The sequence below is a fragment of the Burkholderia paludis genome (genome assembly GCF_000732615.1).
GTDB classification, from domain to species: domain Bacteria; phylum Pseudomonadota; class Gammaproteobacteria; order Burkholderiales; family Burkholderiaceae; genus Burkholderia; species Burkholderia paludis.
Genome location: NZ_JPGL01000073.1, coordinates 1 through 51,190, shown reverse-complemented (window position 1 = coordinate 51,190; position 51,190 = coordinate 1). Strand labels below are relative to the sequence as shown.

Annotated in this window: 49 protein-coding genes and 1 pseudogene; 29 read left to right on the top strand and 21 right to left on the bottom strand. The window is 64.2% G+C overall.

Going from position 1 to position 51,190, the window contains the following annotated elements:
- The first annotated feature begins 210 nt into the window (after window positions 1-210).
- Complete coding sequence (locus tag GQ56_RS0133340; RefSeq protein WP_052007384.1) at window positions 211-1,017, top strand: EAL domain-containing protein; 807 nt, start codon at window positions 211-213, stop codon at window positions 1,015-1,017.
- A gap of 149 nt (window positions 1,018-1,166) precedes the next feature.
- Here GQ56_RS0133340 and GQ56_RS0133335 read toward each other — a convergent pair whose 3' ends face one another.
- Complete coding sequence (locus tag GQ56_RS0133335) at window positions 1,167-1,853, bottom strand: GntR family transcriptional regulator (RefSeq protein WP_052001535.1); 687 nt, start codon at window positions 1,851-1,853, stop codon at window positions 1,167-1,169.
- A 590-nt stretch (window positions 1,854-2,443) separates the two neighbouring features.
- Between GQ56_RS0133335 and GQ56_RS0133330 the strand changes: the two genes are divergently transcribed.
- From GQ56_RS0133330 to groL, 3 genes are all read left to right on the top strand, one after another.
- Entirely contained in the window at window positions 2,444-3,214 is a 771-nt protein-coding gene (locus tag GQ56_RS0133330; RefSeq protein WP_031402779.1) for a response regulator transcription factor, read from the top strand.
- 743 nt (window positions 3,215-3,957) lie between these two features.
- Complete coding sequence (gene groES / locus GQ56_RS0133325; RefSeq protein ID WP_004186661.1) at window positions 3,958-4,251, top strand: co-chaperone GroES; 294 nt, start codon at window positions 3,958-3,960, stop codon at window positions 4,249-4,251.
- A 46-nt stretch (window positions 4,252-4,297) separates the two neighbouring features.
- Entirely contained in the window at window positions 4,298-5,938 is a 1,641-nt protein-coding gene (gene groL / locus GQ56_RS0133320; protein WP_031402778.1) for a chaperonin GroEL, read from the top strand.
- Window positions 5,939-6,047: 109 nt separating this feature from the next.
- Here groL and GQ56_RS0133315 read toward each other — a convergent pair whose 3' ends face one another.
- The 4 genes and pseudogenes from GQ56_RS0133315 to GQ56_RS0133305 form a co-directional block, all read right to left on the bottom strand.
- The gene (locus GQ56_RS0133315) at window positions 6,048-6,497 is read right to left on the bottom strand and encodes a hypothetical protein (RefSeq protein ID WP_152601936.1); all 450 of its coding nucleotides are present in this window, start codon (window positions 6,495-6,497) and stop codon (window positions 6,048-6,050) included.
- A 4-nt stretch (window positions 6,498-6,501) separates the two neighbouring features.
- Window positions 6,502-6,690 carry a hypothetical protein gene (locus tag GQ56_RS47290; RefSeq protein WP_407638617.1) on the bottom strand — a complete coding sequence of 63 codons (189 nt, stop codon included), beginning with the start codon at window positions 6,688-6,690 and terminating at the stop codon, window positions 6,502-6,504.
- A 106-nt stretch (window positions 6,691-6,796) separates the two neighbouring features.
- Window positions 6,797-6,931: pseudogene (locus GQ56_RS46960) on the bottom strand (type VI secretion system tube protein Hcp); the annotation flags it as partial.
- 383 nt (window positions 6,932-7,314) lie between these two features.
- Window positions 7,315-8,181 carry a hydroxymethylpyrimidine/phosphomethylpyrimidine kinase gene (locus GQ56_RS0133305; RefSeq protein WP_031402775.1) on the bottom strand — a complete coding sequence of 289 codons (867 nt, stop codon included), beginning with the start codon at window positions 8,179-8,181 and terminating at the stop codon, window positions 7,315-7,317.
- 254 nt (window positions 8,182-8,435) lie between these two features.
- Between GQ56_RS0133305 and GQ56_RS0133300 the strand changes: the two genes are divergently transcribed.
- The 8 genes from GQ56_RS0133300 to GQ56_RS0133265 all read left to right on the top strand — a co-directional run bounded on the left by GQ56_RS0133300 (window position 8,436) and on the right by GQ56_RS0133265 (window position 15,042).
- A complete protein-coding gene (locus GQ56_RS0133300) occupies window positions 8,436-8,606 on the top strand; it encodes a rubredoxin (protein ID WP_004186709.1) in 171 nt (56 codons plus the stop codon).
- A gap of 104 nt (window positions 8,607-8,710) precedes the next feature.
- Window positions 8,711-10,012, top strand: coding sequence for a hypothetical protein (locus tag GQ56_RS0133295; protein WP_031402774.1), 1,302 nt, complete (start codon window positions 8,711-8,713; stop codon window positions 10,010-10,012).
- 182 nt (window positions 10,013-10,194) lie between these two features.
- The gene (locus GQ56_RS0133290; protein WP_006491354.1) at window positions 10,195-10,773 is read left to right on the top strand and encodes a YqgE/AlgH family protein; all 579 of its coding nucleotides are present in this window, start codon (window positions 10,195-10,197) and stop codon (window positions 10,771-10,773) included.
- Window positions 10,770-11,219 (top strand): Holliday junction resolvase RuvX, encoded by a 450-nt coding sequence (gene ruvX / locus GQ56_RS0133285; protein WP_031402773.1) that lies wholly within the window; start codon window positions 10,770-10,772, stop codon window positions 11,217-11,219. Before GQ56_RS0133290 ends, ruvX begins: the two co-directional genes overlap by 4 nt.
- Entirely contained in the window at window positions 11,206-11,718 is a 513-nt protein-coding gene (pyrR, locus tag GQ56_RS0133280; RefSeq protein WP_031402772.1) for a bifunctional pyr operon transcriptional regulator/uracil phosphoribosyltransferase PyrR, read from the top strand. Before ruvX ends, pyrR begins: the two co-directional genes overlap by 14 nt.
- 73 nt (window positions 11,719-11,791) lie before the next feature.
- Window positions 11,792-12,823 (top strand): aspartate carbamoyltransferase catalytic subunit, encoded by a 1,032-nt coding sequence (locus GQ56_RS0133275; RefSeq protein ID WP_006476735.1) that lies wholly within the window; start codon window positions 11,792-11,794, stop codon window positions 12,821-12,823.
- Window positions 12,824-12,875: 52 nt separating this feature from the next.
- Entirely contained in the window at window positions 12,876-14,165 is a 1,290-nt protein-coding gene (locus tag GQ56_RS0133270) for a dihydroorotase (protein ID WP_031402771.1), read from the top strand.
- A gap of 19 nt (window positions 14,166-14,184) precedes the next feature.
- Window positions 14,185-15,042, top strand: coding sequence for a lysophospholipid acyltransferase family protein (locus tag GQ56_RS0133265; protein WP_031402770.1), 858 nt, complete (start codon window positions 14,185-14,187; stop codon window positions 15,040-15,042).
- Window positions 15,043-15,076: 34 nt separating this feature from the next.
- Here GQ56_RS0133265 and GQ56_RS0133260 read toward each other — a convergent pair whose 3' ends face one another.
- Window positions 15,077-15,916, bottom strand: coding sequence for a symmetrical bis(5'-nucleosyl)-tetraphosphatase (locus GQ56_RS0133260; RefSeq protein WP_031402769.1), 840 nt, complete (start codon window positions 15,914-15,916; stop codon window positions 15,077-15,079).
- Between the two features lie 336 nt (window positions 15,917-16,252).
- On the opposite strand from GQ56_RS0133260, the gene rfbB reads away from it, so the two are divergent.
- The 13 genes from rfbB (at window position 16,253) to GQ56_RS0133195 (ending at window position 30,751) form a co-directional block, all read left to right on the top strand.
- Window positions 16,253-17,314: a dTDP-glucose 4,6-dehydratase gene (gene rfbB, locus GQ56_RS0133255; RefSeq protein ID WP_031402768.1), complete on the top strand. Its 1,062-nt coding sequence runs from the start codon at window positions 16,253-16,255 to the stop codon at window positions 17,312-17,314.
- Window positions 17,315-17,325: 11 nt separating this feature from the next.
- Window positions 17,326-18,219 carry a glucose-1-phosphate thymidylyltransferase RfbA gene (gene rfbA / locus GQ56_RS0133250; protein ID WP_031402767.1) on the top strand — a complete coding sequence of 298 codons (894 nt, stop codon included), beginning with the start codon at window positions 17,326-17,328 and terminating at the stop codon, window positions 18,217-18,219.
- Complete coding sequence (gene rfbC / locus GQ56_RS0133245; protein WP_031402766.1) at window positions 18,204-18,749, top strand: dTDP-4-dehydrorhamnose 3,5-epimerase; 546 nt, start codon at window positions 18,204-18,206, stop codon at window positions 18,747-18,749. The genes rfbA and rfbC overlap by 16 nt, the downstream gene beginning before the upstream one ends.
- Before the next feature lie 92 nt (window positions 18,750-18,841).
- A complete protein-coding gene (gene rfbD / locus GQ56_RS0133240; RefSeq protein ID WP_031402765.1) occupies window positions 18,842-19,753 on the top strand; it encodes a dTDP-4-dehydrorhamnose reductase in 912 nt (303 codons plus the stop codon).
- A gap of 446 nt (window positions 19,754-20,199) precedes the next feature.
- Window positions 20,200-21,048 (top strand): glycosyltransferase, encoded by an 849-nt coding sequence (locus GQ56_RS0133235; RefSeq protein WP_031402764.1) that lies wholly within the window; start codon window positions 20,200-20,202, stop codon window positions 21,046-21,048.
- On the top strand, window positions 21,045-22,010 hold the full coding sequence (locus tag GQ56_RS0133230; protein ID WP_031402763.1) for an NAD-dependent epimerase/dehydratase family protein: 966 nt from the start codon (window positions 21,045-21,047) through the stop codon (window positions 22,008-22,010). Before GQ56_RS0133235 ends, GQ56_RS0133230 begins: the two co-directional genes overlap by 4 nt.
- A gap of 2 nt (window positions 22,011-22,012) precedes the next feature.
- Entirely contained in the window at window positions 22,013-23,008 is a 996-nt protein-coding gene (locus tag GQ56_RS0133225) for an MraY family glycosyltransferase (RefSeq protein WP_031402762.1), read from the top strand.
- A gap of 121 nt (window positions 23,009-23,129) precedes the next feature.
- Window positions 23,130-23,921, top strand: coding sequence for an ABC transporter permease (locus GQ56_RS0133220; protein ID WP_031402761.1), 792 nt, complete (start codon window positions 23,130-23,132; stop codon window positions 23,919-23,921).
- A 14-nt stretch (window positions 23,922-23,935) separates the two neighbouring features.
- Window positions 23,936-24,679, top strand: a complete 744-nt coding sequence (locus GQ56_RS0133215) for an ABC transporter ATP-binding protein (RefSeq protein WP_031402760.1) — start codon at window positions 23,936-23,938, stop codon at window positions 24,677-24,679.
- 48 nt (window positions 24,680-24,727) lie between these two features.
- The gene (locus GQ56_RS0133210; RefSeq protein WP_034199861.1) at window positions 24,728-26,581 is read left to right on the top strand and encodes a DUF4422 domain-containing protein; all 1,854 of its coding nucleotides are present in this window, start codon (window positions 24,728-24,730) and stop codon (window positions 26,579-26,581) included.
- A 160-nt stretch (window positions 26,582-26,741) separates the two neighbouring features.
- Complete coding sequence (gene glf, locus GQ56_RS0133205) at window positions 26,742-27,923, top strand: UDP-galactopyranose mutase (protein WP_174923248.1); 1,182 nt, start codon at window positions 26,742-26,744, stop codon at window positions 27,921-27,923.
- Complete coding sequence (locus tag GQ56_RS0133200; RefSeq protein WP_031402757.1) at window positions 27,920-28,777, top strand: glycosyltransferase; 858 nt, start codon at window positions 27,920-27,922, stop codon at window positions 28,775-28,777. Before glf ends, GQ56_RS0133200 begins: the two co-directional genes overlap by 4 nt.
- A 102-nt stretch (window positions 28,778-28,879) precedes the next feature.
- Window positions 28,880-30,751 carry a polysaccharide biosynthesis protein gene (locus tag GQ56_RS0133195; RefSeq protein ID WP_031402756.1) on the top strand — a complete coding sequence of 624 codons (1,872 nt, stop codon included), beginning with the start codon at window positions 28,880-28,882 and terminating at the stop codon, window positions 30,749-30,751.
- Between the two features lie 37 nt (window positions 30,752-30,788).
- Here the strand turns inward: GQ56_RS0133195 and GQ56_RS45020 are convergent, their stop codons facing one another.
- The 8 genes from GQ56_RS45020 to GQ56_RS0133160 all read right to left on the bottom strand — a co-directional run bounded on the left by GQ56_RS45020 (window position 30,789) and on the right by GQ56_RS0133160 (window position 40,501).
- Window positions 30,789-32,009 carry a polysialyltransferase family glycosyltransferase gene (locus GQ56_RS45020; protein ID WP_152601935.1) on the bottom strand — a complete coding sequence of 407 codons (1,221 nt, stop codon included), beginning with the start codon at window positions 32,007-32,009 and terminating at the stop codon, window positions 30,789-30,791.
- 128 nt (window positions 32,010-32,137) lie between these two features.
- Window positions 32,138-33,667, bottom strand: coding sequence for a glycosyltransferase family 2 protein (locus GQ56_RS40275; protein WP_031402755.1), 1,530 nt, complete (start codon window positions 33,665-33,667; stop codon window positions 32,138-32,140).
- A 14-nt stretch (window positions 33,668-33,681) separates the two neighbouring features.
- A complete protein-coding gene (locus tag GQ56_RS0133185) occupies window positions 33,682-34,815 on the bottom strand; it encodes a glycosyltransferase family 2 protein (RefSeq protein WP_031402754.1) in 1,134 nt (377 codons plus the stop codon).
- Window positions 34,816-35,063: 248 nt separating this feature from the next.
- Window positions 35,064-36,179: an MraY family glycosyltransferase gene (locus GQ56_RS0133180; protein ID WP_031402753.1), complete on the bottom strand. Its 1,116-nt coding sequence runs from the start codon at window positions 36,177-36,179 to the stop codon at window positions 35,064-35,066.
- Between the two features lie 27 nt (window positions 36,180-36,206).
- Window positions 36,207-37,229 (bottom strand): UDP-glucose 4-epimerase GalE, encoded by a 1,023-nt coding sequence (gene galE / locus GQ56_RS0133175; RefSeq protein WP_031402752.1) that lies wholly within the window; start codon window positions 37,227-37,229, stop codon window positions 36,207-36,209.
- A 15-nt stretch (window positions 37,230-37,244) separates the two neighbouring features.
- Window positions 37,245-38,381 carry a glycosyltransferase family 4 protein gene (locus GQ56_RS0133170; RefSeq protein WP_031402751.1) on the bottom strand — a complete coding sequence of 379 codons (1,137 nt, stop codon included), beginning with the start codon at window positions 38,379-38,381 and terminating at the stop codon, window positions 37,245-37,247.
- A 42-nt stretch (window positions 38,382-38,423) separates the two neighbouring features.
- On the bottom strand, window positions 38,424-39,248 hold the full coding sequence (locus GQ56_RS0133165; protein ID WP_031402750.1) for a glycosyltransferase: 825 nt from the start codon (window positions 39,246-39,248) through the stop codon (window positions 38,424-38,426).
- Window positions 39,245-40,501 carry a lipopolysaccharide biosynthesis protein gene (locus tag GQ56_RS0133160; RefSeq protein WP_031402749.1) on the bottom strand — a complete coding sequence of 419 codons (1,257 nt, stop codon included), beginning with the start codon at window positions 40,499-40,501 and terminating at the stop codon, window positions 39,245-39,247. The genes GQ56_RS0133165 and GQ56_RS0133160 overlap by 4 nt, the downstream gene beginning before the upstream one ends.
- A gap of 268 nt (window positions 40,502-40,769) precedes the next feature.
- Here GQ56_RS0133160 and GQ56_RS0133155 point away from each other — a divergent pair, with 268 nt between their 5' ends.
- The 4 genes from GQ56_RS0133155 to waaA all read left to right on the top strand — a co-directional run bounded on the left by GQ56_RS0133155 (window position 40,770) and on the right by waaA (window position 45,709).
- Window positions 40,770-42,164, top strand: coding sequence for a phosphomannomutase/phosphoglucomutase (locus GQ56_RS0133155; RefSeq protein WP_031402748.1), 1,395 nt, complete (start codon window positions 40,770-40,772; stop codon window positions 42,162-42,164).
- A gap of 246 nt (window positions 42,165-42,410) precedes the next feature.
- Window positions 42,411-43,406 (top strand): lipopolysaccharide heptosyltransferase I, encoded by a 996-nt coding sequence (gene waaC, locus GQ56_RS0133150; protein ID WP_031402747.1) that lies wholly within the window; start codon window positions 42,411-42,413, stop codon window positions 43,404-43,406.
- Between the two features lie 25 nt (window positions 43,407-43,431).
- Entirely contained in the window at window positions 43,432-44,316 is an 885-nt protein-coding gene (locus GQ56_RS0133145; RefSeq protein ID WP_031402746.1) for a Kdo hydroxylase family protein, read from the top strand.
- Window positions 44,317-44,353: 37 nt separating this feature from the next.
- A complete protein-coding gene (gene waaA / locus GQ56_RS0133140; protein ID WP_031402745.1) occupies window positions 44,354-45,709 on the top strand; it encodes a lipid IV(A) 3-deoxy-D-manno-octulosonic acid transferase in 1,356 nt (451 codons plus the stop codon).
- Window positions 45,710-45,770: 61 nt separating this feature from the next.
- Here the strand turns inward: waaA and ureG are convergent, their stop codons facing one another.
- From ureG to GQ56_RS0133105, 7 genes are all read right to left on the bottom strand, one after another.
- Window positions 45,771-46,418 carry an urease accessory protein UreG gene (gene ureG / locus GQ56_RS0133135; protein ID WP_031402744.1) on the bottom strand — a complete coding sequence of 216 codons (648 nt, stop codon included), beginning with the start codon at window positions 46,416-46,418 and terminating at the stop codon, window positions 45,771-45,773.
- A gap of 17 nt (window positions 46,419-46,435) precedes the next feature.
- Window positions 46,436-47,116 (bottom strand): urease accessory protein UreF, encoded by a 681-nt coding sequence (locus GQ56_RS0133130; RefSeq protein ID WP_031402743.1) that lies wholly within the window; start codon window positions 47,114-47,116, stop codon window positions 46,436-46,438.
- Complete coding sequence (gene ureE, locus GQ56_RS0133125) at window positions 47,103-47,720, bottom strand: urease accessory protein UreE (RefSeq protein WP_031402742.1); 618 nt, start codon at window positions 47,718-47,720, stop codon at window positions 47,103-47,105. Before ureE ends, GQ56_RS0133130 begins: the two co-directional genes overlap by 14 nt.
- Window positions 47,721-47,737: 17 nt before the next feature.
- Window positions 47,738-49,444 carry an urease subunit alpha gene (gene ureC / locus GQ56_RS0133120; protein WP_031402741.1) on the bottom strand — a complete coding sequence of 569 codons (1,707 nt, stop codon included), beginning with the start codon at window positions 49,442-49,444 and terminating at the stop codon, window positions 47,738-47,740.
- A 44-nt stretch (window positions 49,445-49,488) separates the two neighbouring features.
- Entirely contained in the window at window positions 49,489-49,794 is a 306-nt protein-coding gene (locus GQ56_RS0133115; protein ID WP_031402740.1) for an urease subunit beta, read from the bottom strand.
- Between the two features lie 7 nt (window positions 49,795-49,801).
- Window positions 49,802-50,104, bottom strand: coding sequence for an urease subunit gamma (locus tag GQ56_RS0133110; protein ID WP_006491064.1), 303 nt, complete (start codon window positions 50,102-50,104; stop codon window positions 49,802-49,804).
- 234 nt (window positions 50,105-50,338) lie between these two features.
- A complete protein-coding gene (locus GQ56_RS0133105; protein ID WP_063962883.1) occupies window positions 50,339-51,187 on the bottom strand; it encodes an urease accessory protein UreD in 849 nt (282 codons plus the stop codon).
- Window positions 51,188-51,190 lie beyond the last annotated feature (3 nt).

Sequence of the window (51,190 nt, the reverse complement as noted above, 5' to 3'; positions counted from 1 at the left end):
GCGACCAACGAGACCCCCGAAGGCCGCGCCAGCAACCGCCGCGTCGAAATCACGCTGCAGCATTGAGCGGGCGGCCGTCGCGCCGGCATGCCGTACCAGTGGAAGTAAGTCGTCGAGCGGTGATACCCCTGGGCGCGGAAACGTCCGGGGCGAGAGCAGGGCAGTGTCAGCGGACACTGGAGAATCTGATGTCGAGCACTGGAGATTGCTGTGGATAGTACGACAGAGTGCCGCAACCTTGACGATCTTGTCAGCGACGCGGAGCTTGGGTTGGCTCGGAAGGAGTTCTTCTTCGTTTATCAGCCCAAGCTTCGCCTTCAGACCGGATTGCTGTCCGGGTTTGAATCGTTGATACGCTGGCATCATCCGGAACATGGCGTATTGATGCCCTCGGTATTCATCGATATTGTCGAAAATTCACATCTGACACGCCGATTTACTGAATATGTCATCGCCGAGTCCGTGCGGATACTCGCTGATTGGGCGACTCGTGGATATGATGAACTGTCGCTATCCGTCAACCTGCCGGCCCATGAAGTGACACGGCCTGGAATGATAAAAAGGCTGTCCGCCATTCTTGATTCTTATGCCGTTCGGGCCGGAAATTTCCAGATCGAGCTCACGGAGTCCATCGATCCGGGCCCGATCGAGGCACTCGTCTCGGCGGTAGCGTCGATCCGGAAGATGGGGGCGAGTGTTGCAATCGACGATTTCGGAACCGGGTGCTGGTCTCTGACCAAACTACATCGCCTGGCAGTAGACACGCTCAAGCTGGATCGGTCGTTCATGCGTGACGTCGATGAACGTGCTGAATCAAGGGCGGTGGTCGAGGCGCTCGTCGAACTCGGCGCTCGCCTGGAGAAGCGCGTCGTGGTCGAGGGTGTCGAAACCGAAACCCAGTTCGAGTGGTTGAGGAAAATGCCCCGGGTTGACTGTCAGGGATACTACATCTCGGCGCCCGTTCGAGAGGAGCAGGTGGGCGGGCTGATCGAAAAATACCGGTTCTGTATCGAGTGAGAAGACGGCGCCATCCTCTGCACTCCGGATCGACGCTCGCCGCCTTCTTCGCGATGCTTGATCGAGACCGACGATGTTGCGCCGATATCTGCAGCGTACTGCGTGCCTGCACGAGATGAGGCCCGGTGCGGGCGCGATTCATCGAAGGCCTATCGAGCCGCGATTCGTGAATGATTCGGTTCGAAGTCGAGGGTAAAACAGTCCCGCGTAAATGCTTCGATATAGTCCATCATCTTGTCTGCTGCGAGTTCGGCTCCCTGTTCGTCACCGTTGGCTACCGCACGCACGATATTCGTGTGTTGCTGGCTTGCCGCCGGCAAATCGTTTAACCGCTTGTGATACATGAAGTAAAAGCGCCGGGACAAGGCATGCAACGGCGCGATTGCCTCGGAAGCGAATCGGTTTCGTGAGCACTGCGCGATAAGCTGATTGGTGGCGTACACGCTTCTCAAGTAGGCGACGATATCGTGTGATTCGCCTGCCGCGTCGAGTTTGTCCGCGATTTGGCCCAGTTCCTCGCGCTCCTCCGGCGACGCGCGGCGCGCCGCACGCTGCGCGATCAGGCGCTCGAGTTCGCGGCGCGTTTCGAGCACGAGCAACTGATCGTGAATGTTCGGGACAGTGATCATGATGCCGTGACGCGGCACGATCTGAAGGAGATGCGAGGCGGCCAATCGTTGGGCGGCCTCGCGAACCGGTGTTCTCCCGGTATTCAGCTTCTCGGCGAGAGAAGCCTCCGACCAGACGCTGCCGGGCGCGAGCTCCAGCGTCACGATGAGTTCTTCGAGTTTTTCATGAGCCTGTTCGGCAAGGGTGGTACCCGTCAGTCCGTTCATGTGTCCGAGTAGTCTTGAGAAATATTACTAACATACTAGACCGCTCGCCCCCTGTTTTCAACTTGTTGCTAAAAGGGCCGGTGCGGCAGCGTGCCCTTGCCTTGATTTTGTGCAAGCATCTTGACATCCTACTGATATGTCAGTAATATCCAATTAACATGCCTCAGGTGGCGAATGGAAATCGGGCGGGCACCGCATCGCCAGATCCGTTTTTTCGTTGATCGGGGCGTGGGGCGTCTGGATGCCGCAGATTGAGGGGCCCAGGCGCTTGGCGGTCTGTTGGCGTCTGTCAGGGAATCTGCGTCCCTGGAAGCTTTCCAGGGTCAAAGCCGATTCGGGGCAGCACCAACGGAGATGGCAGCGTATGTTCGCGATCTGATATCAGGACACTAATAACATCGGCCGATATGGCCTCTTCAATCCCGGTGAATGCGGTTTCGTTGAAATCGCATCCGGCACTCGCGAATTGACGTTGAATCATGAACGGTTTCAATCGCTCGACACATATTCGAAAAACACGGTGTTGGCGGGGTGAGTCGATTGATTCCAGGCATTTGAAATCGATTGGGTCGATGAAGGCTGGGGGTGTTATGAGTATCTTGTTGGTGGAAGGGGATCCGGGGCAGGCGTCAGCATTTCAACAAGCGCTGCGAGGATCAAATCGTGAAATTTCGCTGGCTTGCGATAGTGCGCGTGCCGTTCAGTTCCTGAGACAGAAGGCCGTGGAGCTGGTGGTGCTCGACTGGCGCATTCCGGATGCCAATGGCTTGAACCTGTTGCACTGGATTCGCGCCCATCTCGGTGACGAGCCCATCGTGCTGTTTTTGGCTGCGAGAACACTCGAGGCGGATATCGCCGCCGCACTGGACGCCGGGGCCGACGAGTACATCGGCAAGCCTTTTCGCGAGATCGAACTGGTGGCCCGGGTCAATGCATTGCTGCGTCGAAATGGCCGGAATAAAAAATCCGACAGCAGAATCGAGGTTGGGGCATACGTGCTGAATCCGCTTTTGCGCACGATAACCCTGCACGGCAAAGTCGTCGACCTGACCGCCAAGGAATATGCGCTGGCATGCTGCCTGTTCGGCAATCTCGGCAACGTGGTCTCTCGGGATTCATTGTCGACGCTGGCGTGGGGGCGAACGCTGGATGGATCGTCACGCAGCCTCGACACGCACATCTATCGGCTTCGGCAAAAATTGGCGCTTCGACCCGAAAACGGAATGCAATTGAACGCCGTATATACGCACGGCTATCGTCTCGACATGATCGACGAGCATTTGATGGCGGACAATTGCGCCGTTCCCGGCCAGTTTGCGCAGCGTGCGATTTCCGGCAGCAGTGCGGCCGGCCTGCTTTAGAAAAAACAGATGACGAGCGCAACAGCCACCGTCGCGACGACGGTGGCTGGCGTTCGCGGGCGCAGCACGTTTGACGTTGATGCGCCGGAAGTCATGAAGAGGGTGGGCGCGCAGCCCTCGTACGGCACGGCATTTCAGGCATGCTGCCAATGGTTGGCGTTTGTGGCGGGTTGCTCCTCGCCCGGCAGCCCGTCGGCTCCGCAACGGATGGATGGCTACCCATTCCCGCGAATGGACGACCGGTAGCGGCGAGCTTTCATGCGTCGGTCGCGAGGCGCAAGGGCGACAAACTGCTCCGATCCTGGCACGACGCCATCGTGACCGGCTGCCTGCGCCGTGAGCGCGATTATGTTACCGACCCTCATTTATTCGAGCCTGGTTTGCCCGGGGTGTCCGGGAATCCCCTGAGTGTGGCTGCCCAGGCCGCATGGCCGCGGCGACGGGTCGCGCACGCGACGCCCGGTATCCTTCCGGTCTGGCCGTTGCCGAACCGAATTATTTCTAAGTTGTTGTTTTTCCTGACTCTTTCATGCCGTGTCAAGGCTTGTCCCCCGCGCGCAAGGTTCGGGGTCGAGCGTCCCCTGGCGCCCTGAAAATTCCTCCGCTTCCCCCTTCTTGAATTTGTCAAAACCCGTCCATATAATTAGCACTCGCTGCACGAGAGTGCTAACAATTCTCTGCCGGGCGATAAGCCGGGCAGATTCCCTAAGCGTTCTTCAATCTCAGTCAAGAGAGGAGTGAATATGAACCTTCGTCCTTTGCACGATCGCGTGATCGTCAAGCGCCTGGATCAGGAAACCAAGACCGCCTCGGGCATCGTGATCCCCGACGCCGCTGCTGAAAAGCCGGACCAGGGCGAAGTCCTGGCCATCGGCCCGGGCAAGCGTGACGACAAGGGCGCACCGATCGCACTCGACGTGAAGGTCGGCGATCGCGTCCTGTTCGGCAAGTACGCTGGCCAGACCGTCAAGGTCGACGGCCAGGAACTGCTGGTCATGCGCGAAGAAGACATCATGGCCGTGGTCAACGCCAAGTAAGCGTCCTCCGACGGTACATATTCCCAAGAATTCAAGGAGTTAGAAGATGGCAGCTAAAGACGTCGTATTCGGCGATTCCGCCCGTTCGAAGATGGTCGAAGGCGTGAACATTCTCGCCAACGCAGTCAAGGTCACGCTGGGTCCGAAGGGCCGCAACGTGGTGCTCGAGCGCAGCTTCGGCGGCCCGACGGTCACCAAGGACGGTGTGTCGGTCGCGAAGGAAATCGAGCTGAAGGACAAGCTCCAGAACATGGGCGCGCAAATGGTCAAGGAAGTGGCTTCCAAGACCAGCGACAACGCAGGCGACGGCACGACGACGGCAACCGTCCTCGCGCAATCGATCGTTCGCGAAGGCATGAAGTACGTCGCATCGGGCATGAACCCGATGGACCTGAAGCGCGGCATCGACAAGGCAGTCGCAGCGGCTGTCGAAGAGCTGAAGAAGATCAGCAAGCCGTGCACGACGAACAAGGAAATCGCACAGGTCGGCTCGATCTCGGCGAACAGCGATTCGTCGATCGGCGATCGTATCGCTGAAGCGATGGACAAGGTCGGCAAGGAAGGCGTGATCACCGTCGAAGACGGCAAGTCGCTGGCTGACGAACTCGACGTCGTCGAAGGCATGCAATTCGACCGCGGCTACCTGTCGCCGTACTTCATCAACAACCCGGACAAGCAAGTTGCCGTCCTCGACAACCCGTTCGTGCTGCTGCACGACAAGAAGGTGTCGAACATCCGTGATCTGCTGCCGGTGCTCGAGCAAGTCGCGAAGGCTGGCCGTCCGCTGCTGATCATCGCTGAAGACGTCGAAGGCGAAGCGCTCGCGACGCTGGTCGTGAACAACATCCGCGGCATCCTGAAGACCGTTGCGGTCAAGGCGCCGGGCTTCGGCGATCGTCGCAAGGCGATGCTGGAAGACATCGCGATCCTGACCGGCGGTCAGGTCGTCGCGGAAGAAACCGGCCTGACGCTCGAAAAGGCAACGCTGGCAGAACTGGGCCAGGCGAAGCGCATCGAAGTGGGCAAGGAAAACACGACGATCATCGACGGCGCAGGCGAAGCCGTGAACATCGAAGCACGCGTGAAGCAAGTGCGCGCGCAAATCGAAGAAGCGACGTCGGACTACGACCGTGAAAAGCTGCAAGAGCGCGTGGCCAAGCTGGCCGGCGGCGTGGCAGTGATCAAGGTCGGCGCTGCGACCGAAGTCGAAATGAAGGAAAAGAAGGCACGTGTCGAAGACGCACTGCACGCAACGCGCGCAGCTGTTGAAGAAGGCATCGTGGCAGGCGGTGGCGTTGCGCTGATCCGCGCTCGCACCGCGATCGCAGGCCTGACCGGCCTGAACGCCGACCAGAACGCCGGCATCAAGATCGTGCTGCGCGCAATGGAAGAGCCGCTGCGCCAGATCGTCACGAACGGCGGCGAAGAAGCCAGCGTCGTGGTGGCGGCAGTTGCTGCAGGCAAGGGCAACTACGGCTACAACGCAGCAACGGGCGAGTACGTCGACATGGTCGAAGCCGGCGTCGTCGACCCGACCAAGGTCACGCGCACCGCACTACAGAACGCAGCTTCGGTTGCAGGCCTGCTGCTGACGACGGACGCAGCTGTTGCTGAACTGCCGAAGGAAGATGCACCGATGCCGGGCGGCATGCCGGGCGGCATGGGCGGCATGGGCATGGACATGTAATCGACTTCGGTCGAAGGTGTCCGGAGCGCGCAGCAATGTGCGTTCCAGCCAAAAGAAAAGACCCGCAGCGATGCGGGTCTTTTTTTATGTGTGCGCCGGGCGATCGGAATCAGAACCCCGGCAGGTAGCACGAAGCATCGTCGTCTTCATCGTGAAGACCGTAACTGCACGCGAATGGGTCGTGCCAGCCGTTGTTGCGGCCGTTGTAGAGATAGGCCGTGGCGCCATTCGATGTCCATGTCAGTGACGCGGTGCCGCTGGAATAAACGCGCCACCTCGCCGAGCTGCCGTCCGGGAACGATACGGTGCCGCTCGAATTGCAGGGCGAGTAGTAATCTTGGGCCACAAACTTGCCGTCAATCGGCGCCGCCCTGGAAAAGAATCGCTTCAGTTGGTCGACGGTTGGCGTGAAAGTCCTGCAGGCGTCCCTGGTCAGCGGATCGTCCAGGGTCGATGTCTGGCCGGATTGCTCGACTATCACGGTGCTTACCCCTCTCGCCTGGCTGACGGCGATCGGGGCGCACAACGCAACGGCGAAGACACATCGCGCTAGATCCATGGCGTCACTCCCACCGTGCGGTACTTGCTTCGGTCGCGTTCTTGCGCCCGACTTCCGGGTGCCGATAGACCTCTCTCATCTCGACTTTCAGCGTCTCGGACAATTCACGAACCAGCCATTGGAGCGATGCATTTTGTTCGGTTGTGACGCTTTCGTAGACAGGTTCCGCGTTTTTTTCGTCGGGATAGTACATGCCGACAAGCTCGATTCCGATTGCGTCCGAGTTGGATGGATAGCGGTCCGGAAACGCCTTACGAGATTCGTGACGATGGGCTGCGGCGGGGCCGGTATTCAGTGCTGCCTCTACCCGAGCGCGTAGTAAGTGACTGGTCGGCGGACCAATCCCACGCCAATACTTCGATCTCGTCTGGATGAGAGGCGTCTCGAGATTCGCCCCTGATGCCGGTCAGTTTCAGGAAAATGTCCTGCGCCATCGCCTACTCCTTTGCATCGGTCACATTGAATGAAATGAAACCTAGCATTGCGTGTGGCGCTCAATCTATTGGACCAGTTCGATTTTCGGCGAGCCTGGACGCTGAAATGTACGACGTTAATTCATCGGTCAGCCGAGACTCGATACGAGTCGGGCAGGCACGAACGCGGATTCGGCAGCGGCGACTGAATGGGCGGGATTTTGCAGGCCGAGGGATCGGCTCCCGGGCTACGCGGGGCGGAAAACCGGAGATTGGGACGGACGCGCCGAGCCGGCGGTCGTGCGTGCATCAGCGTCGATTTGTCGATGCGGGATGTGTACTGCCTGGACGACAAGAGGGGCGGCCGGCGTTCGAGTACTCAAGCGCCGGCCGCCCCAGGTGACTCAATGCCGGTGCGACGTCCGCGGCGCCGGGTCGGCCTTCACTGCCGGCGGCGTGTCCGAGTCCTCGTTGCTGCGCGCCCAGAAGAACCGGTCGGGCAGGTAGGCGCCCATGCCGGGCCGGAACGCGTCGCGCACGGCCTGGTACAGGTACTCCTGCGCCTCGCGAACCGCTTCGGGCGGCTCCTGGCCGTTCGCGAGCAGGGCCGCGATGGCCGCGCCCAGCGTGTCGGTGATGCCCATCAGCCGGTGCGGCGAGCGGTCCCACATGTCTTCGCGGAGCTGGCCTTCCTCGCCGTACAGCGTGTTGACGAGCCGGTGCGACCCCGTTTCGGACGACAGGATGTACTCGCAGCCCTGCGACAGCAGGTGCGAGACGGCCGCGTCGAGGTTCGGCGCCTCGGCGTCGCCGTCCGGCTGCGCGAGCGCGATCAGCGTGGCGTGGTCGGCCACCAGCAGCGTGGTTTGCGGCGCCAGCAGGTCGGCGATCGATTCGCGCAGGTCGTCGGCTGCCAGCACGTGCTCGTCGTCGAGCGTGAAATCCGGTGCGAGCACGAGCGGCACGCCGTCGTAGTCGGCGACGACCTCGGCGATTGCGCTGACGACTTCCGCGCGCGTCGCCGCGCCGATCTTGAACGCGGCAACCGGCATGTCTTCGAGCAGCATGCGCGCCTGGGCCGCGACGACGTCGGGATCGAGGCCGGTCACTTCGTCGCAGGCGGCCGAGTCGCGCACGGTGTAGCCCGTCAGGACGGACACGCCGTGACAGCCCATGCTCGCCAGGGTCATCAGATCGGCTTGGAGGCCGGAGCCGCCGGTGGGATCGGACAGGCCGAAGGTGAGGACGATCGGAGGGGCGTTGCTGGACATGTGGAAATGGGGCAAGAGAAAAACGGAAACGCGACGGAGATGCGGACGGCGAGGCGAAATGGGCATTTTCGGCCCTGTGTTGCCCGGCAGGCCGCACTTTTCAGTCATTATGCGGCGGAATCCGGCCCGGACGACGGATTTTTTAGCGCAGCGCAACGTAGTTGTCGTACTCCAGCGCGATTGCTAGGCAGTCCGGCCCCGACACGGTACCATCATGGCTCCCGAATTTACCGACTTTCCCGACGCGGCTTAAGATGGAATACAAGAGCTGGATGTGCCTGATTTGTGGCTGGATTTACGACGAAGAAGCCGGGCTGCCGGAAGAGGGCATTGCCCCGGGCACGCGCTGGGAAGACGTCCCGATCAACTGGACGTGTCCTGAATGCGGCGCCCGCAAGGAAGACTTCGAGATGGTCCAGATCTGACCGGATCCTTGGCCCACGGACACTCCGCTCAGGCCTCGCGGCCACCCGGCGCCCGCGCGCCGAGGTTCGCGCGAGCGACTTGACGATGACAGGCGCGCGTGTCCATGAGGCCCGAACCGGCGAACGTTCCCCACCCTGACGCACTGCCCAATCCACGCGGCGGGGCCGTGCCTGCGGCCGACGCCTGGCTTGCGGCGGCTGCCGACGCCTTCGAGCGGCGCGACGACGCGGCCGCGCCGCTGTCCGCGGCGGCTGCCGTGCTGGCGGAAGCCGGCTGGTTGCCGGCCGCGCGGTTCGCGGGGCAGTTGTCGTCTGCCGCGCCGCTCGTCGTCGACGAGCCGGCTTCGGCCGACTGGCGCGCCGCGCTGCGCGATTTCCGGGCGGCCGTCGGGCGCCACAATCTGCGCGAGCTCGCCTGCTCGCCCGTTCTCTTCGAACATTTTCGCGCGTTGCGTGCGCAAAGCGCCGCCGACCTGCATGCGGCCGCGCCGTTCGATGCGCTCGCGCTCGTCGGCCGCGCGGTGCCGCCCGCCACGCTGCGCGCATTGCCCGACGCGTTCGCGACCCGGATTCGCGCCCGCTACGAGCAGGCGCTGCTCGGCGTGCTGCGTGCGGAGCCCGGCGCGTCCGGCGCGGCGTTCGACGAACTCGACGCGATGCTGGCCGCACTCACCGACGACGGCCCCTACGATTTCTGGCGGCTCGCGAGCGCGTGCGCACGGGCGCTGCGCGCAAGCGGCGCGCCCGAGCTGAAGCGCTTTCTGGCCCGGACGAACCTGCTGCTCGGCGAGCACGCGCAGGGCCGGCGCAGTGCGCCGCCCGAGCTCGTGCGTGAAACGGTGGCGCTGCTGTGGCGCGATTTCGCGCTGTTCGGCGCGGCGGCCGAGGATGTCACGTTCGTCGACGTACTGCACGACTACGGACTGACGGTCGACTGGCACGTTGCCGGCACGCCGGCGTCCGAAGCGCTGTGGGAGGCCGACGCCGCGCGGGCCGAGCACGACGCGCTCGCCGTCGCGCCGACCCGCGGGCTCGGCGTCGTGACGGTCAACGCGCATGCCTATGAGGATTTCCTGCAGACGGCCGATGCGTCGATGGCCGATCTCGCGGCCGACCCGGCCAGGGCCGACGCGGGCGCGGCGTGGCGTGCGTCCGGCGCCGCCTACCGGGTCGGAACGGCGGCGTGCGCGCTCGGGCTCGGCCACGCGGCGCTGCTGGCCGACACGCTGGGCCTGGCGTGGCGGCGTGCGGCGCACGGCGTGCCGTTCGCCGACGGCGGTCTGGACGCGCACGGCCATGCGTCCGACATGTTGCGTGCGGCGCTGCTGAAGATTGCGGCCGGCGTCGCGCCGCCGGATCTCACCGCGGCGTCCGGGGTGCTCGGCGCGGCGCTCGGCCGGGCCTGACCGACACGGGGCCGGACACCCGGCGGCGCCCCTTGCCGCACGGGCTCGCAACACGCTGCCGACAGCGCCCGCGCGCGTGTTAGAGTGCCGTGTGATCCGTGCGCGCCGTTGCCAGCGTGGTGCGGCGTTGCTTGTTGATCGCGGCCCGGTCAGGTCGCGGCGTCTTTGCTAAAATTCAAACCATGTCAAAGCCTTCCGATCGCATCAATCTCACCAACCAGTTCCTGATCGCCATGCCGAACATGGCCGATCCGACGTTCTCGGGAACGGTGGTCTATCTTTGCGATCACAGCGAGCGCGGTGCGCTCGGCCTCGTCATCAATCGTCCCACCGACATCGACCTCGAGTCGCTGTTCAACCGCATCGACCTGAAGCTCGACATCGAGCCGCTGCTGCACATTCCGGTGTACTTCGGCGGCCCGGTGCAGACCGAGCGCGGCTTCGTGCTGCACGAGCCGGTCGAGGGCGCGAGCTACAACTCGTCGATGTCCGTCGACGGCGGGCTGGAGATGACGACGTCGAAGGACGTGCTCGAGGCGGTCGCGACGGGTACCGGCCCGAAGCGTTTCCTGCTGACGCTCGGCCATGCGGGCTGGGGAGCGGGGCAGCTCGAGGAAGAAATTTCCCGCAACGGCTGGCTGACCGTGGCGGCCGATCCGCGCATCGTGTTCGACACGCCGGCGGAGGAGCGCTTCGAAGCCGCGCTCGGCCTGCTCGGCGTCAGCTCGTCGATGCTGTCCGGCGAAGCAGGGCACGCATGAGCGGCGCGAGCGCGCGCGATGCGACGCTCCTGGCGTTCGACTACGGCGAAAAACGGATCGGCGTCGCGATCGGCAATGCGCTGACGCGTTCGGCCCGCGCGCTCGTCGTGATCCAGAACCTGAACCGCGAACACCGCTTCAAGGCGGTCGGCGACCTGCTGGCCGAATGGCGGCCCGACGCGCTCGTCGTCGGCCTGCCGATGCATCCGGACGGCACGCCGCACGACATGACGCAGCAGGCGAAGCGCTTCGGCAACCAGCTGAACGGCCGTTTCGGCCTGCCCGTCACGTGGGTCGACGAGCGCTATTCGTCGGTCGAGGCCGAGGCCGGGCTGCGCGAGCGCAACGTGCGCGGCCGTGAGCGGGCCGGGATGCTCGATGCCGAGGCCGCGCGCGTCATCCTTCAACAGTATCTCGATCAATTGTCCGACCATGAGCACCATTGACGCCGAGGCGCTTTACCGCGTCCTGCTCGACCAGATTCGCGCCGCGTACGGCACGGCGTTCGCCGAACCCGGCGGCCCGCGGCTCGCCGGCATTCACAGCGGCGGCGCCTGGCTCGCCGGGCGCCTGGCGAACGATCTCGGCGCGCCGGCGTTCGGCGTCGTGAACGTCGCGCTGCATCGCGACGACTACGCGAAGAAGGGGCTTCACAGCCAGGCCAGCCCGACGTCGCTGCCGTTCGAGGTCGACGGTGCGCGCATCGTGCTCGTCGACGACGTGCTGTACACCGGGCGCACCGTGCGCGCGGCGCTCAACGAGCTGTTCGACTACGGCCGTCCGGCCGCGGTCGAGCTCGCGGTGCTCGCCGATCGCGGCGGCCGCGAGCTGCCGGTCGCCGCGCGCTTCGCGGGCGGCGCGCTCGACGTGCCGGCCGACGCGACTCTCGTGCTCGCACGCGACGATGCGCAGTTCACGCTGCGCGTCGAGGCGCACGGCGCCTGAACGGCGCGCGAACCGTATCCCGGGCCGCCGGTTTGCACCGCGGCCCGTTTGCATAGTTGGAATCACGCACACCATGACCACCGACACCACTGGCCGCACCGGCAATCCCGCTGCGGCCGCGAGCCCCGACCGGTTCCGCTACGGCTTCCTGAAGGGCAACCCGCAGCTCACGAAAAACGGCGAGTTGAAGCACCTGCTGTCGATCGAGGGCCTGCCGCGCTCGATCGTCAACCATATCCTCGATACGGCCGAGCAGTTCGTCAGCGTGACGGACCGCGAAGTGAAGAAGGTGCCGCTGCTGCGCGGCAAGTCCGTGTTCAACCTGTTCTTCGAGAACTCGACGCGCACCCGCACGACCTTCGAGATCGCCGCGACGCGCCTGTCGGCCGACGTGCTGAACCTGAACATCAACGCGTCGTCGACGAGCAAGGGCGAATCGCTGCTCGACACGATCAACAACCTGTCGGCGATGCATGCCGACCTGTTCGTCGTGCGTCACGCGTCGAGCGGCGCGCCGTACCTGATCGCCGAGCACTGTGCGCCGCACGTGCATGTGATCAACGCCGGCGACGGCCGCCATGCGCACCCGACGCAGGGCCTGCTCGACATGTACACGATCCGTCACTACAAGCGCGACTTCACGAAGCTGCGCGTGGCGATCGTCGGCGACATCCTGCATTCGCGCGTCGCGCGCTCCGACATCCACGCGCTCACCACGCTCGGCGTGCCGGAAGTGCGCGCGATCGGCCCGCGTACGCTGCTGCCGGGCGGTCTCGAGCAGATGGGCGTGAAGGTGTTCCACAACCTCGACGAAGGGCTGAAGGGCGTCGACGTGATCATCATGCTGCGCCTGCAGAACGAGCGGATGAGCGGCGCGCTGCTGCCGTCGGCGCAGGAATACTTCAAGACCTGGGGCCTGACGCCCGAGCGCCTCGCGCTCGCCGCGCCCGACGCGATCGTGATGCACCCGGGCCCGATGAACCGCGGCGTCGAGATCGACTCGCAGGTCGCCGACGGCCCGCAGTCGGTGATCCTCAACCAGGTCACGTTCGGCATCGCCGTGCGGATGGCGGTGATGGGCATCGTCGCCGGCAACAGCGACTGAGCCCGCTTTCGCGCCTCCTTATTCACGCAATCAACGCATTCACAGACAGCGCATGAAGATTCATATCAAAGGCGGCACGCTGATCGACCCGGTCGCCGGCACCGAGCGGCAGGCCGACGTATTCGTCGCGGCCGGCAAGATCGCCGCGATTGCCGACGCTGGCACGGCCGCGCCGGCCGATTTCGGCGCCGAGAAGACCCTCGATGCAGCGGGCCTGATCGTCGCGCCCGGCCTGGTCGACCTGTGCGCGCGGCTGCGCGAGCCCGGCTACGAACACAAGGCGACGCTCGCGTCCGAGATGGCTGCGGCCGTCGCGGGCGGCGTCACGACCCTCGTGTGCCCGCCGGACACCGATCCCGTGCTCGACGAGCCGGGCCTCGTCGAGATGCTCAAGTTCCGCGCGGGCAACCTGCACCAGGCGAACGTGCATCCGCTCGGCGCGCTGACGGTCGGACTCAAGGGCGAAGTGATCACCGAGATGGTCGCGCTGACCGAGTCGGGCTGCGTCGGCTTCACGCACGCCAACGTGCCGGTGCGCGACACGCAGGTGCTGCTGCGCGCGTTGCAGTACGCGAGCACCTACGGCTACACCACGTGGCTGCGTCCGCAGGATGCGTTCATCGGCCGCGGCGGCGTTGCCGCGAGCGGTGCGCTTGCGTCGCGGCTCGGGCTGTCCGGCGTGCCGGTCGCGGCCGAGACGATCGCGCTGCACACGATCTTCGAACTGATGCGCGTGACGGGCGCGCGCGTGCACCTCGCGCGGCTGTCGTCGGCGGCCGGCCTCGCGCTCGTGCGCGCGGCGAAGGCCGAAGGGCTGCCCGTGACCTGCGACGTCGGCGTGAACCACCTGCACCTGATCGACGTCGACATCGGTTACTTCGATTCGCAGTTCCGGCTCGATCCGCCGCTGCGCAGCGAGCGCGATCGCGAAGCGATCCGCGTGGCGCTCGCCGACGGCACGATCGACGCGATCTGCTCCGACCATACGCCGGTCGACGACGACGAGAAGCTGCTGCCGTTCGGCGAAGCGACGCCGGGCGCGACCGGGCTCGAACTGCTGCTGTCGCTGACGCTCAAATGGGCGGAGGAGACGCGCACGCCGCTCGCGCAGGCGCTGCGCCGCATCACGTCCGCGCCCGCCGATGTGCTGCAGTTGCCGGCCGGCCGCCTGAGCGAAGGCGGCGTGGCCGATCTGTGCGTGTTCGATCCGCGCGCCCACTGGCGCGTCGAGCCGGGTGCGTTGAAGAGCCAGGGGCACAACTCGCCGTTCCTCGGCTACGAACTGCCCGCCTCCGTGCGCGCGACGCTCGTTGCCGGGCGGATCGCGTTCGAGCGCCACTGAACCACGCCGGACCCTCGCCATGATCGCCCTTCGCAAGCTGCGTCTCGTCTTTCACCTGTTGCGCGGCATGGTGATCGTCGCGCTGCGTTTTTCGCACGTCACGCCCGTGCGGCGTAACGAGATGACGCGCCGCTGGTCGCTCAAGCTGTTGCGAATCTGCGGGATGCGCCTCGTCGTCCATAACGACGGCGCGCGGCTCGACGCGAGTGCGCTCGTGGTCGGCAATCACGTGTCCTGGCTCGACATCTATACGGTCTACGCGTGGCGGCCGACGCCGTTCGTGTCGAAGGCCGAGGTGCGGCAATGGCCGGTCGTCGGCTGGCTTGCCGAAAAGCTCGACACCGTGTTCCTGCAGCGCGAGAAGCGCACCGAGGCGATGCGGGTCATGCACGAGATGGCCGAGCGCCTGCGCAACGGCGGGCTGATGTGCGTGTTTCCGGAAGGCACGACGACCGACGGGCAGGAACTGCTGCCGTTCCATGCGAACCTGTTCCAGGCCGCGGTATCGGCCGGCTGCGCGGTGCAGCCGATCTGCCTGATGTACGAGGACGCGCAGGGGCGGCAGTCGGTCGCGCCGGCCTACACCGGCGAACTGGCGCTGGGCAAGTCGCTCGACATGGTGTTGCGCGGTGGCCCGATCGTCGCGCATCTCTACGTGTGCGAACCGATCGCGCCGGGCGGCGACCGGCGGGCGACGTCCGCCGCGGCGCGCGACGCGATCGCGGCTGCGCTCGCCACGCTGCAGGCAGGCGTCGGCAAGCCGTCGGCCGAGTCGCTCGCGGAACTGGCGAAGCATGCATATCCGGCGACCGAACTCGGCGCCGGCGAGGGCCGCGACGCGGCAGCCGACGCGCCGGTGACGGGGCGCGAGGGCTGACACGCCGCTTGCGGTCACGCGAAACGGCGCGTCGTCACTCGCCGCCCGGCGAGCGGCATGCTTCGCATTGCACCTGCGTGACCGTGCGCTGCGCCGGATCGGCCGTGAGCCGCACGGCCGACAGCCGGTTGCCCCACACACATCCCGAATCGAGCGCGACGACGTTGTCGCGCAGCATCAGGCCGAGTGCGGCCCAGTGCCCGAACACGACCGTGACGTCTTCCGTGCGTCGCCCCGGTACGTCGAACCACGGCAGGTAGCCCGGCGGCGCGCTGTCGGGGCCGCCGTTCGCCTTGAATTCCATCGTGCCGTCGGGCGTGCAGAAGCGCAGCCGCGTGAATGCGTTGAACGCAACGCGCATCCGGTCGCGTTTCTTCAGGTCCGGGCTCCACTGGTACGGCTCGTTGCCGTACAGTTTCTGCAGCGTGTCGCGCCAGTCGGGCGCGCGCAGCGCGCGCTGGAGTTCGTCCGCGAGTTCGAGCACGAGCGTGGCGTCCCATTGCGGCAGCACGCCTGCATGCACGAGCAGCATCCCGTGCTCCGCGTGCACGAACGGCCGGTGGCGGACCCAGTCGAGCAGTGCGTCGGCGTCCGGTGCGTCGAGGATCTCGCCGATGGTGTCGCCCGGGCGTTCGGTGCGCAGTCCGGCGGAAACCGCGAGCAGGTGGAGGTCGTGATTGCCGAGCACGACGGTCGCGCGCGGGCCGAGGTCGACGAGCGCGCGCAGCGCGGCGAGCGAGTCGGGGCCGCGGTTGACGACGTCGCCGGCGATCCACAGCGGCGTGTCGGCGGGGGCTGAAAGCGTGTCGATCAGTGACTGGAAAGCGGAGTGACAGCCCTGGATGTCGCCGATGGCGATGGGGGATGGGAGCATGAGGGTCGGATCGTGACGGGTCTGGGTGAACGGACAACAGGATAAATGCATGTGCGGTGCAGTGGCCGTTTCACATTGCGCGGCCTGTCTGGCATACGATTAGCCGAGGCTCAACGGCCCCGGGGCGCGGTATCGGGGTGTCGGCAGGATGGGGCTGGCGTCGGCCGGATTCCTGTAATCGGTACGCTCGCTCCGAAATTAGCATTTCGAGCCTTTGCCGGCCATGGCGACCGGTTAAAATTCCGGGCCTGACAGGCCGAGACCTGGCCACCGTGATATGGCAAGAAGTGCGGCGGGTGCCTGCGAGGCACGCCGCACGTTACGAGAGGACGCCTCATGATCCTGGTTACCGGCGGCGCGGGTTTTATCGGTGCCAATTTTGTACTCGACTGGCTGGGCGGGTCCGACGAGGCCGTGCTCAACGTCGACAAACTGACCTACGCGGGCAACCTGCGCACGCTGGCGCCGTTGGACGGGAACCCGGACCATGTGTTCGCGCGTGTTGATATCTGCGATCGCGCAGCGCTCGATGCGCTGTTTGCCGAACACAAGCCGCGTGCGGTGATCCACTTCGCGGCCGAAAGCCATGTCGACCGATCGATCCACGGGCCGGCCGATTTCGTGCAGACCAACGTCGTGGGCACGTTTACGCTGCTCGAGGCGGCCCGTACCCACTGGAACGGCCTGAGCGACGCCGCCAGGGCGGCGTTCCGCTTCCTGCACGTGTCGACCGACGAAGTGTTCGGATCGCTGTCGGCGACTGACCCGCAGTTCTCGGAGGCGACGCCTTACGCGCCGAACAGCCCTTATTCGGCGACGAAGGCCGGCTCGGATCATCTGGTGCGCGCGTATCACCATACTTACGGCCTGCCGACGCTCACGACGAACTGCTCGAACAACTACGGTCCGTACCAGTTCCCGGAGAAACTGATTCCGCTGATGATCGCGAATGCGCTCGCAGGCAAGCCGCTGCCGGTCTACGGCGATGGCCAGAACGTGCGCGACTGGCTGTACGTCGGCGACCATTGCAGCGCGATCCGCGAAGTGCTCGCGCGCGGCGCGCCGGGCGAGACATTCAACATCGGCGGCTGGAACGAGAAGAAGAACCTCGACGTCGTGCATACGCTGTGCGATCTGCTCGACACCGCGCGGCCGAAGGCGACGGGTTCGTATCGGGATCTGATCGCGTACGTGACCGACCGCCCGGGCCACGACCGCCGCTACGCGATCGATGCGCGCAAGCTCGAGCGCGAACTCGGCTGGAAGCCCGCCGAGACGTTCGAGACGGGGCTTGCGAAGACCGTGCGCTGGTATCTCGACAATCAGGCATGGGTGGACGAGGTTGCATCCGGCGAATATCGCAAGTGGGTCGAAACGAATTACGCGCAACGCACGTGAGGGTCTGATCGATGACACGCAAAGGCATCATTCTCGCCGGCGGCTCGGGCACGCGGCTGTATCCGATTACGCATGTCGTATCGAAGCAGCTCCTGCCGGTTTACGACAAACCGATGATTTACTACCCGCTGTCGACGCTGATGGTGGCCGGCATCCGGGACGTCCTGATCATCTCGACGCCGCACGATACGCCACGCTTCGAAGCGATGCTGGGTGACGGCAGTCAATGGGGGATGAATATCCGGTTCGCGGTGCAGCCGTCCCCGGACGGGCTCGCGCAGGCCTTCATCATCGGCAAGGCGTTCGTCGGCAACGATCCGTCGGCCCTGATCCTCGGCGACAACATCTTCTACGGACACGATCTAGCGAAACAGCTCGAACGGGCCGACGGGAAAGCGACGGGCGCCACGGTGTTCGCCTACCACGTTCAGGATCCCGAGCGTTATGGCGTCGTCGAGTTCGACCGCGACTTCCGCGCGCTGTCGATCGAGGAGAAGCCGGCCAGGCCGCGCTCGAACTATGCGGTGACCGGGCTGTACTTTTACGACAATCGCGTATGCGATATCGCGGCCGACATCAAGCCGTCACCGCGCGGCGAACTCGAGATCACCGACGTGAATTCGCGTTATCTCGCCGATGGTGCACTCGACGTCGAGATCATGGGGCGCGGATACGCGTGGCTCGACACGGGTACGCACGACTCGCTGATCGATGCGGCGATGTTCATCGCGACATTGCAGAAGCGCCAGGGCCTCGTCGTGGCATGCCCGGAAGAGATCGCCTATCGCAAGAAGTGGATCGACGCCGAGCAACTGGGCAAGCTTGCCGCACCGCTGTCGAAAAACAGCTACGGGCGATATCTCCAACACATTCTTTCCGATCAGGTCGCATGGCAATCCAGGTAACGGCATTGCCGGAAGTCAAGATCATCGAGCCGAAAGTGTTCGGCGACGCGCGCGGCTATTTCTACGAGAGCTTCAATGCGCAGGCGTTCGCCGAACAGGTCGAGCCGGGCGTCGAGTTCGTGCAGGACAATCACTCGCGCTCGGCGCGCGGCGTGTTGCGCGGGCTGCACTATCAGATCCAGCATGCGCAGGGGAAGCTGGTGCGGGTGGTCGAAGGCGAGGTGTTCGATGTCGCGGTCGACGTGCGCCGCAGCTCGACAAACTTCGGCAAATGGGTCGGCGTGACGCTGTCTGCCGACAATCATCGGCAGCTCTGGGTGCCGCCCGGTTTCGCGCACGGCTTCCTCGTGCTGTCGGAGGCGGCGCAGTTCCTCTACAAGACGACCGACTACTGGTTTCCCGAGCACGAGCGCAGCATCGTCTGGAACGATCCGGATATCGGCATCGTATGGCCGTTCGACGGCGAGCCGGTGCTCGCCGCGAAAGACGCGGCGGGCCGGCGGCTTGCCGATGCGGAGGTCTATGCGTAAGCAGGCCGGGGGCCGTTGCCGCGCCGGCAGCCGGCTCGACCGTCGAACCGGGCCGCGTGCAGGCGACGGGGCATCAACCAATCCTGAATGCCATGAATGATTCGTTTCACGAAACACAGCCGATTCTCGTGACCGGTGCAAATGGGCAGGTCGGCTTCGAGCTGACGCGATCGCTGCAAGGCCTGGCGCCGGTTGTCGCGCTGGACCGGCGGCGGCTGGATCTTGCCGATCCCGATCGGATCCGCGCCATCGTGCGAGATCTCGGTCCGGCCGTCATCGTCAATGCGGCGGCCTATACGGCGGTCGATCGTGCAGAAAGCGACGAAACGGCGGCGCAACGGATCAACGGAGACGCGCCTGGCGTACTGGCCGAGGAGGCCGTGCGCGCCGGTGCGCTGCTGGTTCACTATTCGACCGATTATGTATTCGACGGAAGCGGCGACCGGCCGTTTCGCGAGGACGACGCGACCGGGCCGCTGAATGTCTATGGCCGCACGAAGCTCGCGGGCGAGCAGGCAATCGCGGCTGTCGGAGGCGATCACCTGATATTTCGCACGAGTTGGGTATACGGCACTACGGGGAAGAATTTTCTCGGGACGATGCTCAGGCTGGGGCGCGAGCGCGATGAATTGAGCGTTGTCGCGGACCAGGTCGGCGCGCCGACCTGGAGCGGTACGATTGCCGCGCTGACCGGCCATGTCCTGGCCCGGTATTGCGCCGACCGCGGCGGCAGGCGCGATTGGTGGCGCAAGCATGCCGGCGTCTACCACCTGACGAATGGCGGCGAAACATCGTGGCATGGCTTTGCCGAGGCCATTTTCGCCCGCGCAGGGATGGAGCGCGTCGTCGTGCACCCGATCACGAGCGATCAATACCCGACACCGGCGGCGCGGCCTCACAATTCACGGCTGTCGGGCGACAAGTTGTCCAGTGTATTCGGGTTGCGTGCGCCTTCCTGGGAGGACGCGCTCGCGCGCTGCTTGAGCGATCCCGGATTCGCGTAACCGGCGGCCGACGGACGAGCGCGCCGCGTTGCGTGCAGGTGTGCGGGACGTGGCGGCAGACCGGTGCATTGCCGGTATCGGTTGAAACGGGGCACTATCATGCGGATAACATAGTATGTTCACCTGCAACAATCTGTAACAGGTTTGCTCATCTATAATGCCGGGTTGCCGAGTCGGGCCCGGCCCGATTGCCCAGGTGATGACGGCATAATCGTTATTGCACGCGGGTGCGTCCGGGTTTTCCCGGCGAGCATGTCCGGAAGGGGCTGGCCGTCTTGTCCGGCCCGGTTGGCAGCGGTGCGGGCAACTTTTACAAATTGATAATATTTCGCGACCCACCTTCAGTACCATCCTGCAGTTGCTGTGACCTGGCGAGGTCATCCCGAGCGGATTCGCATGACAGGTGGTGGCAGTAAGGTGCAAACAGCGAAACCACAATCTGCTCAATGACTCGATCTTCGTCGCCCAGCTATCTGCTATCGATTTCCGTTGTCGCGTATCGACCGGAACCGGTGCTGCTCGAGCGTACGCTGTCGACCCTGCTCGAGGCGCTGCACGCGTTGCGCAAGGCGCCGCAACCGGTGAATTGCGAACGGCTGGCGCGGTTCTATCTCGTCGATAACGGCGACACCGATGTTCCGCAGGCGTGGCGCGACCGGCTGGAGCAGGCCGGCGTCGACTTCGAAGTGCTGCGTGGTCACGGCAACGTCGGCTACGGCCGCGGCCACAATCTCGCCATCGAGCGCAGCGACAGCGTTTTTCATCTCGTCCTGAACCCGGACGTGCTGTGTCAGCCTGATACGCTGGCGGCCGCGAGCGAATTGATGGCTGCGTATCCGGAGATCGGCCTGGTCGTTCCCGAGGTTCGCGATCAGGACGGGTCGATCCAGTACCTGTGCCGCCGCTATCCGAAAGTCCTGGATCTGCTGTTGCGCGGATTTGCGCCGCAGTCGATCCGCCGCCTGTTCAAAGGGCGTCTGGAGCGCTACGAAATGCGCGAAGAGTGCGCGACGGCGCAAGACGTCTGGGGACCCGCCATCGTGAGCGGTTGCTTCATGTTTTATCGAAGCAGCGTCCTGCGGAAACTGGCCGGCTTCGACCCGCGTTATTTTCTCTACTTCGAGGATTACGACCTCAGCCTCCGTACGGCCGAGGTGGCGCGGATCGTCTATTCTCCGCGTGTCCGGATCGTGCACTTCGGCGGCGGGGCAGCCAGGAAAGGCTGGCTGCATATCCGGCTGTTCGTTGCGTCGGCGATCCGGTTCTACAACCGTTTTGGCTGGCGGTGGATCTGATGCGCATCCTTGTTTCCGGTGCGAACGGGTTTGTCGGGCGCGCGGTATGCGCCGCGGCGGTGGCGCGCGGTCACGATGTGACCGCACTCGTCCGCCGCGCGGGCCTCGGCATTCCCGGTGTGCGTGAATGGGTGTCGCCCGAGCCCGATTTCATCTCGGTCGGCGATGCCTGGGCCGTGGGCGAGATCGACGCCGTCGTGCATACGGCGGCGCGTGTACATCAGTTCGGGCGCCACGAGGCACAACGTCTCGATGAGTATCGCCGCACCAACGTCGAGGGGACGTTGCGGCTGGCCGAGGCGGCCTATCGGCACGGCTGCCGCCGGTTCGTGAGCATGAGCAGCGTGAAGGCGCTGGCCGAGCAGGACCCCGGTCGGCCTTTGCGCGAGAGCGACACCCCCCGGCCGCTCGATGCGTACGGCATCTCGAAGCGCGAGACCGAGGAGGCGCTGGCGACGCTCGCCGCGCGCTATGGGCGGCAGGGCGTGTCCGTGCGCTGTCCGCTCGTCTACGGTCCGGGCGTCGCCGGCAACTTCGAACGTCTCATGTCAGCCGTCGCGCGCCGTATGCCGCTACCGCTCGGGCGGGCGTCCGCACCGCGTAGCCTCGTATTCGTCGGCAACCTCGCCGATGCGTTGCTGGCGCTGGCGGAGCACGCGGGCGAGTGCCAGTCCGTCTATCACGTCGCGGATCGCGAAACGCTGACCGTGCGCGAACTGATCGAGGCGCTGGGGCGCCATCTCGGGCAGCCTGCGCGGCTGCTCGACATTCCCGTGGGGCTGCTGCAACTGGCGGCGCGCGTGACCGGGCGGACCGAGACGGTGCGCCGGCTTGTCGATCCGCTGCGGCTGGATACCGGCGCGATCCGGCAGGATCTCGGCTGGCAGCCGCCGTTCAGTTGTGAAGAGGGCCTGGCACAAACCGCCAGAGCGAGTCGTGAATCTCGCGAGGAGCGTCGCTGAACATGCGGGATCTTCCTTCAATCGTCGTGGCCGTGGTACTGGCTGCGCTCGTGTGCATGGCGGTGCTGGCCGGGCTGCTGAAGACCCGGCTTGCATGGCGGCTCGCGATCGACACGCCCAACTGGCGGTCACTTCACACGATACCGGTGCCGCGCGTGGGCGGCTGGGGGGTCGTGCCCGCGGCCGTCGCGGTGTCGCTGGTGGTCGGCGCCGGTTCGCGGATCGGCTATGCGCTGGCAGGCATGGTCGTGTTGGCGGTACTCTCGTTCATCGACGATCGGCGCGGACTGCGGGCCGGTATCCGGTTTGCCGTCCACTTCATCGTTGCCGGGCTGTTCGTCTGGTCGCTCAAGACCGGCGATGGCCTGTGGGTGGCGATCGCGCTGGGCGTGGCGACCGTCTGGATGACCAATCTGTACAACTTCATGGACGGTCTCGACGGCCTGGCGGGCGGCATGGCGTTGTTCGGGTTTGCCGCATACGCATGGGCGGCCGCCGGCCACGCATCGGAACTGGCCGTGGTTGCGGCCGCGCTTGCCGGCGGCGCACTGGGGTTCCTCGTATTCAATTTTCATCCGGCGAAGATCTTTCTCGGCGATGTCGGTTCGATTCCGTTGGGCTTCATGGCCGGCGCGCTCGGCTTGTACGGCTGGCGCAACGACGTCTGGCCGCTGTGGTATCCGGCGATTGTCTTTTCGCCGTTCATTGCGGATGCGTCGCTGACGCTTGCCAAGCGCGCGATCCGGAAGGAAAAGATCTGGGAGGCGCACCGTGAACATTACTATCAGCGCCTCGTCCGCATGGGCATGGGACATCGTCCGATTGCCGCGGTCTGGTACGGACTGATGGCGGCGGCGGCGCTGCTGGGCAACGGAATGCTGCGATTGCCGGCGTTCGCTCAGTACGCGATCGTGGTGGTGTGGTATCTCGGGTTGCTCGTCGCGTGCTTCAGGCTGGATGCGGCATGGAAGCGCTTCGAGCGCCAGGAACCTGCCTGAGGTGAAAACGGTTTGCCGTTTCGACGAGACCCTGCGTCGAGCGGCCGATGAAAGCGTGCGGTCGCATCGGCAGGTCGCGACGCGGATGCAAGGGTAAATCAAGGCTGGACAACGGATACGTATGACTCAAATCGATTACCGAAGGAACGAGCTGTTCGACACGGTCAAGGCGCCGCAACTGTGGGGGCTGCTCGCGTGGTACGACATCAAGCAGCGCTACCGCCGTTCGGTGCTGGGCCCGTTCTGGATGACGCTGAGCACCGGGATCATGATCGCGACGCTGGGTGCAGTCTGGTCGCTGATTTTCAACATGCAGATCCATGAGTATCTGCCGTTTTACGCGGCAGGGCAGGTGATATGGTCGTTTTACGCCGCACAAATCAATGAGGCCTGTACAGGGTTCATCCAGTTCGAGGGGTTGATGAAGCAGACGCGTCTGCCTTTGCCGTCCTTCATCCTGCGGCTCGTGATCCGGAACCTGATCATCTTTGCGCACAACTTCCTGGTGGTTGCGGTCGTCATCACGTTCGTTGGACCGGGCTGGTCACCGACGGCACTCATGGCCATTCCCGGATTGCTGGTCGCATCGGTTGCAATCTTCTTCATTTCCCTTTGCGTTGCAATTCCCTGCACGCGTTTTCGCGATCTGCAACCCGTCGTGCAGAATTTGACCATGATCGGTTTCTACGTGACGCCAATTCTGTGGCAGCCGAAAACGCTCGGCGTGAAGTTTGCGTGGCTTGTCGAACTGAATCCGGCGACGCATCTGCTGAACATCGTGCGCGGGCCGCTGCTCGGTCAGATGCCGTCGTTCGCATCGTGGTTGTGGGTTGCCTGCATCATCGTGGTGACAGCAGTCATCGCGTCCCTCCTGCTGTCACGGTACCGCCACCGTGTCGCATATTGGCTTTGATCATGAGTGGAAGAATGGATTCCGTACATATTCGCGCCGAGAAGATCACTGTCGAATTCCCGATCTTCAATGCGTCGCATCGATCGTTGAAAAAGACGATGTTGCGGGCGACGACGGGCGGTCGGGTGGCGCACGACGCTGGCAAGCACGTTGTCGTGCGCGCAGTCAGTGAGGCATCGTTTCAATTCAATCCGGGGGATCGTGTCGCACTGGTTGGACATAACGGGGCGGGCAAGACAACGTTGCTTCGCGTGCTGTCCGGTGTGTATGCGCCGATAGCGGGGAAGCTCGATGTGCAGGGGCGTATCGGTTCGTTGCTCGACATGTCTCTGGGCATGGATCCGGAGGCGACGGGCTATGAAAATATCTTTCTCCGCGGCGTGGTGATGGGCCTCCGACCAAGGGAAATCGAGGAGAAAATCGACGAGATCGCCGAGTTCAGCGAATTGGGCGACTATCTGAATATGCCGACGCGGACATACTCGAGCGGGATGGCATTGAGACTTGCGTTCGCGGTATCCACGGCCGTTCATCCAGACATTCTCTTGATGGACGAATGGCTGTCGGTCGGCGACGAGTCGTTCAACAAGAAGGCATCGAATCGTCTGAACTCGCTGGTCGAGCGCTCGTCGATCCTCGTGATGGCATCCCATTCGCCCGATCTTGTGCGGAAAGTCTGCAACCGCAAAATCATTCTCGAAAAGGGGACTTTGACGGAGGTGCCCGTGGATCAGCCGAACGCGCCGGCTCATCCATAAGCTGAATCCAGGTGCCCGTAAGCGTTCCAATTTTCGTATGTAATCGATATGTCTGATACCACAAGCCCCGTGCATATTTATGTATGCCACCACAAGCCCGGCCCGAGCTTTACTGACGGCTGCTTCCTGCCGATCCAGGTCGGAGCAGAGCAGGCGTCAGTTGATCTCGGCACGCTGCGCGACGATACCGGCGATCACATCTCCGCGAAGAACAAGACATTTTGCGAACTCACGGCTCTTTACTGGGCCTGGAAGAACGACACCGATGCAAAGTGGATCGGGCTGATGCATTATCGCCGCCTGCTCGATTTCACCGGCGCGCACCATACGACTGACGCGCACGGTTGCGTGAACTACGACGTACTCGACGATGCGACGATCCACGCGCTCGGACTCACGGAAGAAGCCGTTACCGCAGTCGTCGAATCGAAACCCGGCCTGCTTGCCGTGTTGCCCGAGAAATGGAGCGTACGCAATGCCGGCAGCCGGAGCCTGCACAGCCATTATGTGAGCGCGGATCATCACTTCGGGAAGGATCTCGATGTGCTGCGCGATGTGATCGGGGCGTTGTATCCGTCCGATGTCAAACAATACGATGAAGTGATGCGGGGGCACGATGGCTATTTCACGAACATCTTCGTGTTGCGTCGTGATGTGTTCGACGAGTATTGCACATGGCTCTTCGCAATCCTGTTCGAAGTGGAGCGCCGGCTCGATCTGACCAATTACTCCGTCGCGGCCCGACGCGTGTTCGGCTATATGTCGGAACGACTCTTCAACGTATTCGCACATCGCAAGTTCGCTTCGGCCGAAACCTATGTCGAACTCGAGCGCGTATTCGTGAAGGATCAGAAACCGCCATATCGCGCGCCGAACTTGCTCGAAGGCGAAGTCGTCAGCATCGTCACGGCATCGGACGGGAACTTCGTTCCGCACCTGGCGGCTTTCATGGCATCGGTTCAGGACAATCTGGCGGTCGGCAAGCAACTCGACCTGATCGTGCTCGACGGCGGCATTCCGGCGGAGCAGCGCGGATTGCTTCAGCGGCAGTTCCGGGATAGTGGGCCGGGGCGCCTGACTTTCGTGGCATGTGTCGAGTTGTTCTCCGACATTCCGGTTCACGCGCATTTTTCCGCTGCGACATTCTATCGGCTCAGCCTCGGTGAGCTGCTGGCGAATCACGATCGCGTTGTCTACGTCGACGCCGATACCATCGTCCTCGATGACTTGTCGACGCTGTACGACATGGACATGGAGGGCAACGCTGCGGCGGCGGTGCCCGACGTCATTATGCGAAGCTTCGCTGCGACGGGCGTGCCGGCCATGAAGGAAGCGGGCGGTGCGCGCGCCGGCGATTATTTGCGCAATTGGCTCGGGATGGGCGATCACGGAGATGACTATTTCCAGGCCGGCTTGATCGTCATCGACCTGCAACGCTTCCGTGAAATGAATATCCGTGACAAGGCATATCAGGATCTTATTTCGAAGCGTTACTGGTTTCTCGATCAGGATGTGCTGAATCGCCATCTGGTCGGGCAGGTGAAGTTCCTCGACCTTGGCTGGAACGTCGTCAATGTGTCGATGGACGTGATCTCCGGCTTGACAAGCAATCTGGCGACCAAGGTGCGGGAGGTTTTTTCCGCACCGAAAATGGTCCACTACGCAGGATTCGAGGCGAAACCGTGGAATAACGCGGCTGCGCCGCTTGCTCATTTTTACTGGTACTACCTGCGCAAGACATTCTGGTACGAGGCTGTCATCGAGCGTCGCCCGCTTTCCGCGCCGACGCTGGATGCCGGGTTGCGCCGTGGGCCGATGTACCGCGGCGCGCGCGCGCTCTGGCGACGCCTGCCGAATCGGCTTCAGCGCCAACTTTTCTGGGTGCGCGACTTGATGATGTGAGCCGCGTGCGATCCCATATCGTGAAAGATAGATGCCTAGTCCATGGTTCGAGGGGTCATCTTTCGTTACATTGTTCTCAGTCTCGGTTGGCGAGTTGGACGGACAATGCAGGCGAATTCACCGGGCGTCATCGCGGGTCATGACATATGAATTGTTGTGAATGCATAATTCATTGAATAGAGGGTTCGAAGTGCAAAAAGTTGGAATTGTAGGTGCCGGTTTTACTGGAGCAGTTATCGCGTACAAACTGGCACGTGCCGGTTATCAGGTCGATGTATTCGATAGCCGCTCGCATCTCGCTGGCAATTGCCACTCCGATCGCGATCCGGAAACCGGCGTGATGGTTCACACTTACGGACCGCATATTTTTCATACGAGCCAGGAGCACGTGTGGAAATTCGTCAACGAATTTGATGAGTTCATGCCGTTTGTCAATCGCGTCAAGGCGGTTGTGAAGGGGCGTGTGTTCACGTTGCCGATCAATCTTCTGACGATCAATCAGTTTTTCGGCAAGGCCATGTCGCCGAACGAGGCGAAGGCGTTCCTTGAATCTATCGGCGACAAATCGATCGTCGATCCGAAGAATTTCGAGGAGCAGGCACTGCGCTTTGTCGGTCGTGACCTCTACGAGGCATTTTTCCTCGGCTACACGACCAAGCAGTGGGGCATGCATCCGACCGAATTGCAAGCCAGCATCCTGAAACGTCTGCCGGTGCGTTTCAATTATGACGATAATTACTACAACAGCAAATATCAGGGTATGCCGAAGAATGGCTATACCTATATTGTCGAAAAGCTCGTCGACCATCCGAACATCAAGGTTCACCTGAACCAGCGGTTCGACCGCAAGGAAGCGGGTGGTTACGATCACGTCTTTTATAGCGGTCCGGTTGACGGCTGGTTCGGTTTCCAGGACGGACGTCTCGGGTATCGAACGCTGGACTTCGAAGCATCACGTCACGACGGCGACTATCAGGGCAATGCGGTGATCAACTATTGCGATGTCGATGTGCCGTGGACGCGCATTTCCGAACACAAGCATTTCGCCCCTTGGGAGACCCACGAGCGGACGCTGATCTTCAAGGAGCACAGCCGCTATTGCGGCGCGGACGACGTCCCGTACTATCCGATTCGTCTTGCAAAGGAAAAGACGATGCTGGCCCATTACGTGGGGCTGGCCAGGAACGAGCGTAACGTGAGCTTCGTCGGCCGTCTTGGTACGTATCGCTATCTCGATATGCACGTGACGATCCAGGAAGCCCTGGACGCTGCCGACGGGTTCCTCGCTGCGCGTGCGGCCGGTTCGAGCGTGCCGCAGTTCTTCGTTGATCCGTTGCAATGAGAATTGCCGCTGTTGTCGTCACCCACAATCGGCCTGCGCTATTGATTGATGCGATCGATGCGCTGCGCGGGCAGACGCGGATGATTGACGCGCTGATTGTGGTGGATAATGCCAGCGGCGAAGAAACGGTCGACGTGCTGAAGCAGGCTCAGGGGATCCACGTGCTCAGGCTCGACGAGAACCTTGGCGGCGCAGGCGGTTTCGCGGCCGGCGTGCACCGCGCGCTGGAGTTGGGCGCGGACTGGATTCTGTTGCTCGACGACGATGCGATCGCAACACCATCGTTGGTCGAGCAACTGCTCGGACCGTTGGGACAGCTTGCTCACGAAAAGGTGGGCGCGATCTGTTCGACGGTTCTTGAGTTCGGCCGGGTTGCGCTGATGCATCGGCGCCGGTTTGACCCAGCCACGCTGAAGGAGCCCGTTGTTGATGAAGCCGAGTATCGTGAATCGCCAGTACGCATTGACTGCGGATCGTTCGTCGGTTTTCTCGTCAGCGCAGCGGCAGTGAGGGCTGTCGGTTTGCCGAACGCATCGTTCTTTCTTGCCTATGACGATACCGAGTATTCGCTGCGTCTTGGCCGGGCAGGTTGGTCGATCTGGCTTGCACCCGGGGCGGTAATCGATCATCGGCGGCCTGCCGGCGGCCGGTTGCGCAGCGGGCCGTATGGTGTGAAGCATTATTACAACCTGCGCAACCAGCTCGCGGTGTTTCGCCATTACGGCACGGCCCCGAAATGGCGCCTGGTCAAGCCGCTCGCGATGCACGGATTTGTCGCGGTAAAGGACGGGCGCATCAGTTCGCTGCGCCGCTGGTTGAAAGCGTGGCGCGACAGCTGGAAGGTCAGAATTTGAAAGTGCTGCATATTGCGGCTTGGCAGCGTCGTCTCGATTTCGAGTCGAGCAGTGCCTGTGGATCCGGATGGCCTCTGAAATGGCTCAAGTGACGAGATGTCGATGATTCGAATCAAGGCCTCATGGCTATCGCTGTGCGCGTTTGTCTTCGACCTCAGCGCGGTTGCCGCGGCGTGGCTGGGTGCTTACATGGTGCGCTTCAACGGCAGCGTGCCGCCCGATTTTCTGCAGGGTGCGATCCACGCGCTTGCGTGGGTGTTGCCGTTGCACGCAATCATTTTCAGGCTCGGGGGGCTGTATCGCGGCATGTGGGTGTTCGCGAGCCTGCCGGATCTGGTTCGCATCGCGAAAGCCCTCGGTGCGGCTGTGGTTCTTATCATGGCCGGAGCCGTGTTGCTTCAACCGGCTCCCGTTATTCCGCGCTCGGTTCTGTTTCTGTTCCCGTTGTTTCTGTTTCTGATGATGGGCGGCGCACGTGCGGCTTACCGCACGGCGAAGGAGTTCTACCAGTACGGCGGCCTCGTCGCGCAGGGAAAGCCGGTTTTGTTGCTCGGCGCAGGAAATGCCGGAGCAAGTCTCGCACGTGAACTGAAGCGGTCGCCGGAGTGGCGACTGGTCGGGTTGCTGGATGACGACCCCGTCAAGAGCGGGCGTGAAATCTACGGTTACAAGGTCCTTGGAACGGTCGCGGACATGTCGGCAATCGCCATGGCGATGAAGGTCGAGAATGTGATCATCGCAATGCCGTCAGCGTCGATCGAAACGCATCGTCGCATTGCCACCCTGTGTGTCCGGGCGGGCGTGAAGGCCATGGTGTTGCCCGCTCTCACCCCTGTCACGCAGGGGCAGGGGTTTCTTTCGCGTGTGCGCCACATCGATCTCGAGGACTTGCTGGGGCGGGATCCCATCCGGATCGACACGCCACATGTCGAAGCGCTGTTGCGGGATCGTGTTGTGATGGTCACGGGGGCCGGCGGTTCGATTGGATCGGAGTTGTGCCGGCAAATTGTTCGTTTCGCGCCAGCGCAGCTTGTCGCATTCGATCTGTCTGAATATGCGATGTATCGCTTGACGGAGGAACTGCGCGAGCACTGGCCAGGGCTACCTGTCATATCGATCGTCGGTGATGTGAAAGATTCGCTTCTGTTGGATCAAGTATTCTCGCGCTATACGCCTCACATCGTGTTTCACGCCGCGGCATACAAGCATGTGCCTCTGATGGAAGAGCACAATGCATGGCAGGCCGTGCGCAACAATGTGCTCGGCACGTACCGGGTGGCGCGCACGGCAATACGCTATGGGGTCAAGCATTTTGTGCTGATTTCGACAGACAAGGCGGTCAACCCGACCAACGTAATGGGCGCGAGCAAGCGACTTGCCGAAATGGTTTGCCAGTCGCTTCAGCAGACGAGCGAGCGCACGCAGTTCGAGACTGTGCGTTTCGGCAACGTGCTCGGCAGTGCCGGTAGCGTGATCCCGAAATTCCAGCAGCAGATCTCGAAGGGCGGACCCGTTACGGTTACCCACCCGGAGATCACGCGCTTTTTCATGACGATTCCGGAAGCTGCACAGCTCGTGTTGCAGGCTTCCAGCATGGGGCTCGGCGGCGAGATATTCATTCTCGATATGGGCGATCCGGTTCGTATTGTCGACCTTGCGCGAGATCTGATTCGTTTATATGGCTTCACCGAAGATCAGATTCGTATCGAGTTCACGGGATTGCGCCCCGGCGAGAAGCTTTATGAAGAGCTGCTCGCGTGCGATGAAACGACGACGCGTACGCCGCACCCGAAACTTCGGATCGCGGCAGCTCGCGAGGTGCGTGAAGGGCTACCTGACGAGCTGTTGCCCTGGCTGATGCAATATCGCGTATTGAGCGACGAGGAAGTACGGCGCGATCTTCGGCAATGGGTGGCGGAGTATCAGCCGGTCAATGTGCCGCCGTTGCAGGCGGTGAGTCGGCCCGCTGCGTAATTGCATTCCATCGTTTTATGGGCAACCCGCCGTATCTTCAAAGGGTCGGCGCCCAACCGATGTTTTGATTGTGAAACGAGTTTGCGATGTGTAGCAACTCATCCGACGATGCATGCAGAAGGCATTCTGCATCGGGTATCGCGGCATCTTGAATCGCTTTCCACCATGCCTGTTTCTCGTCCGGAGGGGCGGCGTGCACGGAGAAGGCGGGAATGCCGAACAACGTGAGAGCGTGCACGGTCAGACTCGAGTAAATCGACACGATTGCCGATATTTTTTCCCGATTATTTACGATGACCGATTCGACCAGAGGTGCATCGGTTTCGATCAGTCGCACACCTGCGCGTGCCAATTCCGATGTCCCGAAAGTATCTCCGAGAGATACCCGGGGATGGGGGTGCAACCAAACGTCAACGCCGGCATTGATCATCGCCTGAGCGATCGGCACGTAGGCCGACAGGGCTGCGAGCGGATCTCCCGTATGATCCGGCGGTGCGCCAGTGGCAAGGATCAGAATGTTTCGCGGATTTTCGAATATCGGGACGCGGTACGATGCATTATTTCGAATGAATATCTCTCGAAATATCGCTCCGGAGACGGGGGGCGTAATTACCGATGAGTTTCTCAGTAGGGACGGAGACAGTGCGTAAAATAAGGTGTCTTGGAGATTTTTAGTTTCCCGCAAAACTTGAAGGTAGCTTGTGATTCCCTCTTCGAAGTAGTGGTGTTTTTTTGCGTGGAAATTCTCTTCTATGAACCCGGTCATTTCGATGAACGGCGAAAATATCGAATCGAATTCTATTTCCGAGAATGGCAGTTTTGAATCATTGTTGTGATTGTAATATTCCGAGTGGGGTATGCATTTGACGTCGATCCAGGAATCGTTCGCCTGATATGCCCATTGAATATTGTCGCTTTCTGATTGGCGATCGATTGGGACGAGGAGGTAGTCGTCATAGCAGGCATCGCCTTGCAGTGCAATCGTCGCGGCAATGGCAGTTGAAAAGAAACCGGTTGAAATAAAAAGCCGCTTGGGGCGGAAGTTTTCGATTGAATTCGTGAGCTTGCCGCCGAGTGTATCAAGGCCGATGGATTGAGCCTTCAATGATTCGGTTACTTGGCCCTGGTATTCGATTAATTGCTGTTTCAGCGAGGCTACTTCATCACGAAGTATCGAGGAATGATGCTGGCGACGCACAAGCGATGCGATTGCACTTTTGAAATATTGCCCGATCCGCGGCTTGTGCGGTTGTTGCATGCTACGCCCTCTTCATTCATGAATTTTTATTCTATTGTAAGGGATCGGGCGGCTAGTGCAAGACACAAAACAATACAAAACGTTACAGGGCACAAGCTTGCGCCCTGTATCGTCATTGGCCGTCTCGCTTATTTATTAATAGAGCGGACGAAAGTTTCTTTTTCCGAAGAAAGGCCTCGGGCCAGTTTGTAAATGTCCTCATTTTCGAGGAGAAGCAGATTCGAAAAAATATCGCGAGCTGCCTGGGCGCGATATTTGGTTTTCAGATCATTTTCCAGCAGGCTGTCGACCCAGAAGTGGGTGCTGATCTGTATTTGTTTGAAGAGTCTTTCCACGGAAAGAGTACCTAGCGCGGATGCGCGCTCGTGTAGCGCCTTGAATATATCGAAATGGACAAACAGCCTTTCGTCCTTGAATCCGACGGTTTGCCCCGGGCGCTCGAGTCTGTAGTGGTACATATGACCGCTGGTGGCGACAGTATGTGGACGGCAAAACAGTACCTCGGCATTGAACAGCAGGTCGTCGAATCGTTTGATGTCCGTGTGAAATCGCACTCCGTGGACATCCAGAAAATTTTTGCGGAAAATCTTGCGCCAGATCGTCGGTGCATGAAGTACGACTTCGTCAGGGTCGACGCGATAACAGTCGAACAGTGCCCGTTTGGCCGAGCCGAAATGCTCCTCGACGTTGTGGCTGGTGCCGCTGGCGCTGTATTCTTCGACGTAGCCACACAGAGATACATCGGCGCCAGTATCGATTGCTGCGCCGACGAGTTTCTCGAACATGCCCGGCGTAATCCAGTCGTCTCCGTCGACAAACCCGATATAGGTGCCACGTGCCTCGTCGAGTCCGCGTTGACGAGCGGCCGCACATCCGCCATTGACTTGGGAAATCAAACGGATATTGGAGTATTTTTCAGCGTAAGCGGCTGCAATTGCAGCTGTATCATCTTTAGACCCGTCGTCAACAACCAGGACCTCGGAAGTGATGCCGCTAATCGCTCCTAGCGAATCGAGGCATTGCGGCAGGTAGGCGGAAATGTTGTATGCAGGGACGATGATGCTGACATCGACGGTTTGCGTTTCATTCCAATGAATGACATTCCAGCGTTCAACGCTATAGAGCCGAAACGAGCGTACCAGCGGTTTGAGCAGCTGATAGAGTTGCCTGGCCGGAAGTCGGTGCTCTTCGAAGCCACCGATTAGTGTGTCGATCCTGGCGGAGCGGGACAGTTTTTCGACGGTTTCGAGACTGAAGAAGGCCCAGTCGATGTATGCGGCAATTGTGTCGCATTGCCATGCGGCGACCACGTTCGCAAAATCGTCCAGCCGGTCCAGGCAGACGATCCTGGCGTTGGATTCCTGTGCTATGAGCGCTTTGAGTTCATTGCGCTTTTCTTCGACCGGGTGGTAGACGATCGCGCGACGCCCCAGGTCCGATGCCACAAACTGGAACGCACGCAGCGCGCTGTCGTTTGATATGTGAAACAGCGTGTCTGCACGGCTTGCATAAAGCAAACCTTCCGCGTGATTTGATGCGGCAATCGATGCGCTGGCATGTTGGATTTCATCCATGTTCACATCAGAGGCCAGCCAGCCGGTACGCTCGGTGTCGGCAATCCCGCTGGGGAGAAAATCTGAAATGGCAAGTCTTGTCATGGTGAATTCCTCTACTACTTGAAGCGGCGCATCAGGCTCGCCACCGCGATTTTTGCGCGCCGGCGCATGGCTAATTGAGCATGTTCCCTTCTGCCGGTGTCGAGGTAAAAGCGGAACGATGTCCGTGCATCGGTTTCTTTCGAAAGATAGAGGGAAAGTTCCCGTGCTTTCTTGTTGCAGATCAGCCAGAGTTTGTACGACCGATCATCATTCCGGGAGTTTGCGTCAAGTACTTCGTTGAGCCATGCGCTCGGGAAGAGCTTGAACGCATCGGACAATTCGCTTACGAAGCGTTCTCGCACCGGATGTGCAACGCTTGTGATGCACCAGAAGGCGAAGTCAATCAGGTGTGAGACAATTTTTGCACCAGCGGCGCTCGGAAGGCTGGTAATATCGGAGTCCGATGCAACTGCCTTTATGATGCGAACGAAATCGAGGCGCTTCTCGTCGTTTCGGCTGGTAATTTGCCCTGGACGATTGATGCGATAGAAATAGGCGGGCGCAGAGGTCAGCAGGATTTTCGATGCAATCGCTATGGCACGGAAGTGATTCGGAACATCCTCGTAAATCAGTCCCATCGGGAAGGGGCCGATACGGTTGCGCAGGAAGTCGGACCGGTAGACGCGATTGCATGAAGACGCTTCGAAATGAGCGAGTTGAGGACAATCCTGGATATTCGTGAGAACGAAAGGGTCGCCACCCAGTGCCGAATCGAAAGCGGCTTTGTCGTTAAACGGTGCAAATTCGCCCGATCGCTGGTTGTACACCAACGATCGTAGCCATGCAAAATCGCCGCCGTGGCGATCGAGCAGGCGTACGGCGTTCGCGAAGGCACGCGCGTCGACCCAGTCGTCGCTGTCAATCAGGCTGATATAGCGGCCACGCGCGAGCTGAATACCGGTGTTGCGGGCGGCACTGAGTCCACCGGCTCGATACGCGTCGTAATTCTGGGTGGAGTCGATGACGAGCTGGAGACTCGGATGGCGCGCACAAACTTCGCTCACCTTCTCCATTGTGCGGTCCGTCGATCGATCGTCAATCACGATCAATTCGTAGCTGATGCCAACGTCGCGAATCAGGCTGGTCAGGCATTCCTCTATAAAGGACTCAACGTTGTAGGCTGGAATAATGTAAGACAGATCAATCACGGATTCATTTCTCCGGCTACGCCGCCTTTGGCGTAATGAAGGTAAGCTTGGCACCAACGGCAGAGGCGCAAGCGAAACCGGCTCTCGCTACGAGCAATGGAACACGCGCTGTGTAGTAGGACTGAGCGAACCTGCGCAACGCAGCGAGTAACAGAGGGGGCTGAGAGGGGCGTATTTGCACTCTAGTCCCCGGATTATACAGGAGTGTTGTACATCGTCAGAATGCAGGCCGGTGGCCTGGATGCTGGTCAGCGTGTCGACGAATGGTGCCGCGCCTTCCTCACCACCATCCACCTCGGCGCCCTGAACCGCACGATGCTGAGATACAGCCACACATAGGTCAGCGCGAACAGCACGACGAACACGAACAGATGCACCGTGTGCCGCCAGAACAGCGTCGCGGGTATCACCGCGACGAGGCACAGCAGCCACAGGTACGGCGACGTCAGCGAATTGCGGCGCGTCAGGTCGTGCGCGTGCTTCGTGCCGACGGCCCAGCGCATCAGCCGCTTGTACACGAGCATGTGCAGGTGCACGCCGTCCGGAATGCCGGGCGACATGCCGCGGATGAATTTCTTCCGGTAGATCGAGAAGCACGTCTCGAAGATCGGATACATGAACAGCAGCACCGGGTACCACGCGGACACCTCGCGGTTGCGCATCACGAGCAGGATCGCGAGTTCCGCGAGCATGAAGCCGATGAAATACGCGCCGCCGTCGCCGAGGAAGATCAGCCCGGCCGGGAAGTTCCACAGGAAGAAGCCGAGCACGGCGCCCATCATGATGATCGATGCGGACATGACGACCGGGTCGCCGACCTGGAACGCCACGTAGGCGAGCGACGCGAACATCATGAAGCTGACCATCGACGCGAGGCCGTTGAAGCCGTCGATGATGTTGATCGCGTTCGCGAGCGCCGCGACCGCGAGCACGGTGACGAACGCCGAAATGGCCACGTAGCTGAGCAGGAAATCGAGCGGCGGCACGCTGATGCGCGTGACCGCGATGTGCATCAGCCAGAACGCGAGCGCGGCCGCACCCATCGTGCAGAGCAGCCGCGCGCGCGGCGACACGCGCTTGGTCAGGTCCTCGACGAGGCCGGACAGGAATGCCGGCAGACCGCACGCGGCGATGCCGAGGATGCTGCCGGCGATCGTCGGGTAGCGCCCGAGCAGGATCAGTGCCGACGCGACGACGCCCGCGAGGATCCCGATGCCCCCGACCCGCGGCACGGGCCGCACGTGGAATTTCTGCACGCCGGCCAGATCGCTGTCGACCGAGAATTTCTCGTGAAGGTGCGCATAGCGCACGATGAACAGCGTGACGAGCAGGGAGACGATGAAGCCGGACGCAAAGCTGAGCATGGGATCGCTCTGAAAATGGACAGCGGATTATACAAAACCGCGCGGGTTCCCCTCCTGCCAGCGCCAGTGATCCGCACACATTTCCTCGATGCCGAGCGTCGCGCGCCAGCCGATGATGTCGGCCGCGGCCTGCGGATTCGCATAGCACTCGGCGATGTCGCCCGGGCGGCGCGCGACGAGCTCGTACGGCACCGGGCGGCCCGACGCCTTCTCGAACGCGCGCACGACTTCCAGCACGCTGTAGCCCTGGCCCGTGCCGAGGTTCACGACGAAACTCGCGTCGCGCTTCGCCAGCGCGTCGAGCGCGGCGATGTGCCCCTTCGCGAGATCGACGACGTGGATGTAGTCACGCACGCCCGTGCCGTCCGGCGTCGGGTAGTCGGAGCCGAACACGCGCAGCTTTTCCAGCTTGCCGACCGCGACCTGCGCGACATACGGCATCAGGTTGTTCGGGATCCCGGCCGGATCCTCGCCGATCAGCCCGCTCGCGTGTGCGCCGACCGGGTTGAAGTAGCGCAGCGTTGCGATCCGCCATGACGGATCCGACACCTCGAGATCGCGCAGGATCTGTTCGGCGATCAGCTTCGACTGGCCGTACGGATTCGTCGCGGACAGCGGGAACGATTCGTCGATCGGCGAGCGTTCGGGCACGCCGTACACGGTCGCGGACGAGCTGAACACGAACTGCTTGACGTTGCGCTCGCGCATCACCTTGAGCACGGCGAGCAGGCCGCCGATGTTGTTCTGGTAGTACTCGAGCGGCTTCGCGACCGATTCGCCGACGGCCTTGAGCGCCGCGAAATGAATCGTGCCGGTGATCGGGTGCGCGTCGAACACCTTCGCGAGCGCGGCTTCGTCGCACACGTCGATCGGGTGGAACGCGGGCGCCTTGCCCGTGATCTGCTCGATGCGTCGCAGGGATTCGGCCTTGCTGTTGACGAGGTTGTCGACGATCACGACGTCGTAGCCGTTGTCGAGCAGCTCGACGCTCGTATGCGAGCCGATATAGCCCGCTCCGCCGGTGACGAGGATGGTGCCTTTCGCGGTCATTACTGATGCGCTCCTTCAGAGGGTGATACCGGTTAGCGAATGGATGGTATGCCGGTAGCGTTCGACAACCTGCTGCTCGTCGAATTCCGCCGCGACCTTCTGCCGGCCGCGCGCGCCCATCGCGTCGCGTCCGGCCGTTCCGAGTTCGATCATGCGATTCAGTTGCTCCGCGAGGCTCGCGCTGTCGCGCACGCGGCACAGGAAACCCGTTTCGCCGTCGGCGACGACGTCGCGGCAGCCCGGCACGTCGGTCGCGACGATCGGGCGGCCCATCGCCGACGCTTCCATCAGCGTGCGCGGTACGCCTTCGCGGTACGACGGCAGCACGACGCAGTCGGCCGCCGCGATATGCGGGCGCACGTCGTGCGCCTCGCCGAGATACTCGACGATGCCTTCGCCGACCCACGCGTCGACATCCGCACGGCCGATCGCGCTCGGATTGTCGACGCCGAGCGGCCCGAGCAGCTGGAAACGCGCGAGCGGAAAGCGCTTGCGCACGACGCGCGCGGCCTCCACGTATTCTAGTACGCCCTTGTCCCACAGCAGCCGGCCGATCAGGATGAAGACGGGCGCGTCGCCCGCGGGCAGCGGCACGGGCGCGAACTGTTCGAGATCGACGCCTTCGCCGTGCAGCAGCCGCGCGCGGTCGGGATGCGCGAGCAGGCGCTCCTCGGTGAAGGTCTCGAGATCGTCGCGGTTCAGGAACCACACTTCACGCGGGAAGCGGAACGCGAACCGGTACAGGCGCTTCGCGACGCTCGCCGCGCGGCTTTTCTGGATGAAGACGTAGCCGAGGCCTGTCGTCACCGCGATCGACGGCACGCGGGCGAGCCATGCGGCGACCGAGCCGTAGATGTTCGGCTTGATCGTGTAATGGAACACGAGATCGGGTTCGAGCGCGCGGTAGTGGCGCACCAGCGCGGCAAGCGTGCCGAGATCCTCGCGCGGGCTCGTGCCTTTCGATGCGACCGAGAGCGCCACGTAGCGGCAGCCCATCTGCTCCAGCAGGGGGACGGTGCGGTCGTGCGGCGCGATCACGACGACCTCGGCGCCGCGCGCGACGAGCGTGCGGATCAGCCCGTGGCGATACGTGTAGATCGCCCAGGCCGTGTTGCAGACGAGCGCGATGCGCAGCGGGGAGGTGGCGGCCATGAAGAAAAGAAAAAATAAAGCGTCGTAATTGCCGGGCAGGCGTCAGGCGGACGGCCGCGCGGAGAACAGCGTCCGCTTGATCCGCTGCAGCGTGCGATACGGCGTCACGAAATGCAGCAGGTTCTTGGCGAGGCCGGCCCAGTCGTACGGGTTCAACGCGTTGAAGTGGCTCAGCAGCAGCGTCAGGGTGGATATCAGCTGGCGCCGCCGCTTGGTTGCGCTGATCCCGCCCTCGTTGAGCTCGTAATACAGGCCGAGCTCGGGCAGGTTCGCGCAATCGTAGCGTTGCATGAGCCGCAAGAAAAGATCGAGATCCTCGGCCGCGCGGTATTTCTCACGATAGTTGCCGACTTCGCGCACGGCGTCGATGCGCAACATGACCGACGGGTGCACGAGCGGCGAGCGCAGGAAGCGCGTGCGGCGCAGCGTGCGCGGATCGGCGGGCGGCATCAGCATGAAGCGCGGCTCGCCGGCGCGCGATACGACCTGCGTCCACATGCCGACGCAGGCCACGCGCGGGTGGGCGTCGAGATACACGCGCTGCTTCGCGAGGCGCCGCGGCGCGGCGAGATCGCCCGCGTCGATGCGCGCCGCGTAGCGGAAGCCACGCGCCGCGAGCGAGTCGATGCCGGCCGCGAGCGCGCGCTCGATGCCGCCGTTCTGCGGCATGCGCAGCAGCTCGATCGAGAGGCCCGGCAGGTCGGGCGCGACGATCGGCGGCGTGCTGCCGTCGTCGACGATCAGCACATGCACGGGCGCGTCCTCGCGCAGCGACGCGAGCGTCCGGACGACGTCGTCGTGCCCGTTGTAGGCCGGCATCAGTACGGCCACGTCGTCGAGCGCGGGCGGGCAATCAGGGGACGTCATGGTCGCAGCTTGAAGCGGATGTAGTAAAAATTCACGGCGGCGGCGGCCAGGTAGCCGGCCGCCAGCCCGACGAGCGCGCCGTACAGGCCGAGCCTCGGGATCGCGAACAGGTTGACGAGCGCGGCGATCGCGAGCGCCAGCAGCCATTTCGACAGCAAGACGAATTTTGCTTGATATTTGAGCACGATAAGATTGCCTATCGCCTCGATGCCGGCCGGGACGGACAGCCAGACGGCCCAGCGGAAGATGTCGACCGATGCCTCGTAGCCGCGGCCGAAGACCTTGCCGACGATCAGCGGGGCGGCGGCGTCGAGCACGAGCGCGCCGGCGGTCATCAGGCAGGCCGTCATCGCGATCAGCCGGACGATGTTGCGGCGCAGCCGCGCGACGTCCTGCACGCGGTAGACGAAGGCGGGCGCGATCGTCTGCGCGAGCATCAGCGCGAGCGTGATCCAGTTCTCGTTGAGCTGCTGCGCGGCCGAGTAGCGGCCGAGATCGGCGAACGACACGTGACGCTCGAGCATCAGGCGGTCGAGCTTCAGGAACAGGTACATGCAGATGAGGCCGAGCCAGAACACGGTGCCGGCCGTTGCAAAGTGCCGGAACAGCGGCCTGTCGAAGGTCCAGCCGAGCGTACCGCCGTGGCGCTGCCGGTAATACAGCAGCAGCGCGAAGCCGATCGCGGCGGCTTCCAGCGCCCACAGCCACGCGAAGCTCGCGGGGCCGGCGGCCGCGCGGACCAGCAGCCAGACCAGCAGCGCCTTCGCCAGCGCGGTGACCATGCTGGTGACGAGCTGCGGCTTGCTGTAGGTCATGCTCTGCAGCCACGCGTTGACCACGCCGACGAACGGCTCGCGGAACACCATCGTGACCGCCAGGCCCGCGAGCATCGCGCCGACCAGCGGATCGAAGGCGCCCGCGGCGATCGCGATCCAGGTCGCGACGAGCGCGGCGGCCGAGACGGCGATGCGCAGCGCGAACGCGCTGCCGAGCACCGCGCCGAGCTGGGCGGGCGGCCGCTGGACGATGGTCGGAACGAGGATTTCCGCGCCGCACACCCAGGTGAGGGGCGCCAGCACCAGGAGGAGCGTATTCGCATACTGCCACTTGCCGAACACGTCGGGCCCGAAATAACGGGCCAGAAGACCGCTGATCGCGATCGCGACGCCGATCTGCGTGAGCCGTTCGAGCCCCAGCCAGACGAGGTTCGCGACCGCCTTCGCGACATCGGGGTTGCCGAAGCGCTTCAGCATGCGCGGCGGCGGCGGCGCGCGCGCGAGGCGGCCGGCAGGACGCCCGGAGGCTGCGGATTGGCGGCGGCGGGACGGCTAGGCATTAAAATGGGCGGGATGCGCGTCATCGAAACCCGCGATTATATAAGTGGGATCGGGTCTGCGTCCGCCATTGCGCAGCGGCAGCGTCGCTCCGTGCCCGGCCACCATGTATCATGCGCGGCACCGGCGAGCGGCGGCCCGGCAAGCCAGACAATTTTCCATGCACGCAACTGAGAGAAGAGAATCGATGATCTCCCAATCCATCTTCAAGGCATATGACATTCGTGGCGTGGTCGGCAAGACACTCGACGTCGATACGGCGCGCGGGATCGGCCAGGCATTCGGCAGCGAAGTGCGTGCGCAGGGCGGCGATGCGGTCGTCGTCGCGCGCGACGGTCGCCTGTCCGGGCCGGAACTCGTCGGCGCGCTTGCCGACGGCCTGCGTGCGGCGGGCGTCGACGTCGTCGACGTCGGCATGGTGCCCACGCCGGTCGGCTATTTCGCGGCGAACGTCCCGCTGGCGCTGAAGGCCGGCGAGCGCCGCGTCGATTCGTGCATCGTCGTCACGGGCAGCCACAACCCGCCCGACTACAACGGCTTCAAGATGGTGCTGCGCGGCGCGGCGATCTACGGCGAGCAGATCCAGGCGCTGTACCGCCGCATCGTCGACGGGCGCTTCGAGACGGGCAGCGGCTCGTACGAGCAGATCGACGTGGCCGATCAGTACATCGCGCGCATCGTCGGCGACATCAAGCCGGCTCGTCCGATGAAGCTCGTCGTCGACGCCGGCAACGGCGTCGCCGGCCCGCTCGCGACGCGCCTGTTCAAGGCGCTCGGCTGCGAACTGGTCGAGCGCTTCACCGACATCGACGGCACGTTCCCGAACCATCACCCCGATCCCGCACACCCGGAAAACCTGCAGGACGTGATCCAGGCGCTGAAGGACACCGACGCCGAGATCGGCTTCGCGTTCGACGGCGACGGCGACCGCCTCGGCGTCGTCACGAAGGACGGCAAGATCATCTATCCGGACCGCCAGCTGATGCTGTTCGCGGAAGAAGTGCTGTCGCGCAACCCGGGCGCGCAGATCATCTACGACGTGAAGTGCACGCGCAATCTTGCGCAATGGGTGAAGTCGAAGGGCGGCGAGCCGCTGATGTGGAAGACGGGCCACTCGCTCGTGAAGGCGAAGCTGCGCGAGACCGGTGCGCCGCTCGCCGGCGAAATGAGCGGCCACGTGTTCTTCAAGGATCGCTGGTACGGCTTCGACGACGGCCTCTATACGGGCGCGCGCCTGCTCGAGATCCTCGCGAAGACGGCCGATCCGAGCGCGCTGCTCAACGGCCTGCCGGACGCGATGAGCACGCCCGAGCTGCAGCTCTGGCTCGACGAAGGCGAGAACTTCCGCCTGATCGAGAAGCTGCAGAAGGAGGCCAAGTTCGACGGCGCCGATGAAGTCGTGACGATCGACGGGCTGCGCGTCGAATACGCGGACGGCTTTGGCCTCGCGCGTTCGTCGAACACGACGCCGGTCGTCGTGATGCGTTTCGAAGCCGAGACGCAGGAAGGGCTCGAGCGCATCCAGGCGGACTTCCGCCGCGTGCTGACGGCGGCCAAGCCGGACGTCAAGCTGCCGTTCTGAGCATCGGCGGCCTGCGGGCCGCCACCGGCGCGACGTCGAAGCGTCGCGCCACCCCCGGGAAGCGGCGCGCGCGAAAGCGTGCGGCCGCTTTTTCGTCTTCGGCGCACGTGCCCCCGACCGGACGATGCCTGCCCGTGGCGGGCCGCCGAAAGCCCGTTGTGAGCGGGAACAGGCCCCTGGTGCGCCGGGCGCGATAAAATCGCTCCTTTATGCCTGTCGCCGGCTGCCAGCCGGCGTTTTTTCAGCGTGCAAAAGATCCTGATCGTGCGCGTGTCGTCGCTGGGCGACGTCGTGCACAACATGCCGGTGATCGCCGATATCCGGCGCCGCCACCCCGATGCGCAGATCGACTGGCTCGTCGAGGAAAGCTTCGTCGACCTCGTGCGGCTCGTCGACGGCGTGCGCGACGTGCTGCCGTTCTCGCTGCGCCGCTGGCGCAAGAAGCCGTTCTCGGGCGCCACGTGGCGCGAAATCCGTGCATTCCGCCGGCGTCTCGCGGCCGAGCAGTACGACCTCGTGATCGACTGCCAGGGCCTCATCAAGACGGCCTGGGTCGCGAGCTGGGCGCGCGGCCCGCTCGTCGGGCTCGGCAACCGCACCGACGGCGCCGGCTACGAATGGCCGGTGCGTTTCTTCTACCGCAAGCGCGTGCCGATCGCGCCGCGCACGCACGTCGTCGAGCGGTCGCGGCAACTCGTCGCGGCGGCGCTGGGCGATCCGGCGCCGACGCCGGCCGACCCGGTCGATTTCGGCCTCGACACGCGCGCGGCGGCGAGCGCGGTGGCCGCGCTCGGCCTGAACCTGCCGGTGCCGTACGTGGTGTTCGTCCACGCGACGTCGCGCGCCGACAAGCAGTGGCCGGACGCCGCATGGATCGAACTCGGCCAGGCGCTGGTGCGGCGCGGCGCGTCGCTCGTGCTGCCGTGGGGCAACGACGCGGAGCGCGCGACCAGCGAGCGGCTCGCCCAGGCGTTCGGCGAGGCGGCGATCGTGCCGCCGAAGCTGTCGCTGCCGGCCGTGGTCGGGCTGGTCGAAGGCGCGGCCGCCACCGTCGGGGTTGATACAGGTCTGGTTCACATCGCGGCCGCGCTGAAGCGTCCGACGGTCGAACTGTACAATTTCGCGACGGCCTGGCGGACCGGCGGCTACTGGTCGCCGAACGTCGTCAATCTCGGCACCGCGGGGCAACCTCCGTCGATCGCGCAGGTGAAGTCGGCACTCGCGGGCTTCGGCCTCCTGTAACGCCTGTCAATGACGCGAACCGATCATGAGTGAATCCCAGATCATCGAAGTCTCGTCCGCCGACTGGAGCGGACACAACCTGTCTGCGCCGCGCGAGCAGCTGCTGGCCGCCGTCGAGGAGGGCAAGGTGCTGTATTTCCCGCACCTGCGCTTCGCGATCGAAGGCGGCGAGGAAGCGCTGCTCGATCCGGCGCTGGCCGATCCGAAACGCAAGAACATCAGTCTCGCGCCGAACGGCGGCGCGCTGGCCGGCGTGCTCGGCGACAGCGTCACGCAGTCGGCCGTGCGCGCGCTGGTCGCGCGCTTCCAGCAACAGGCCGGCACGCTCGTCGACGGCCTCTTTCCCGAATACCACGGCAAGCTGCGCGTCGCGCCGACCAGCCTGCGGCTGATGCAGGTCGAGACGCGCCAGACGTCGTGGCGCAAGGACGACAGCCGGCTGCACGTCGACGCGTTCCCGTCGCGGCCGAATTACGGCGAGCGCATCCTGCGCGTGTTCACGAACGTGAACCCGGCCGGCGTGCCGCGCGTGTGGCGCGTCGGCGAGCCGTTCGAGGACGTCGCGAAGCGCTTCCTGCCGCGCATCAGGCCGCAACTGCCGGGCGCCGCATGGCTGCTGAACCTGCTGCACGTGACGAAGTCGCCGCGCAGCGCGTACGACCACCTGATGCTGAACCTGCACGACGGCATGAAGGCGGATCTCGACTACCAGAAGACGAGCCCGCAGGAGACGATGCCGTTTCCGCCGGGCTGCGTGTGGATATGTTTCTCGGATCAGACTTCGCACGCTGTGATGTCGGGGCAGTTCATGCTCGAGCAGACGTTCTTCCTGCCGGTCGATGCGATGGTGCGCCGCGAATGCGCGCCGCTCGGCATTCTCGAGCGCCTGCAGGGCAGGGCGCTGGTTTGAGCGCGCACCTTCCCCGCTGCAACACGAGGGGCGCTGCATGCTGAGGGCGATCTATCGCGCGCTGTGGTGGCTCGTCGCGCCCGTCGCCGTCATCCGGCTCTATGTGCGCTCGCGCAAGGAGCGCGGCTATCGCGAACACATCGGCGAACGCTTCGGCCGCGTGGCGGGCCGCTCGCGGGACGACCGGGCGCCGCTGATCTGGGTGCACGCGGTATCGGTCGGCGAAACGCGCGCGGCGCAGCCGCTGATCGACGCGCTGATGCACGCGCGTCCCGATGCGCGGATCCTGCTCACGCACATGACGCCGAGCGGCCGTGCGACCGGCGAACAGATCTTCGGCGATCGCGTGCTGCGCTGCTACCTGCCGTACGACATGCCGGGCGCGGTGCGGCGCTTCCTGCGCGCCTGGCGGCCGACGCTCGGCCTCGTGATGGAAACCGAGGTGTGGCCGACGCTGATCGACGAGTGCCGCCGCGCAGACGTGCCGCTGGTGCTGACCAATGCGCGGATGTCCGCTCGTTCGTTCCGGCGCGCGGCGAAGTTCGGCGCGGCGGCGCACGACGTGTTCGGCGGCTTCTCGCGCGTGCTCGCGCAGAGCCCGGCCGACGCGGAGCGGCTGACGTCGCTCGGCGCGCGCAACGTGGCCGTGCTCGGCAACCTGAAATTCGACATGACGACGCCGCCTGAACTCGCGGCGCGCGGCCATGCGTGGCGCGACGCGATCGGCGCGCGGCCCGTGTGGGTCGCCGCGAGCACGCGCGAGAACGAGGAGGCGCTGGTGCTGCAGGCGTTCGCGGCGATGCGCACGCCGGGCGCGCTGCTGGTGCTCGTGCCCCGTCATCCGCAGCGTTTCGCCGAGGTCGAGGCGCTCGTCGAGCGCGGCGGGCTCAAGTGCGTGCGCCGCTCCGCATGGGCGGCCGGCACGGCCGCGCCCGCGGCGGGCCGGCCGGCGGCCGCGCCGCTGCCGGACGACGTCACGGTGCTGCTCGGCGATTCGATGGGTGAACTCGGCGCGTATTACGCGGCGGCCGACGTCGCGTTCATCGGCGGCAGCCTGCTGCCGCTCGGCGGCCAGAACCTGATCGAAGCGTGCGCGGTCGGTGTGCCGGTGCTGATCGGGCCGCACGTTTTCAACTTCACGCAGGCGACCGTCGACGCGGTCGCGGCCGGCGCGGCGCTGCAGGTGGCGGATCCGCTCGATCTCGCGCACGTGCTCGACGCGCTGTTCGCCGACAAGGCGCGGCGCACTGCGATGGGCGCGGCCGGCTCGGCCTTCGCGTCGCGCCATCGCGGCGCGACCGCGCGCACGGTCGACGTGCTCACGGCGCTGCTGCCGCCCGCCGAGCGCGACGCGCGCACGCCGCGGGACGCGCAGGACACGTCCGACGACTAGACGGCGGGAGGCGGCGCGATGCCGCCCGGGCAGGCGTGGCGGCGGCATGCCGCCGCGTCGCTCAGACCGTCAGCAAGCCCTTCTTCTCGATGAACGCGACCACGTCCGCGACGCCGTCGAGCGCCTTCAGGTTCGTCATCACGTAAGGCCGCTCGCCGCGCATCTTCTTCGTATCGGCAGCCATCACGTCGAGGTTCGCGCCGACCAGCGGCGCGAGATCGGTCTTGTTGATCACGAGCAGGTCCGACTTCGTGATGCCGGGGCCGCCCTTGCGCGGAATCTTCTCGCCGCCGGCGACGTCGATCACGTAGATCGTGAGATCCGACAGCTCGGGGCTGAAGGTCGCCGCGAGATTGTCGCCGCCGGATTCGATGAACACGATGTCGGCGTCGGGGAAGCGCGACAGCATCCGGTCGACGGCCTCGAGATTGATCGACGCATCCTCGCGGATCGCCGTGTGCGGGCAGCCGCCCGTCTCGACGCCCATGATGCGTTCCTCGGGGAGCGCGCCCGCGACCGTCAGCAGCCGCTGGTCTTCCTTCGTATAGATGTCGTTGGTGATCGCGACGAGGTCGTAGCGGTCGCGCATCGCCTTGCACAGCATTTCGAGCAGCGTGGTCTTGCCGGAGCCGACGGGGCCGCCGATGCCGACGCGCAGCGGCGGCAGCTTCTTCGTACGGCGGGCGGAGGAGGGAGCGAGTGTGTTCATGGCGGAGCGCGTCGGGTTCAGGAGCGGAACAACCGCGAATACTGGGTTTCGTGCCGGGCCGACAGGATGCCGAGCTGCGGCGCGAACGTGTTGACGGCGTCGGGCGGCGTCGCGAGCGCGCGGCGCACGGCCGCGTCGATCGCGCCGCGCAGCGCGACGATGATGCGTTGCCCGGCGAGCTGACCGAGCGGCACGGCCTTCAGCGCGGCGGACGTCTGGTTCTCGACCCAGCCGAACGCGTATGCGGCGAGCACGGCGTCGGCGCTCGCCGCGTGCGCGGCGGCCGCATAGGCGAACGCGGTGGGCAGCGCGACCGGCGACATCGCCGCGAGCGTCGCGCGGCGCGCGGCATCGCCCCATTCGAGCGACGCGCAGAGCTGCGCGAGCGACCAGCCCATCTGTTCGGTCTCGCGGCGCAGTTCGGCCGATTCGCGGCTCGCGACGAACCACGCGTTCGCCGTGGCCAGCGCCGGCGCGTCGTGCGCGTGCCAGCGCGCGAGCTGGTGCGCGAGGAACGGCAGCTCGCCGTGCGCGAGCACGTCGCTCAGGCCGCTCGCGATCCAGTCGCGCGCGGTATCCGCGTCGTGGATCAGGTTCGCGTCGAGCGCCGCTTCGAGCCCCTGCGAATAGCTGAACGCGCCGATCGGCAGCGCCGGCGACGCGAGGTGCAGCAGCGCGACGAGTTCAGTGGTGGTCATGGCCGTGGCCGTGCGCGCAACCGGGACCATGCTGGTGGTCGTGGTCGTGGTCGTGGTCGTGGTCGTGCGAGTGCGAGTGCGAGTGGCCGTGGTGTTCGCCGAATACCTGTTGCGCAAGCGCGTAATCCTCGGCGAACGTCGCATCGTGCCCGTGCTTGTGGCCGCCGCCGTACGCGCCGGCTTCCGGCTGGAACGGCGCGAGCGTTTCCTCGACCTGCGTGCCGAGCCGGCGCAGCATGTCCGCGAGCACCGGATCGGCTTCGAGCTTCAGGTAACCGGCGCCGATCTCGACCGGGGTGTGACGGTTGCCGAGGTGGTACGCGGCGCGCATCAGCGTGAGCGGATCGGCCGCCTGCACGCGCAGCACGGTCTCGGGCGCCGCGGCCACGCGCACGAGCGCGCCGTCGTCGGCGACGAGCACGTCGCCGTCGCGCAGGATCGTGCCGCGCGGCAGCAGGACCGCGACATCCTCGCCGGTGTCGAGCGTCGCAGCGAGGCGGCTCTTGCAGCGGGCGTCGTAGGCGAGCGTGAGGGTCGGCGCGCGCGCGACGAGCGACGCGGCGAGTTTCACGTTCGGGGCAATGCGTTTGTCGAGGGTGCGCATGAATCGGGGACCGGAAATCAGAACAGGAAATAGCGCTGCGCCATCGGCAGCACCGTGGCCGGCTCGCAGGTGAGCAACTGGCCGTCGGCGATCACGTCGTAGGTCTCGGGATCGACGCTGATCGACGGGCGCCACGCGTTGTGGATCATGTCGGCCTTCGTCACGGTGCGGCAGTTGCGCACGGGCACGATCCGCTTCGCGAGGCCGTAGCGTTCCGCGATGCCCGCGTCGGCGGCCATCTGCGACACGAAGGTCAGCGACGTGCGCGCGAGCGCGCCGCCGCGCGTCGCGAACATCTCGCGGTAGTGGACCGGCTGCGGCGTCGGGATCGATGCGTTCGGGTCGCCCATCTGCGCCATGGCGATCATCCCGCCCTTCAGGATCATCGACGGCTTGATGCCGAAGAACGCCGGCTCCCACAGCACGAGGTCGGCCCACTTGCCGGGCTCGATCGAGCCGACCTCGTGCGCGATGCCGTGCGTGAGCGCCGGGTTGATCGTGTACTTCGCGACGTAGCGCTTCGCGCGGAAGTTGTCGTGGCGCGCGCCGTCTTCCGGCAGCGCGCCGCGCTGCACCTTCATCTTGTGCGCGGTCTGCCAGGTGCGGATGATCACTTCGCCGACGCGGCCCATCGCCTGCGAATCGGACGACAGCATCGACAGCGCGCCGAGATCGTGCAGGATATCCTCGGCCGCGATCGTCTCGCGGCGGATCCGCGATTCGGCAAAGGCGAGATCCTCCGCGATCGACGGATCGAGGTGATGGCACACCATCAGCATGTCGAGATGCTCGTCGAGCGTGTTGATCGTGTACGGGCGCGTCGGGTTGGTCGAGGACGGCAGCACGTTCGACTCGCCGCACACCTTCAGGATGTCGGGCGCATGCCCGCCGCCCGCGCCTTCGGTGTGGTACGTGTGGATCGTGCGGCCCTTGAACGCGGCGACCGTCGATTCGACGAAACCGCCTTCGTTCAGCGTGTCGGTGTGGATCGCGACCTGCGTGTCGGTGTCGTCGGCAACCGACAGGCAGTTGTCGATCGCGGCGGGCGTCGTGCCCCAGTCCTCATGCAGCTTCAGCCCGATCGCGCCGGCCGCGATCTGCTCGACCAGCGGCTCGGGCAGGCTCGCGTTGCCCTTGCCGAGGAAGCCGAGGTTGATCGGCCAGCCGTCGGCGGCCTGCAGCATCCGCTCCATGTGCCACGGGCCCGGCGTGCAGGTCGTCGCGTTGGTGCCGGTGGCCGGCCCCGTGCCGCCGCCGAGCATCGTCGTGACGCCCGATGCGAGCGCCTCGTCGATCTGCTGCGGGCTGATGAAGTGGATGTGCGTGTCGATGCCGCCGGCCGTCACGATCAGCCCTTCGCCGGCGATCACTTCGGTCGCGGCGCCGATCGGAATCGTCACGCCCGGCTGGATGTCGGGGTTGCCGGCCTTGCCGATCGCGGCGATGCGGCCGTGCTTGATCGCGATGTCGGCCTTCACGATGCCCCAGTGATCGAGGATCACCGCGTTCGTGACGATCGTGTCGGGCACGTCGGCGGCCACGCGTTGCGACTGGCCCATGCCGTCGCGGATCACTTTCCCGCCGCCGAATTTCACCTCCTCGCCGTAGGTCGTGAAGTCGCGTTCGATCTCGATCAGCAGTTCGGTGTCGGCCAGCCGGACGCGGTCGCCCGTCGTCGGCCCGAACATTTCCGCGTAAGCGCGGCGGCTCAAGCGCAGTGTCATGGGGTGCTGTTCCTGAAGACTGAAGGGCAGGGCAGGGCAGGCGCTTAGAGCGGCCCCATCACCTTGCCCTGAAAACCGTAGACGGCGCGTGCGCCCGCGAGTGCGACCAGCTCGACGGTGCGCGTCTGGCCCGGCTCGAAACGCACGGCCGTGCCGGCCGCGATGTTGAGCCGGAAGCCGCGCGCGGCCGCGCGATCGAACGACAGCGCATCGTTGACTTCGAAGAAGTGATAGTGCGAGCCGACCTGCACCGGGCGGTCGCCCGTGTTCGCGACGACGAGCGAGAGCGTCGCGCGGCCCGCGTTCAGTTCGTGTTCGCCGTCGTCGGTGAGGATTTCGCCCGGGATCATCGTGGCCTCACGGAATCGGGTGGTGGACGGTCACGAGCTTCGTGCCGTCGGGGAAGGTCGCCTCGACCTGGATGTCGGGAATCATTTCCGGCACGCCGTCCATCACGTCGTCGCGCGTGAGCAGCGTCGTGCCGTAATGCATCACCTCGGCAACCGTCCTGCCGTCGCGCGCGGCTTCCATCAGCGCGGCGGTGATGAAGGCGACCGCCTCCGGGTAGTTGAGCTTCAGGCCGCGCGCGCGCCGCCGTTCGGCCAGCAGCGCCGCCGTGAAGATCAGCAGCTTGTCCTTCTCTCGGGGAGTCAGTTTCATGAAGGCATGCGTTCAGGAAAACGTAATTTTTATCGGTGCGCGCGCAACCGGCGAACGCACCGACGATCGTAGCACCGTGCCGTTTGGCGTGTGTCGTGTTTCGGTTATGTAAGGAGCAAGGCGTATGCCATGTGCATGGAGCACGTGGCCCTGCGCGCCGGTGGTGCGCAGCGCACGGGCGGCGTGCGGTGCACCGCCGGCGTTGCGCCGGGACGGTGCGCGGCGCAACGCCGCTCAGGTTCGCCAGAGGCGCAGCGGCCGCGCGTCGACGCCGTGCACGATCGGTCGCAGATGCAGCCAGCAGTCGGTGAAATGACGTTGCAGCGCTTCCATCGACGTCGACAGCGCGCGCACGAGTACGACGCCGGGTGTCACGCAGGTCGCGCCCGCGCGCAGCGTGGCGTCGAACGGCATCCGTGCGGCAAGCGACTCGGCGAGTGCGGCGTCGCACGCGGCGCCGGCCGCCCACAGCGTGCCGTAGACGGGAAAGCCGGCGAGCCCTTGCCGCGCGTCGCGCAGCGCGTCGTGCGCGTCGAGCAGCGCGCGTTCGGTCCACAGCGGCCGGCCGTCGGCATCGACGAGCGCCGAGGTCGACGCGATGCGGCCCGCCGACCAGGTTTCGCCGGCGGCCTGCCGCCCGAGCTGCGTCGCGTCCCAGCCGATCGCACTCGCGCCCGCGCCGAGCGTCACCCTGAAGTCGAGCGACGCGTGCGCCGCGTCGAAGAACAGGTTGTTCTGCGGCAGCCAGTCGAGCTTCGCGTGCGCGCCGACCGCGATGCCGATACGCTGCGTCGCATCGAGGCCGTTCGACTTGTACCACTTGGTCGCGCCGGGCGTCGTCAGCACCGCGTGCGTGTTGTCGCCGAGCACGACGTCGATGTCGAGCCGGTCGCCGCCCGCGACGCCGCCCGGCGGGTGGACGATCACCGCGTGGCAGATCGCGTCGCCTTCCGGATACAGCGGCCGCTGCACGCGCAGCGGGCCGTCGTGCAGCCGGTGCGCGAGCGTCGTGCGCGCGCCGTGCCGCCGGAAGCCCAGCTCGAGGCGGCCGCGCCACGATTTGGCGACGGCGGGGCGGGACAGCGG

Coding starts and splice junctions, on each gene's coding strand:
- GQ56_RS0133335 (WP_052001535.1), bottom strand. CDS start 1,853: ATGAACGGACTGACGGGTACCACCCTTGCCGAACAGGCTCATGAAAAA.
- GQ56_RS0133330 (WP_031402779.1), top strand. CDS start 2,444: ATGAGTATCTTGTTGGTGGAAGGGGATCCGGGGCAGGCGTCAGCATTT.
- groES (WP_004186661.1), top strand. CDS start 3,958: ATGAACCTTCGTCCTTTGCACGATCGCGTGATCGTCAAGCGCCTGGAT.
- groL (WP_031402778.1), top strand. CDS start 4,298: ATGGCAGCTAAAGACGTCGTATTCGGCGATTCCGCCCGTTCGAAGATG.
- GQ56_RS0133315 (WP_152601936.1), bottom strand. CDS start 6,497: ATGGATCTAGCGCGATGTGTCTTCGCCGTTGCGTTGTGCGCCCCGATC.
- GQ56_RS47290 (WP_407638617.1), bottom strand. CDS start 6,690: ATGTACTATCCCGACGAAAAAAACGCGGAACCTGTCTACGAAAGCGTC.
- GQ56_RS0133305 (WP_031402775.1), bottom strand. CDS start 8,181: ATGTCCAGCAACGCCCCTCCGATCGTCCTCACCTTCGGCCTGTCCGAT.
- GQ56_RS0133300 (WP_004186709.1), top strand. CDS start 8,436: ATGGAATACAAGAGCTGGATGTGCCTGATTTGTGGCTGGATTTACGAC.
- GQ56_RS0133295 (WP_031402774.1), top strand. CDS start 8,711: ATGAGGCCCGAACCGGCGAACGTTCCCCACCCTGACGCACTGCCCAAT.
- GQ56_RS0133290 (WP_006491354.1), top strand. CDS start 10,195: ATGTCAAAGCCTTCCGATCGCATCAATCTCACCAACCAGTTCCTGATC.
- ruvX (WP_031402773.1), top strand. CDS start 10,770: ATGAGCGGCGCGAGCGCGCGCGATGCGACGCTCCTGGCGTTCGACTAC.
- pyrR (WP_031402772.1), top strand. CDS start 11,206: ATGAGCACCATTGACGCCGAGGCGCTTTACCGCGTCCTGCTCGACCAG.
- GQ56_RS0133275 (WP_006476735.1), top strand. CDS start 11,792: ATGACCACCGACACCACTGGCCGCACCGGCAATCCCGCTGCGGCCGCG.
- GQ56_RS0133270 (WP_031402771.1), top strand. CDS start 12,876: ATGAAGATTCATATCAAAGGCGGCACGCTGATCGACCCGGTCGCCGGC.
- GQ56_RS0133265 (WP_031402770.1), top strand. CDS start 14,185: ATGATCGCCCTTCGCAAGCTGCGTCTCGTCTTTCACCTGTTGCGCGGC.
- GQ56_RS0133260 (WP_031402769.1), bottom strand. CDS start 15,916: ATGCTCCCATCCCCCATCGCCATCGGCGACATCCAGGGCTGTCACTCC.
- rfbB (WP_031402768.1), top strand. CDS start 16,253: ATGATCCTGGTTACCGGCGGCGCGGGTTTTATCGGTGCCAATTTTGTA.
- rfbA (WP_031402767.1), top strand. CDS start 17,326: ATGACACGCAAAGGCATCATTCTCGCCGGCGGCTCGGGCACGCGGCTG.
- rfbC (WP_031402766.1), top strand. CDS start 18,204: ATGGCAATCCAGGTAACGGCATTGCCGGAAGTCAAGATCATCGAGCCG.
- rfbD (WP_031402765.1), top strand. CDS start 18,842: ATGAATGATTCGTTTCACGAAACACAGCCGATTCTCGTGACCGGTGCA.
- GQ56_RS0133235 (WP_031402764.1), top strand. CDS start 20,200: ATGACTCGATCTTCGTCGCCCAGCTATCTGCTATCGATTTCCGTTGTC.
- GQ56_RS0133225 (WP_031402762.1), top strand. CDS start 22,013: ATGCGGGATCTTCCTTCAATCGTCGTGGCCGTGGTACTGGCTGCGCTC.
- GQ56_RS0133220 (WP_031402761.1), top strand. CDS start 23,130: ATGACTCAAATCGATTACCGAAGGAACGAGCTGTTCGACACGGTCAAG.
- GQ56_RS0133215 (WP_031402760.1), top strand. CDS start 23,936: ATGGATTCCGTACATATTCGCGCCGAGAAGATCACTGTCGAATTCCCG.
- GQ56_RS0133210 (WP_034199861.1), top strand. CDS start 24,728: ATGTCTGATACCACAAGCCCCGTGCATATTTATGTATGCCACCACAAG.
- glf (WP_174923248.1), top strand. CDS start 26,742: ATGCATAATTCATTGAATAGAGGGTTCGAAGTGCAAAAAGTTGGAATT.
- GQ56_RS0133200 (WP_031402757.1), top strand. CDS start 27,920: ATGAGAATTGCCGCTGTTGTCGTCACCCACAATCGGCCTGCGCTATTG.
- GQ56_RS0133195 (WP_031402756.1), top strand. CDS start 28,880: ATGATTCGAATCAAGGCCTCATGGCTATCGCTGTGCGCGTTTGTCTTC.
- GQ56_RS45020 (WP_152601935.1), bottom strand. CDS start 32,009: ATGCAACAACCGCACAAGCCGCGGATCGGGCAATATTTCAAAAGTGCA.
- GQ56_RS40275 (WP_031402755.1), bottom strand. CDS start 33,667: ATGACAAGACTTGCCATTTCAGATTTTCTCCCCAGCGGGATTGCCGAC.
- GQ56_RS0133180 (WP_031402753.1), bottom strand. CDS start 36,179: ATGCTCAGCTTTGCGTCCGGCTTCATCGTCTCCCTGCTCGTCACGCTG.
- galE (WP_031402752.1), bottom strand. CDS start 37,229: ATGACCGCGAAAGGCACCATCCTCGTCACCGGCGGAGCGGGCTATATC.
- GQ56_RS0133170 (WP_031402751.1), bottom strand. CDS start 38,381: ATGGCCGCCACCTCCCCGCTGCGCATCGCGCTCGTCTGCAACACGGCC.
- GQ56_RS0133165 (WP_031402750.1), bottom strand. CDS start 39,248: ATGACGTCCCCTGATTGCCCGCCCGCGCTCGACGACGTGGCCGTACTG.
- GQ56_RS0133160 (WP_031402749.1), bottom strand. CDS start 40,501: ATGCTGAAGCGCTTCGGCAACCCCGATGTCGCGAAGGCGGTCGCGAAC.
- GQ56_RS0133155 (WP_031402748.1), top strand. CDS start 40,770: ATGATCTCCCAATCCATCTTCAAGGCATATGACATTCGTGGCGTGGTC.
- GQ56_RS0133145 (WP_031402746.1), top strand. CDS start 43,432: ATGAGTGAATCCCAGATCATCGAAGTCTCGTCCGCCGACTGGAGCGGA.
- waaA (WP_031402745.1), top strand. CDS start 44,354: ATGCTGAGGGCGATCTATCGCGCGCTGTGGTGGCTCGTCGCGCCCGTC.
- ureG (WP_031402744.1), bottom strand. CDS start 46,418: ATGAACACACTCGCTCCCTCCTCCGCCCGCCGTACGAAGAAGCTGCCG.
- GQ56_RS0133130 (WP_031402743.1), bottom strand. CDS start 47,116: ATGACCACCACTGAACTCGTCGCGCTGCTGCACCTCGCGTCGCCGGCG.
- ureE (WP_031402742.1), bottom strand. CDS start 47,720: ATGCGCACCCTCGACAAACGCATTGCCCCGAACGTGAAACTCGCCGCG.
- ureC (WP_031402741.1), bottom strand. CDS start 49,444: ATGACACTGCGCTTGAGCCGCCGCGCTTACGCGGAAATGTTCGGGCCG.
- GQ56_RS0133115 (WP_031402740.1), bottom strand. CDS start 49,794: ATGATCCCGGGCGAAATCCTCACCGACGACGGCGAACACGAACTGAAC.
- GQ56_RS0133110 (WP_006491064.1), bottom strand. CDS start 50,104: ATGAAACTGACTCCCCGAGAGAAGGACAAGCTGCTGATCTTCACGGCG.